The 56,800-nt window shown below is 60.5% G+C and carries 51 protein-coding genes (2 of these 51 running past the window's edge); 29 read left to right on the top strand and 22 right to left on the bottom strand.

Going from position 1 to position 56,800, the window contains the following annotated elements:
* Positions 1-763, bottom strand: the 5' portion of a protein-coding gene (gene arcA, locus ABFB52_RS22740) for an arginine deiminase (protein ID WP_085745195.1). It extends 494 nt beyond the left edge of the window; the window shows 763 of its 1,257 coding nt (coding positions 1-763); the start codon lies at positions 761-763; its stop codon lies off the left edge, out of view.
* Positions 764-797: 34 nt separating this feature from the next.
* The gene (gene arcD, locus ABFB52_RS22735) at positions 798-2,225 is read right to left on the bottom strand and encodes an arginine-ornithine antiporter (RefSeq protein ID WP_085745194.1); all 1,428 of its coding nucleotides are present in this window, start codon (positions 2,223-2,225) and stop codon (positions 798-800) included.
* 450 nt (positions 2,226-2,675) lie between these two features.
* Here arcD (ABFB52_RS22735) and arcD (ABFB52_RS22730) point away from each other — a divergent pair, with 450 nt between their 5' ends.
* Together arcD (ABFB52_RS22730) and ABFB52_RS22725 are read left to right on the top strand one after the other, a co-directional pair.
* Entirely contained in the window at positions 2,676-4,103 is a 1,428-nt protein-coding gene (arcD, locus tag ABFB52_RS22730) for an arginine-ornithine antiporter (protein WP_007951183.1), read from the top strand.
* Entirely contained in the window at positions 4,100-4,951 is an 852-nt protein-coding gene (locus tag ABFB52_RS22725) for a DNA-3-methyladenine glycosylase (protein WP_085745193.1), read from the top strand. Before arcD (ABFB52_RS22730) ends, ABFB52_RS22725 begins: the two co-directional genes overlap by 4 nt.
* Positions 4,952-5,181: 230 nt before the next feature.
* Here the strand turns inward: ABFB52_RS22725 and ABFB52_RS22720 are convergent, their stop codons facing one another.
* From ABFB52_RS22720 to gap, 8 genes are all read right to left on the bottom strand, one after another.
* A complete protein-coding gene (locus ABFB52_RS22720; RefSeq protein ID WP_085745192.1) occupies positions 5,182-6,531 on the bottom strand; it encodes a CoA transferase in 1,350 nt (449 codons plus the stop codon).
* Between the two features lie 157 nt (positions 6,532-6,688).
* On the bottom strand, positions 6,689-8,827 hold the full coding sequence (locus ABFB52_RS22715) for a methyl-accepting chemotaxis protein (RefSeq protein ID WP_085745425.1): 2,139 nt from the start codon (positions 8,825-8,827) through the stop codon (positions 6,689-6,691).
* Between the two features lie 180 nt (positions 8,828-9,007).
* Positions 9,008-9,403, bottom strand: a complete 396-nt coding sequence (locus ABFB52_RS22710; RefSeq protein ID WP_085745191.1) for a YbaN family protein — start codon at positions 9,401-9,403, stop codon at positions 9,008-9,010.
* 169 nt (positions 9,404-9,572) lie between these two features.
* A complete protein-coding gene (locus ABFB52_RS22705; protein ID WP_085745190.1) occupies positions 9,573-10,169 on the bottom strand; it encodes a biliverdin-producing heme oxygenase in 597 nt (198 codons plus the stop codon).
* Positions 10,170-10,280: 111 nt separating this feature from the next.
* The gene (locus ABFB52_RS22700) at positions 10,281-12,866 is read right to left on the bottom strand and encodes a TonB-dependent receptor (RefSeq protein WP_129973132.1); all 2,586 of its coding nucleotides are present in this window, start codon (positions 12,864-12,866) and stop codon (positions 10,281-10,283) included.
* Between the two features lie 122 nt (positions 12,867-12,988).
* A complete protein-coding gene (locus ABFB52_RS22695; protein ID WP_085745188.1) occupies positions 12,989-13,954 on the bottom strand; it encodes a FecR domain-containing protein in 966 nt (321 codons plus the stop codon).
* Positions 13,955-14,077: 123 nt separating this feature from the next.
* On the bottom strand, positions 14,078-14,596 hold the full coding sequence (locus ABFB52_RS22690) for an RNA polymerase sigma factor (RefSeq protein WP_007951175.1): 519 nt from the start codon (positions 14,594-14,596) through the stop codon (positions 14,078-14,080).
* A 119-nt stretch (positions 14,597-14,715) separates the two neighbouring features.
* Complete coding sequence (gene gap / locus ABFB52_RS22685; RefSeq protein ID WP_085689348.1) at positions 14,716-15,717, bottom strand: type I glyceraldehyde-3-phosphate dehydrogenase; 1,002 nt, start codon at positions 15,715-15,717, stop codon at positions 14,716-14,718.
* Between the two features lie 220 nt (positions 15,718-15,937).
* On the opposite strand from gap, the gene edd reads away from it, so the two are divergent.
* The 11 genes from edd (at position 15,938) to ABFB52_RS22630 (ending at position 29,431) form a co-directional block, all read left to right on the top strand.
* Positions 15,938-17,764, top strand: coding sequence for a phosphogluconate dehydratase (edd, locus tag ABFB52_RS22680; protein WP_085745187.1), 1,827 nt, complete (start codon positions 15,938-15,940; stop codon positions 17,762-17,764).
* Positions 17,761-18,717, top strand: coding sequence for a glucokinase (locus ABFB52_RS22675; RefSeq protein WP_085745186.1), 957 nt, complete (start codon positions 17,761-17,763; stop codon positions 18,715-18,717). Before edd ends, ABFB52_RS22675 begins: the two co-directional genes overlap by 4 nt.
* Positions 18,718-18,796: 79 nt before the next feature.
* Complete coding sequence (locus ABFB52_RS22670; RefSeq protein ID WP_007951171.1) at positions 18,797-19,528, top strand: response regulator transcription factor; 732 nt, start codon at positions 18,797-18,799, stop codon at positions 19,526-19,528.
* A gap of 31 nt (positions 19,529-19,559) precedes the next feature.
* Entirely contained in the window at positions 19,560-20,987 is a 1,428-nt protein-coding gene (locus ABFB52_RS22665; RefSeq protein WP_162803872.1) for an ATP-binding protein, read from the top strand.
* 295 nt (positions 20,988-21,282) lie between these two features.
* Positions 21,283-22,542 (top strand): AGE family epimerase/isomerase, encoded by a 1,260-nt coding sequence (locus ABFB52_RS22660; protein ID WP_102717275.1) that lies wholly within the window; start codon positions 21,283-21,285, stop codon positions 22,540-22,542.
* Positions 22,543-22,660: 118 nt separating this feature from the next.
* A complete protein-coding gene (locus ABFB52_RS22655) occupies positions 22,661-23,962 on the top strand; it encodes an ABC transporter substrate-binding protein (RefSeq protein WP_007951167.1) in 1,302 nt (433 codons plus the stop codon).
* Positions 23,963-24,071: 109 nt separating this feature from the next.
* Positions 24,072-24,980, top strand: coding sequence for a sugar ABC transporter permease (locus ABFB52_RS22650; RefSeq protein ID WP_007951166.1), 909 nt, complete (start codon positions 24,072-24,074; stop codon positions 24,978-24,980).
* Positions 24,973-25,818 carry a carbohydrate ABC transporter permease gene (locus tag ABFB52_RS22645; protein WP_007951164.1) on the top strand — a complete coding sequence of 282 codons (846 nt, stop codon included), beginning with the start codon at positions 24,973-24,975 and terminating at the stop codon, positions 25,816-25,818. The genes ABFB52_RS22650 and ABFB52_RS22645 overlap by 8 nt, the downstream gene beginning before the upstream one ends.
* A gap of 2 nt (positions 25,819-25,820) precedes the next feature.
* The gene (ugpC, locus tag ABFB52_RS22640; RefSeq protein ID WP_085606573.1) at positions 25,821-26,981 is read left to right on the top strand and encodes a sn-glycerol-3-phosphate ABC transporter ATP-binding protein UgpC; all 1,161 of its coding nucleotides are present in this window, start codon (positions 25,821-25,823) and stop codon (positions 26,979-26,981) included.
* A 132-nt stretch (positions 26,982-27,113) separates the two neighbouring features.
* Positions 27,114-28,460, top strand: a complete 1,347-nt coding sequence (locus tag ABFB52_RS22635; protein ID WP_085745182.1) for a carbohydrate porin — start codon at positions 27,114-27,116, stop codon at positions 28,458-28,460.
* 116 nt (positions 28,461-28,576) lie between these two features.
* Positions 28,577-29,431: a D-hexose-6-phosphate mutarotase gene (locus ABFB52_RS22630; RefSeq protein ID WP_102687270.1), complete on the top strand. Its 855-nt coding sequence runs from the start codon at positions 28,577-28,579 to the stop codon at positions 29,429-29,431.
* A 96-nt stretch (positions 29,432-29,527) separates the two neighbouring features.
* Here the strand turns inward: ABFB52_RS22630 and ABFB52_RS22625 are convergent, their stop codons facing one another.
* Together ABFB52_RS22625 and ABFB52_RS22620 are read right to left on the bottom strand one after the other, a co-directional pair.
* A complete protein-coding gene (locus ABFB52_RS22625) occupies positions 29,528-30,670 on the bottom strand; it encodes an IS481 family transposase (RefSeq protein ID WP_129974377.1) in 1,143 nt (380 codons plus the stop codon).
* Between the two features lie 259 nt (positions 30,671-30,929).
* The gene (locus ABFB52_RS22620; protein ID WP_169842436.1) at positions 30,930-31,790 is read right to left on the bottom strand and encodes a MurR/RpiR family transcriptional regulator; all 861 of its coding nucleotides are present in this window, start codon (positions 31,788-31,790) and stop codon (positions 30,930-30,932) included.
* Between the two features lie 226 nt (positions 31,791-32,016).
* Between ABFB52_RS22620 and zwf the strand changes: the two genes are divergently transcribed.
* The 4 genes from zwf (at position 32,017) to ABFB52_RS22600 (ending at position 35,769) form a co-directional block, all read left to right on the top strand.
* On the top strand, positions 32,017-33,483 hold the full coding sequence (gene zwf, locus ABFB52_RS22615) for a glucose-6-phosphate dehydrogenase (protein ID WP_011335604.1): 1,467 nt from the start codon (positions 32,017-32,019) through the stop codon (positions 33,481-33,483).
* Positions 33,470-34,183, top strand: coding sequence for a 6-phosphogluconolactonase (gene pgl / locus ABFB52_RS22610; protein ID WP_129974152.1), 714 nt, complete (start codon positions 33,470-33,472; stop codon positions 34,181-34,183). Before zwf ends, pgl begins: the two co-directional genes overlap by 14 nt.
* A 17-nt stretch (positions 34,184-34,200) precedes the next feature.
* Positions 34,201-34,866 carry a bifunctional 4-hydroxy-2-oxoglutarate aldolase/2-dehydro-3-deoxy-phosphogluconate aldolase gene (locus tag ABFB52_RS22605; protein WP_129974151.1) on the top strand — a complete coding sequence of 222 codons (666 nt, stop codon included), beginning with the start codon at positions 34,201-34,203 and terminating at the stop codon, positions 34,864-34,866.
* A 186-nt stretch (positions 34,867-35,052) separates the two neighbouring features.
* Positions 35,053-35,769: an intradiol ring-cleavage dioxygenase gene (locus tag ABFB52_RS22600; RefSeq protein WP_129974150.1), complete on the top strand. Its 717-nt coding sequence runs from the start codon at positions 35,053-35,055 to the stop codon at positions 35,767-35,769.
* Here ABFB52_RS22600 and ABFB52_RS22595 read toward each other — a convergent pair.
* On the bottom strand, positions 35,766-36,947 hold the full coding sequence (locus ABFB52_RS22595) for an aminotransferase class V-fold PLP-dependent enzyme (RefSeq protein ID WP_129974149.1): 1,182 nt from the start codon (positions 36,945-36,947) through the stop codon (positions 35,766-35,768). The genes ABFB52_RS22600 and ABFB52_RS22595 overlap by 4 nt on opposite strands.
* A 30-nt stretch (positions 36,948-36,977) precedes the next feature.
* Entirely contained in the window at positions 36,978-37,214 is a 237-nt protein-coding gene (locus tag ABFB52_RS22590; RefSeq protein ID WP_003213031.1) for a DUF3820 family protein, read from the bottom strand.
* Positions 37,215-37,419: 205 nt separating this feature from the next.
* On the opposite strand from ABFB52_RS22590, the gene ABFB52_RS22585 reads away from it, so the two are divergent.
* A complete protein-coding gene (locus ABFB52_RS22585) occupies positions 37,420-37,887 on the top strand; it encodes a PA2169 family four-helix-bundle protein (RefSeq protein WP_007951153.1) in 468 nt (155 codons plus the stop codon).
* A gap of 69 nt (positions 37,888-37,956) precedes the next feature.
* Here the strand turns inward: ABFB52_RS22585 and ABFB52_RS22580 are convergent, their stop codons facing one another.
* Positions 37,957-38,427, bottom strand: a complete 471-nt coding sequence (locus ABFB52_RS22580) for a MaoC family dehydratase (RefSeq protein ID WP_129974148.1) — start codon at positions 38,425-38,427, stop codon at positions 37,957-37,959.
* 42 nt (positions 38,428-38,469) lie between these two features.
* Positions 38,470-39,414: an alpha/beta hydrolase gene (locus tag ABFB52_RS22575; protein WP_102717279.1), complete on the bottom strand. Its 945-nt coding sequence runs from the start codon at positions 39,412-39,414 to the stop codon at positions 38,470-38,472.
* 248 nt (positions 39,415-39,662) lie between these two features.
* Here ABFB52_RS22575 and fadD2 point away from each other — a divergent pair, with 248 nt between their 5' ends.
* Together fadD2 and fadD1 are read left to right on the top strand one after the other, a co-directional pair.
* Positions 39,663-41,351 carry a long-chain-fatty-acid--CoA ligase FadD2 gene (gene fadD2, locus ABFB52_RS22570; RefSeq protein WP_129974147.1) on the top strand — a complete coding sequence of 563 codons (1,689 nt, stop codon included), beginning with the start codon at positions 39,663-39,665 and terminating at the stop codon, positions 41,349-41,351.
* Between the two features lie 347 nt (positions 41,352-41,698).
* A complete protein-coding gene (fadD1, locus tag ABFB52_RS22565) occupies positions 41,699-43,396 on the top strand; it encodes a long-chain-fatty-acid--CoA ligase FadD1 (RefSeq protein ID WP_064598913.1) in 1,698 nt (565 codons plus the stop codon).
* Positions 43,397-43,634: 238 nt separating this feature from the next.
* Here fadD1 and ABFB52_RS22560 read toward each other — a convergent pair whose 3' ends face one another.
* Positions 43,635-44,012 (bottom strand): hypothetical protein, encoded by a 378-nt coding sequence (locus ABFB52_RS22560; protein ID WP_007951149.1) that lies wholly within the window; start codon positions 44,010-44,012, stop codon positions 43,635-43,637.
* A 197-nt stretch (positions 44,013-44,209) separates the two neighbouring features.
* Between ABFB52_RS22560 and ABFB52_RS22555 the strand changes: the two genes are divergently transcribed.
* From ABFB52_RS22555 to def, 3 genes are all read left to right on the top strand, one after another.
* The gene (locus tag ABFB52_RS22555) at positions 44,210-44,401 is read left to right on the top strand and encodes a CsbD family protein (protein ID WP_064598911.1); all 192 of its coding nucleotides are present in this window, start codon (positions 44,210-44,212) and stop codon (positions 44,399-44,401) included.
* Positions 44,402-44,578: 177 nt separating this feature from the next.
* Complete coding sequence (locus ABFB52_RS22550) at positions 44,579-45,529, top strand: YihY/virulence factor BrkB family protein (RefSeq protein ID WP_039766115.1); 951 nt, start codon at positions 44,579-44,581, stop codon at positions 45,527-45,529.
* Positions 45,530-45,531: 2 nt separating this feature from the next.
* Entirely contained in the window at positions 45,532-46,071 is a 540-nt protein-coding gene (def, locus tag ABFB52_RS22545) for a peptide deformylase (protein WP_085745175.1), read from the top strand.
* Here the strand turns inward: def and ABFB52_RS22540 are convergent, their stop codons facing one another.
* Positions 46,072-46,491 carry a GNAT family N-acetyltransferase gene (locus ABFB52_RS22540; protein WP_129974146.1) on the bottom strand — a complete coding sequence of 140 codons (420 nt, stop codon included), beginning with the start codon at positions 46,489-46,491 and terminating at the stop codon, positions 46,072-46,074.
* A 337-nt stretch (positions 46,492-46,828) separates the two neighbouring features.
* On the opposite strand from ABFB52_RS22540, the gene ABFB52_RS22535 reads away from it, so the two are divergent.
* The 5 genes from ABFB52_RS22535 to ABFB52_RS22515 all read left to right on the top strand — a co-directional run bounded on the left by ABFB52_RS22535 (position 46,829) and on the right by ABFB52_RS22515 (position 52,161).
* Positions 46,829-47,770: a fatty acid desaturase gene (locus ABFB52_RS22535; RefSeq protein ID WP_129974145.1), complete on the top strand. Its 942-nt coding sequence runs from the start codon at positions 46,829-46,831 to the stop codon at positions 47,768-47,770.
* Between the two features lie 7 nt (positions 47,771-47,777).
* Positions 47,778-48,569 (top strand): PhnD/SsuA/transferrin family substrate-binding protein, encoded by a 792-nt coding sequence (locus ABFB52_RS22530; protein ID WP_085745172.1) that lies wholly within the window; start codon positions 47,778-47,780, stop codon positions 48,567-48,569.
* Between the two features lie 127 nt (positions 48,570-48,696).
* Positions 48,697-49,242: a sigma-70 family RNA polymerase sigma factor gene (locus tag ABFB52_RS22525; protein ID WP_085745171.1), complete on the top strand. Its 546-nt coding sequence runs from the start codon at positions 48,697-48,699 to the stop codon at positions 49,240-49,242.
* A complete protein-coding gene (locus ABFB52_RS22520; RefSeq protein WP_085745170.1) occupies positions 49,239-50,252 on the top strand; it encodes an ABC transporter substrate-binding protein in 1,014 nt (337 codons plus the stop codon). The genes ABFB52_RS22525 and ABFB52_RS22520 overlap by 4 nt, the downstream gene beginning before the upstream one ends.
* A 589-nt stretch (positions 50,253-50,841) precedes the next feature.
* Complete coding sequence (locus ABFB52_RS22515; protein WP_129974144.1) at positions 50,842-52,161, top strand: PAS domain-containing methyl-accepting chemotaxis protein; 1,320 nt, start codon at positions 50,842-50,844, stop codon at positions 52,159-52,161.
* Positions 52,162-52,234: 73 nt separating this feature from the next.
* Here the strand turns inward: ABFB52_RS22515 and ABFB52_RS22510 are convergent, their stop codons facing one another.
* The 3 genes from ABFB52_RS22510 to ABFB52_RS22500 form a co-directional block, all read right to left on the bottom strand.
* Positions 52,235-52,801 (bottom strand): hypothetical protein, encoded by a 567-nt coding sequence (locus ABFB52_RS22510; RefSeq protein ID WP_129974143.1) that lies wholly within the window; start codon positions 52,799-52,801, stop codon positions 52,235-52,237.
* A 153-nt stretch (positions 52,802-52,954) separates the two neighbouring features.
* On the bottom strand, positions 52,955-54,376 hold the full coding sequence (locus ABFB52_RS22505) for an MFS transporter (RefSeq protein WP_129974142.1): 1,422 nt from the start codon (positions 54,374-54,376) through the stop codon (positions 52,955-52,957).
* Positions 54,377-54,501: 125 nt separating this feature from the next.
* Positions 54,502-54,942 carry a PACE efflux transporter gene (locus ABFB52_RS22500; protein ID WP_064598890.1) on the bottom strand — a complete coding sequence of 147 codons (441 nt, stop codon included), beginning with the start codon at positions 54,940-54,942 and terminating at the stop codon, positions 54,502-54,504.
* 121 nt (positions 54,943-55,063) lie between these two features.
* Here ABFB52_RS22500 and ABFB52_RS22495 point away from each other — a divergent pair, with 121 nt between their 5' ends.
* Positions 55,064-55,936: a LysR family transcriptional regulator gene (locus tag ABFB52_RS22495; protein ID WP_129974178.1), complete on the top strand. Its 873-nt coding sequence runs from the start codon at positions 55,064-55,066 to the stop codon at positions 55,934-55,936.
* 51 nt (positions 55,937-55,987) lie between these two features.
* On the opposite strand, the gene ABFB52_RS22490 is transcribed toward ABFB52_RS22495, so the two are convergent.
* A protein-coding gene (locus ABFB52_RS22490; RefSeq protein WP_102687280.1) for a LacI family DNA-binding transcriptional regulator crosses the window boundary here: on the bottom strand, positions 55,988-56,800 show its 3' portion. It continues 219 nt past the right edge of the window; 813 of the gene's 1,032 nt are visible here — the last part of the coding sequence; its start codon lies beyond the right edge, outside the window; its stop codon occupies positions 55,988-55,990.

Below are 56,800 nucleotides of genomic sequence, written 5' to 3'. Positions count from 1 at the left end.
TCAGCGCCAGTTGGCCGATGGCCTGACGGGATGAACGCTCGCCCATACCGATCAGCACCACACCGTTGCCGATTGGCATGACGTCGCCGCCTTCCAGAGTGGAGCTGCCGTGATCCTTGTCCGGGTCGCCGTACCAGATCTCGAACTCGGCGTTGGTGAATTGCGGATGGAATTTGTAGATAGCGGTGGTCAACAGGGTTTCCTGACGACGCGCCGGCCAGTACATCGGGTTCAGCGTCACGCCACCGTAGATCCAGCAGGTGGTGTCGCGGGTGAACTGGGTGTTCGGCAGCGGCGGCAGAATGAAGCTGGAGTGGCCGAGGAAGTCGCGGAACATCTGGATGGTCTTGCCACCAAAGCTGTCCGGCAGATCATCGGCGGAGACGCCGCCAATCAGGAATTCGGCGATGTGTCGCGGCTCCAGGCTTTTCAGCCAGGATTTGACTTCGTTGATCAGGCCCAGGCCCACCGAATCGGCGGTGACCTTGCGCTCGAGGATCCAGTCCAGCGCTTCGGGGATGGCGACGATGTCGGTCAGCAGGTTGTGCATTTCCAGCACGTCGATCCCGCGCTCACGCATCTTGGTCACGAAGTCGAAGTGGTCGCGCTTGGCTTGAGCGACCCACAGCACGTCATCGAACAGCAGTTCATCGCAGTTGTTCGGGGTCAGCCGCTGATGGGCCAGACCTGGGGAGCAAACCATGACTTTGCGCAGTTTGCCGGCTTCGGAATGGACGCCGTACTTAACTTTTTCCGTGGTCATTTCAGTGATCCTCCAGAGAGAAAACGTTGGGCAATTACAGAGTCAGGAAGCCGTCATACAGTCCGTAGGCTGCCACCAGGGCGCCCACGACCACTGCGGCGAAAATCAGCTTCTCGACGTTGGTGAAAACCGGTTGTTTGAGTTCGAGCTTGGCCTTGGCGAACAGGATCGCGCCGGGCGCATAGAGCAGGGCCGACAGCAGCAGGTACTTCACGCCGCCGGCGTAGAGCAGCCAGACCGCGTAGATCAGGGCGATGGCGCCGATGATCAGGTCCTTGCGCCGTTCGGCCGCGAAGCCTTCGTAGCTTTCGCCGCGCACCGCCAGGAGCAGGGCGTAGGCCGCCGACCACAGGTACGGCACCAGAATCATCGAAGTGGCGAGGTAGATCAGCGACAGGTAAGTGCTGGCCGAGAACAGGGTGATGATCAGGAACAGCTGCACCATCGCGTTGGTCAGCCACAGGGCGTTGACCGGCACGTGGTTGGCGTTCTCCTTGCGCAGGAACTCCGGCATGGTGTGGTCCTTGGCGGCGGCGAACATGATCTCCGCACACAGCAGCACCCACGACAGCAACGCCCCCAGCAGCGAGATGATCAGACCGACGCTGATCAGCACCGCGCCCCAGTGACCGACCACATGCTCAAGCACGGCGGCCATCGACGGGTTCTGCAGTTTGGCCAGTTCCGGCTGGGTCATGATGCCCAGCGACAGCACGTTCACCAGCACCAGGAACAGCAGCACGGTGATGAACCCGATCACGGTCGCCTTGCCGACGTCCGAACGTTTTTCCGCCCGGGCCGAGAAGATGCTCGCGCCTTCGATGCCGATGAACACCCACACGGTGACCAGCATCATGTTGCGCACCTGGTTCATCACGCTGCCCAGATCCGGGTTTTTCACGCCCCAGATGTCAGCGGTAAAGATGTCCAGTTTGAAGGCGAAGATCGCGATCAGCACGAACAGCAGCAGCGGCACGACCTTGGCGACAGTGGTCACGAGGTTGATGAACGCCGCTTCCTTGATCCCGCGCAGCACCAGAAAGTGCACGCCCCACAGCAGGACAGAGGCGCCGATCACGGCAGCAACGGTGTTGCCTTCCCCAAAAACCGGAAAGAAGTAGCCGAGGGTGCTGAACAGCAGAACGAAGTAACCGACGTTGCCCAGCCAGGCACTGATCCAGTAACCCCAGGCCGAGGAGAAACCCATGTAATCGCCGAAACCGGCCTTGGCGTAGGCGTAGACACCGCCGTCCAGGTCAGGCTTGCGATTGGCGAGGGTTTGAAAGACGAAAGCGAGGGTAAGCATGCCGACTGCGGTGATGGCCCAGCCAATCAGTACCGCGCCGACGTCGGCACTGGCGGCCATGTTTTGTGGCAAAGAGAATATCCCGCCACCGATCATTGAGCCGACTACCAACGCGACCAGTGCACCTAGTCGTAGTTTTCCGGGAGCTTCAGACATTGCATGACTCCATTGCAGGAGAGAAGAGTTCACAGCGTAGTTCTGTTGGCTTTTCAAACAGCTGACTTAGATCAGTGCATGGTCACATTCCATTGTTAATGAATGACTTATGAAACGTCTGAAGGCATAAAGCTATTGTCTGGAAGGCCCGTCCTAGAGGCGTTTTGTCAAAAGTGGTTAAGAATGGATCCTATTACTTTCGAATTATCACGCTAGTTCCTTTTCAGGTTTTGGCAAATTTTTCACCGCTGTTTTCAGTACAGAATTGATTTATTAGGATTCGCGCACAAAACTGTCTGAGCGTGCTACGGCGTTAGCGCCAATGGCTATATATAAAGGGCGCAAGTTGGCGTTATTCAATAAACGTCATTACGCTTTATCCATTTAGTTAAAAGCCGGTTGCATAACGGTTTCGCGGCATTCGCCGCTCTGGAACTTGGAGACGCTGGAATGTCGCAACCGACGCAAAAGCTGCGCCTTGGCGCACTGATCGCCCTGGTGGTGGGTTCGATGATTGGCGGAGGGATTTTTTCCCTGCCGCAGAACATGGCGGCCCGCGCCGATGCCGGCGCCATCCTGATCGGCTGGGGCATCACGGCGATCGGCATGCTCACCCTGGCCTTCGTGTTCCAGACCCTGGCCAACCGCAAACCGGAACTGGACTCCGGCGTGTATGCCTACGCCAAGGCCGGGTTTGGCGACTACATGGGTTTTTCGTCCGCGTGGGGTTACTGGATCAGTGCCTGGCTGGGCAACGTCGGGTATTTCGTGTTGCTGTTCAGCACCCTCGGCTACTTCTTTCCGGTGTTCGGCCAAGGCAACACGCCGATTGCCATCGGCTGCGCTTCGGTGTTGCTGTGGGCCGTGCATTTTCTGGTCATGCGCGGGATCAAGGAGGCAGCGCTGATCAATCAGCTGACCACGGTGGCCAAGATTATTCCGTTGATCATGTTCGTGGTCATCGCCGCCGTGGCCTTCAAGGCGGACGTGTTTACCCGCGACATCTGGGGCCGCAGCAACCCGAATTTCGGCGGCGTGATGGATCAGGTGCGCAACATGATGCTGGTCACCGTGTTCGTGTTCATCGGTATCGAAGGCGCCAGCGTTTACTCGGCCCGGGCGGAGAAACGCTCGGATGTGGGCCGCGCCACGGTGATCGGTTTTATCGGTGTGCTGGCGCTGCTCGTGCTGGTCAATGTGTTGTCGCTGGGGATCATGAGTCAGCCGGAACTGGCGACCTTGCAGAACCCGTCGCTGGCCGCCGTGCTGGAACACATTGTCGGGCCATGGGGCGCACTGCTGATCAGCGTGGGCCTGGCCATTTCGTTGCTCGGTGCGTTGTTGTCGTGGGCACTGTTGTGCGCGGAGATTCTGTTTGCCACCGCCAAGGACAATACGATGCCGGCGTTCCTGAAGAAGGAAAACGCCAACCATGTGCCGGTCAATGCGTTGTGGCTGACCAACGTGATGATCCAGATTTTCCTCCTGATCACGCTGTTTTCCGCCGGCACTTACACCAGCCTGATTTACCTCGCCTCCTCGATGATTCTGGTGCCGTATCTGTGGTCGGCGGCCTACGCCGTATTGCTCAGCGGACGGGGGGAAACCTATGAACATGCCTCCGCCGAACGCACCAAGGATCTGCTGATCGGCGGCATCGCGCTGTGTTACGCGGTGTGGCTGTTGTATGCCGGCGGGGTGAAATACCTGCTGCTGTCGGCGCTGCTGTATGCGCCGGGGGTGATCCTGTTCGCCAAGGCCAAACATGAGCAGGGCGAGCCGCTGTTCACCACGCTCGAGAAGGGGATTTTCACCTGCGTGATCGCCGGGGCCGGGCTCGCGGCGTATGGGTTGTACAGCGGCGTGTTATCCCTGTGAGATTGCGGCTCGACTATCAGGGATCCTGCGACTGGCCGGCAATGCTCGAGTTTCTCGCGGCCCGCGCAGTGGTCGGGATGGAGACGGTGGCCGATGGCGTGTATTCGCGCAGCATCGGGTTGAACGGGTTTCACGGCACGGTTTCGGTCCGGCCCGGCGACGGTGATGCGCTGGAGGTGGAGCTGGATTTCCCGGATCCGTCGGCGGTTCCCGAGATTGTTGCGCGTTTGCGACGGATGTTTGATCTGGATGCGGATCTACCCACGATGCAGCGGCATCTGGCGGTAGATCCGCTGCTGGCGCGGCTGATCGCCGAACGGCCGGGGTTGCGGGTGCCGGGGGCGTGGGATGGTCTGGAACTGGCGTTTCGCGCGGTGCTGGGGCAGCAGATCACCGTGGTGGCGGCGATTCGGCTGGCGGGGAAACTGGTGGCGCAGTATGGCGAGCCTTTACGTTCTTCAGTGCCGGGCCTGACCCACGTCTTTCCTCAGGCAAAGGTTTTGGCAAACGCTGATCTGGCGGCGCTGGGCATGCCGAAAAGTCGCGGGCGGACCTTGTCCGGGGTGGCGCAGGCGTCATTGGACGATCCGCTGCTGTTTGCCTCCGGGACGGCGCGGTTGCTGGCGCTGCACGGGATTGGCGACTGGACGGCGCAGTACATTGCCCTGCGCCAGTTGCGGGACATGGACGGGTTTCCGACTGGCGATGTGGGATTGCTGCGGGCGTTGGAGGTGCAGGAAGGGGAACGGATGACGGCGCGGGAGTTGTCTGTTCGGGCAGAGGCCTGGCGGCCGTTTCGGGGGTATGCGGCGCAGGTGTTGTGGACATCCTTGAGTCGCTTTGACTGAATTTTTCGTATCCGTCTTGAAACCGCTGCCCTCACCCCAGCCCTCTCCCGGAGGGAGAGGGAGCCGATTGGGGGATATTTGAGAAGTACACCGACTTGAACGTTATGCACCGAATTCAAAATCGACTCGATCTCTCAGGTCGATGCATGGCGCCAGGCAACTCGGTCGGCTCCCTCTCCCCCCGGGAGAGGGCTGGGGTGAGGGCAGCAGTCTCAAACCATGCACAAACCTTAAATCCACTGCGGACGATGCGACCCCAACTCAGTTGCCGGCAAAACCCACTGCAGAGGCGTCCCGCTAATCTTCAGCGGGGCTTGAAGCCGACGTGCCGGCCCCCAAGGTGTCTGCTCCACCAGCGAGCTTTGATCCTGTGGATTTTCCGGACGCAACGTTTCATCCGTCCCAGCCCCATGCTCAATCAACAACTTCGCCGTCCGTGCCAGCGACAACCGCGCCGATCCACCTCGACCACTGCGTAACCGTTCAGCCAGCAACCGAATCACACTCGCCGCCATCAGATACCCCGTCGCATGATCCAGCGCCTGTACCGGCAGCGGTGTCGGTTTGTCCGCTTGCTTCCAGCGCTGTCCGGCCTCGGCAATCCCGCTGCTCATCTGCACCAGACTGTCGAAACCCCGACGGTTCTGCCACGGGCCGCTCCAGCCGTAGGCGTTGAGGCAGACATCAATCAGCCCCGGCGCCAGTTGCCGGCGACGCTCTATGCCGAAGCCAAGCTGTTCAAGGGCGTCGGCACGATAACCGTGCAGAAGAATGTCGGCATCCTTGAGCAAACCTTCAAACACTGCGCGATCCGCCGGCTTATGCAGATCCAGTCGCGCACAACGTTTGCCGAGGGTCACTTCCGGCACCACGCCGGGTTCATTCCAGGTCGGCGGGTCGATGCGCAGCACATTGGCGCCCAACCCCGCGAGGAAGCGGCTGGCGGTCGGGCCGGCCAGTACGCGGGTCAGATCAAGCACCTTGAGCCCCGCCAATGGCCGCGCCACCGAGCCTTGCCAGGGTTGATGACTTTCTTCTTTCCCGTCACTGAAATGCACCAAGGGTTCGGCATTCACCGCCAACCCTTGCGGATGTTTCTGCCACTGTTCCCAGCTGCGCATCTCAGCCGCACAACCCTTGGCCTCGACCACCGCTTGCTCCAGATCGGCACTGGCCCATTGCGCAACTTTCGCCGCCATCGCCGCGCGGTCGGCACAGGCGCCGAGCACCCTTTCAGCGGCGGTGCGGTGATGCGGGGCGTTGGTGTGCAGGCGGATCCAGCCGTCTCGGGTTGCGTAGTCGCCGGCCACCGGATCCCACAGCGGCGGCACTTCCCAGCCGATCGGTCGCAGCGACGTGGCGAACCAGAACGAGGCGAGGCGGCGGTCGACTTCTACAGTGGGCAAGTCGCCGGTTTGCTGCTGAAGGAGTTCGGCGACAGCTTGCCCGGCAACGGCAATGCTCGCGCAGGCAAGGTCGGTGACGGCAAACGCTGAGGGCAGGGCGCCCTCGGCGGTGAATGGAATCGGCGTGCGGGACAAGCCGAGTGCGGCTTGAATGGACGTGAGCAGATCAGTCATCGAAGGCCCTCCGGAAGAGGGCCTGATCATAGAACAGATGACGAGATCGTTCCCATGCCCTGCGCTCCAGTTCAGGAGCGGGACGCGGAGCGTCCTGGGCTGTATTCCCACGCGGACGGTTCGACGCCTCGACGTGGGAACGATCAGGGAGGGGAGGTCAGACGCGGAACTGATCCATCAATTTCATCTGCTGGCTGGCCAGGGCATTGAGCTGGCTGCTGATCGCCGCCGATTCGGTGGCCTGTTCGGTCAGGGTTTCGGTGACGGTACGGATCGCCGAGACGTTGCGGTTGACCTCTTCGGCCACGGCGCTTTGCTGTTCGGCGGCGCTGGCGATCTGCAGGTTCATGTCGCTGATCACGGTAACCGCGTCGCTGATCTTGCCGAGGGCGTCCACGGCCTGGCGGATCTGCCCGGCGTTGTTGTGAGCCTGGGTCTGGCTCGAGTGCATGGTCGCGACCACGCCACGGGTGCCGGTCTGGATGCGCTCGATCACCACGCGGATTTCTTCGACCGAATCCTGGGTGCGCTTGGCGAGGTTACGGACTTCATCTGCCACCACCGCAAAACCACGACCGCTTTCACCGGCACGGGCCGCTTCGATCGCGGCGTTCAGCGCCAGCAGGTTGGTCTGCTCGGCAATGCTGCGGATCACTTCCAGCACCGAACCGATCTGCTCGCTGTTGACTGCCAGCTCTTCGACTTCGGTCACGGCTTTGCTGACTTCATCGGCCAGTTGGTTGATGTCGCGGGTGCTGCGCTCGATGATCGACATCCCGTCCTTGGCCGACTGATCGGCGCCTTTCGCCGCGTTGGCCGCATTCGACGCGCTGTTCGCCACGTCGTGAGCGGTGGCGCTCATTTCGTTGGAGGCGGTCGCTACCTGATCGATCTCGCGGAACTGCACCTGCATGCCTTCGCTGGTCTGGCGGGCGATTTCCGACGACTGATCGGCGGTGCCACGGGCCTCGGTGATGCTCTGTTTGATCTGGGCGATGGTCGGTTGCAGCTTGTCGAGGAAGCGGTTGAACCAGTTCACCAGTTCGCCCAGTTCATCTTTCTTGGTGTAGTTCAGGCGCTGGGTCAGATCACCTTCACCGCTGGCGATGTTCTTCAGCATTTCGGCGACGCTGTTGATCGGACGGGTCACGCCGGAGGCGGTGAGCCAGATCAGCAGCAGACCGATCAGGCCGGCGATCACGGCCACCGCCAATGCGGTAATCGTGCCGGTTTGCTGCGCGTCGTCGAGCACTGCCTGGAGCTTGACCGAGTCGGCCAGCAGCACTTGTTTCGGCAGGTCGATGACCACGCCCCAGGCCTTGGAGTCGGCAATCGGGTTGACCGGATACACGGCGCGGATCAGGTCGCCCCGCTCGAGAATCTTCGGTGTGCCGGCACTCAGCAGTTGCAGCACGTCCTTGCCCTCGGCGCCGAGGGTGTCGCCGATGCTCTTGCCGACCTTGCCGGCATCCGCGCTGTAGGCACCAAGCACGCCGCTGCCGGAGACGATCAGCATGTGCCCGGCGCTGTTGAACAGGTCACGCTGAGAGTCCACGGCCGCCGCTTGCAGGGCGTCGAGGGCGATGTCGACACCGACCACGCCGATGGCCTTGCCGTCCACCAGCAGGGGCACGGAAATGGTGGTCATGAGCATTTCCTTGCCGCCCACGGTGTCGGCGTAAGGATCAAGCAGGCAGGTACGTTTGTTGTCGCGAGGGCAGGTGTACCAGCTGTTGTAAGGCGTGCCGCTGACGCTGAGGGTGGTCTTGTTCATGTCGTCTTCGACCATGATCGTGTTCAGCGACGGACCCGCAGCACGGCTCCAGTAACTGGCGAAACGTCCCGCCTCGTTGGACTGGCGCGCGGCATCGTTGGCGAATTCGCTGTCCTTGCCGTCCAGTCCGTTGGGTTCGAACGCCAGCCAGATGCCAAGCACCTTGCTGTTGCGCTCGAAGGCGGTTTTCAGGCTCTGGTTCAACTCTTCACGCAGGGCGCCGGCGTCCAGCGAACGCTTGGCGGCCATCACTCGCATGTCCTTGATCTGGTCGGCCAGGGCGGTGATCACCAACAGGCTCTCGCCGAAGGTTTTCTGCACCCGCACCGCTTGCTCGGCAGCCTTGGCCTGCAACAGGTCCTGCACGCTGGCGGTGAGCATCTTGCTGCTGGAAGCACTGACCAGTTCGTCGTTCTGGTTGGTCTGGTAAATGTTGATGCCAACGATCAGCGCGACCACACCGAGCAGGCAGAGGCCGGAGAGCAAGACGATTTTCAGGCGAATGGACAGAGAGTCGAACATGGGACGTTCTCGCGAATGGATGAGCTGTTGGCTAAGAGGCAGGAAGGTGCCCGGTTCGCCAAATCCATTCAGCGCCATTCAATGCTCATCGGCGCGAGGCGGGTACGCATGAGTTGCAAGCCGACGAACGGTCACGGCTAAACGTTTGCGCGAGTAAATGCCCTGAAAACAAGAGAAAAATCAGAAAATCTTCGGCAGCGCTTCCGGTCGCGACCAGATCCACAGGTTGCCCATCGTCATCCCGGCAATCGCCAGATAGATCGGCCAGCCGTGATCGAGCATCACCAGCATCAGCGTGGCGCACAGCAACATGCTGACGGTGGCGCTGACCTTGGCTTTGCGGGCGATGATCTTGCCGTTGCGCCAGTTACTCAGGATCGGCCCGAACAGCCGATGGTTTTCCAGCCAGGCACTCAGGCGCGGCGAACTGCGGGTCGCGGCCCAGGCGGCGAGCAGGATGAACTCGGTGGTCGGCAGGCCGGGCACGACGATGGCGATCAGACCGATGCCGAGGCTGACATAGGCGAGCAGACCGAACAGCAGGCGGGCGAGTCGGGAGGAGGCGGGTTGGGGCATGGGCTCAGCGAGAGGCTAATGTGACAGGGTGGGAATCTTACAGAGTTACGCAATTCCTTGTGGGAGCTGGCTTGCCAGCGATAGCGTCCGGTCAGTCGACAGGGATGTTGTCTGACACGCCGTCATCGCTGGCAAGCCAGCTCCCACAGGTTTTACGGTGTGGCTGGGATCAGGCCGGTTCGGCTTCTGTGGCGTAAGCCTGTTCCAGCAGCACGGTGAAGCGGTTGAACGCATCGATCGCGCCTTGCTCCACTTCCGCTTCTTCTTCAGCACTGAATTGCAGCGAATCGAGGGTACGCACAAAGCTCTTCCAACCTTCGGCGCGACCGCCTTCAGGCTCGCCCAGATGACGGGCGCCAAAGGTTTCGCTCAGGTCCAGCGCGACCGCGCGTTTGATCAGGAACGCAGCGCCGAGCTTGGAACCCTCGGACACGAAAATCCAGCCCAGGGCGCGGGCCTTGCTCGGGTTTTTCACCGTGCCGGCGACTGGCGCAGGCACTTCGGTGTCTAGGTCGGCGAGGTCGGCTTTTGCCGCTTCGGCGCGGCAGCGGGCCGGCAGGTCAGGGACGATGGCGGTCAGTTCGGCATCGTTGTACAGCGACACCAGCTCCGACTGGAACAGGTACTGCGCGGCCACGAAACGGGCGAAATTGGCGCGGGTCTCGAACGGCGCATGGGCCTTGACCAGGGCATCGAGCTTGCTGTGCGGCTCGTGGGTGATCTGGTTCAGGCGTTGCGAACGCAGGGCTTTTTCCGGGGTGCTCATGAGATGTCCTTGAAAAGAAGAGGCGCTTGATAACGAGACGTACGGGCAAGCGCCGGACAGTAAAAAAACCTCACGGCGCGGCCATGCATGCGCGCCGTGAGGTCATCCGGATCAGATATCCCAGACCAGGTTGATCGCGAAGTTGCGACCCGGCTGGGTCAGGCGATCAAGGTTGGCCGGTTGTGTCACCGAGGCTTCGCCGACGCTGTCGTAACCGCGCACGTCATCCCACAGCCAGTATTTCTTGTCGGTCAGGTTGTAGATGCCGCCGCTGACGGTGACGTCGTCGGTGACCTTGTAATAACCGGCCAGATCGAGAATGCCGAAGCCCGGCGACTTGAATTGACTGCTGACACCGTCCGGCGATTTGAAGTTGCTGTCGTCGACGCGATCCTTCTTCTTGACCACGGTCCAGCTCAGCAGGCCGCCGTAGTTGTCCTGGTCATAACCGAGGCCGAACACGCCGGTCAGCGGGTTGACGCTGTTCAAAGGCTCGCCGTTGTCGTTGTTGCGTCCATAGGCGTAGGAGATCGAACCCTGGGTGTACAAGCCTTGCGGCGCGCCGAAGGAATCCAGGTTCAGACGACCTTTGACTTCGGCACCCTTGATGGTGGCGTGCTTGATGTTGCTGGACTGGAACGTCAGCTCGCTGTAGCCCGGGGTGACGGCGTCTTCGTTGATGAAGTCGCGGTACTTGTTATAGAACACCGCCACGTCGAACGAGCCTTGCTCGAAGTTGCCGCGCAGGCCGGTTTCATAGCTTTTGCTCTTTTCCGGTTCCAGGTCCGGGTTCGGCGCCACGTTGTAGCCGGTGGTGCTGTTCTCGAAGCGGCCGTAAAGCGCTTTCGCGGTCGGTGTGCGGAAGCCTTCGGCGTACTGACCGTACCAGGTGTAGTTGTCGGTCAGGGCGTAGGTCAGGCCGAATTTCGGCGAGACTTTATGCCAGGTCTTGTTCTCGTCGCTGACCGTGCCGTTGCCGTCGGCGGCCACGGTGTTGAGGAATTCCTGGGTGATGTGCGGCTTGAGCTGCGTGTAGTCGTAGCGCAGGCCCGGCAGGAAGGTCCAGTTGTTCCAGCTGATCTGATCCTGGGCGAACAGGCTGTAGGTGTTGATGGTCGGGTCCGGGAAGTCGCTGGATTTTTTCAGCACGTCAGCCGCGCTGGTGGCGCCGATGGCGGTGCAGCCGCGACCGACCGCCAGGCATGTGCCGTCGCCGCTGCGCGAGCCGGTAACTTTCTGCTGCTTGATGGTGGTGCCGTAAGTCAGCACGTGATCGGTGGCGCCGAGGCTGAAGGCCTTGTCCAGTTGCGCGTCGAAGACCCACTGTTTTTCTTCGTAGATCGTGTCGCGGGTGCGCAGGACTTTACGGGTGATCGGGTAATAGAACTCGTCGGTGCTCTGGTCGGTCTTGGCGGTCTGGTGGTTGAGGCTCCACTTCACGTTGTCCGCCAGCAGGCTGTCGAGCTCGAAGCTGTGCTCCAGGCCGAAACGCTCGCGGGTGATGGTGTCGTTGCCGGTGCGCCACTGGTACATGCCGCCGGGCAGCACGCTGTTCGGGATCGTCGGGGCGCCGTTGAAGTACGGGCCGCCGTAGGCGCTTTTCTGATCGGTGTCGCGATCGTCCTTGTACTTTTCGTAGGTCAGGCCCAGGCGCGAACCTTCGTTGTAGTTCCAGCCGATCTTGGCCAGCACGTTGGCGGCTTTCACGTCCTCCGGGTTGGCGGCGGTGCGCTCAAGGCCGGTGCCGTTGTTGCTGCCGTAGGAATCGGTTTCATGACCGTCGCGCTGGCTGTAGTGCAACAAGCCGTCGAACTGGTCGGCGCGACCGGCGACGGTGGCGGATTTCAGCCAGCTCTCGTCGGCGGAGCTGTAGCCGGTTTTCAGGCGGGCACCGACGTCTTTGCCGGGCTTGATGATGTCGTCCGGGTCGAGGGTGTAGTAGCTGACCGCGCCGCCGATGGCGTTGCTGCCGTACAGCACCGAGGCCGGGCCACGGAGGATCTCGACGCGTTTGACGATTTCCGGGTCGACGTAATTGCGCTGGGTCTTGGCGTAAGGGCCGTTGAAGAAACCGTCAGGCACTTCGACGCCGTCGACCTGAGTCAGAATCCGGTCGCCGTCGATGCCGCGAATGTTGTAGCCGCTGATCCCGCCACGCTGGCCGGCGCCGCCCACGGATACGCCCGGCTCGTAGCGCACCAGATCCTTGATGGTGTTGACGTTGTTGCGGTCCAGATCCTGACGGGTCTGCACGGTGACGGTGGCCGGCACGCTGTTGATCGACTGTTCCTGACGGGTGGCGCTGATGGTCACCTGATCAAGATTGAGTGCGCCGCTGCTGGCGCGTTTTTCCAGCACGACGTTGTTGTTGCTCAGTTTGCGGAAGCTCAGGTTGGTCCCCACCAACAGACGCTCCAGGGCTTTTTCCGGTGGCAGCGAACCGCGCACGCCCGGCGACGACACGTCTTGACCCAGTTCCGCCGGCAAACCGACCTGCCAGCCGGTGACCGCGGTGAACGCATTGAGCGCCGACACCAGCGGCTGTTGGGCAATGGCGAACGAGTAGTCGCCCATGTTGCGCGTCGGCTGTTCGGTGGCGGCCATCAGCGGCGCGGTGCCGGCCATCAGAATGGCGGCGGTCAGCAGCGAAAGCACGCGGGAAGGGGAAGAAGTCTGGCGGGTAAGGCGAGAGGACATCGATAGCGCTCCGTGTCGCACGAATCTTTATAGGTGCTGATTGATCTCGCGAGATGCGAATCAATTGCATTGGCTATAACGAGACGAACGAGCTTCGACTATCGAGTAAAAATAATTCTCATTTAGTTCAAGATCACCAGCGCCGGGAATTCCCGAAGCTTGGCCGAGGTGATATGAGCGAGCGAACGCACCACGTCCAGCGGCTGGTCGAGACGGTAATTGCCGGTGACGGCGACGTCGGCCAACTGCTCGTTGGTGTTGATGATGAAGCCCGGGTAGTAACGGCGCAGTTCGGCCAGCACCTGGTTCAGCGGGCAGTTCTCGAAGATCAGCCGACCCTGCACCCAGGCCAGATCGGTGGCGGCGTCGACCTTGGCCGGGCGGTCGAAACCGTTCGGGCCGATGCGAATGCTCTCACCGGCAGACAGCCGCACCCGCGCATCGTCACGGGTCGCCCGCAGATCGACATCGCCACGCTGCACCCGCACCTGCGCCACGCCGTCCAGATAACGCACGGCGAATGCGGTGTCGCGCACGCTGGCTTTCACCGGCCCGGCGTCGATTTCCAGCGGCTGGCTGCGGCTGGCCGGGATCTCGAAAAACGCTTCGCCCTGATACAGCCGCGCGACTCGCTGCTGATCGTTGATCGTGCTGGAGAACGCGGAATTGGTGTTGAGCAGGACTTTCGAGCCGTCCTCAAGCTGCAGGCGCTGACGCTCGCCGACTACGGTCAGGTGATCGGCCTGCAGACGCATCGGCAGGTTGCTGAAACTGAACAGCCCGAGCAGCAGAACGGCGGCGGTGGCCAGCGGTTTCCAGTGCGGACGCAGGCGAGTGAGGACGGTAACTTTCTTCGGTTTGGCCGCGAGGTTTTGCGCGCACTGAGCGATCTGCGGGCCGTCCCAGATTGCCTGAGCCTTGGCGAACGCCTCGGCATTCAACGGATCGGCCGCCAGCCAGGCATGGAATTGCCGGGTCTGCTCCTCGTCCGGACTGCCGAGCACGATGAGCCAGTCCAGAGCCTGGTCCATTGCGCTGGCGGCGTCCTGCGCCGATGAAGGCGAAGGGGAGCGGTGGGTGTCCGTCACGGTGATTCCTCGGCAGTGTCTGTGCACGGCTGTTTTTTTAGTGAAGCGTAAAAGTCGGGCAAGGGTAACAAAGCCCGATGATCAGTGCAGTCGATCCTGTCGAATACCGACAAGGCTTGCAGATCAGTCGCCGTTCAGGCGCTCGGCGACACCGATGCAGATGGTCATGATCAGTTTGAGTTCTTTCTGCACCGTGCTGAGGGATACGCTCAGTTCTTCGGCGATTTCCTGATAGCTGTGCCCGTGCAGGCGGCTGAGGATGAAGATTTGCTGTTGGCGGGGGCTGAGTTCACCGAGGCTCACGTTCAGGCGCTCCAGCAATTGTTCGGCGTGGGCGGCGTCTTCGGCGCTGCTGGCGGGGGCGGCGACGCTGTGCACCACGTCCTGCGGCACGTCATCGACCATGGTGCGCGAATGAATCTTGCGCGCACGCAAATGATCCAGTGCCAGGTTGCGCGCGGTCTGGAAGACAAAGGGTTCAAGGTGATCGATGGCCCGTTCGCTCAGCGCCCGGGTGACGCGCAGGTAGGTTTCCTGCAACAGGTCTTCGGCGGTGCTGTGGTTGTTGACCATCCGTTCCAGCGTCCGCAGCAGCGAGGTGCGCTGGGCGAGGAAGACGTGGTTGAAGTGTGATTGACTCACGGGAAGACCTGATCCATTTCGAGCGAATGATAATGCTTATCATCCGCCCGAGTGGTCAAGTGTTGATTTGTCAAAGGTGGGTAAAGCTTTTGCCCGCCCTCAAAACGGCGCCAGCGGTTTTATTCCGCGTTGCACAGGGCCAGGCAGTTATCGAGCATACGGTTGGAGAAGCCCCACTCGTTGTCGTACCAGGCCAGTACTTTCAGAAGTTTGCCGCTGGCTTTGGTGTGGTTGGCGTCGAAGATCGACGACAGCGGGTTGTGGTTGAAGTCGCTCGATACCAGCGGCAGGGTGTTGTAGCCGAGGATCTTCGAATGCTGGCTCGCCGCTTTCATCAGTGCATTGACTTCATCGGCCGAGGCTTCGCGCTTCAACTGCACGGTCAGGTCCACCAGCGACACATTGATCACCGGCACACGCACGGCCATGCCGGTCAGCTTGCCCGCCAGTTCCGGCAGCACCAGGCCCACGGCTTCGGCGGCGCCGGTCTTGCTCGGGATCATGTTCTGGGTGGCGGAGCGCGCGCGGTACGGGTCGGTGTGGTAGACGTCGGTCAGGTTCTGGTCGTTGGTGTAGGCGTGGATGGTGGTCATCAGACCGCTTTCGATGCCCAGTTCGCGGTGCAGCACCTGAGCCACGGGGGCCAGGCAGTTGGTGGTGCACGACGCGTTGGAAATGATCTGGTGCGACTGGCGCAGAATGTCGTGGTTCACACCGTAAACGACGGTGGCATCGGCGCCTTTGGCCGGGGCTGAGATAATCACTTTGCGTGCGCCGGCGGTAATATGCGCGGCGGCTTTGGCCCGGTCGGTGAACAGACCGGTGCATTCGAACACCACATCAATCTTTTCCGCGGCCCATGGCAGGTCGGCCGGATTGCGGATGGCGCTGACCGAAATGCGGTCGCCGTTGACGGTCAGGCTCTCGTTGTCATGAGCCACTTCGGCGTCGAATGTGCCATGAACGGTGTCGTATTTGAGCAGATGCGCATTGATCGCGCTGTCGCCCAGATCGTTGATGGCGACGATCTGCAAATCCTGACGATAGCCTTGGGTATACAGTGCGCGCAGGACATTACGGCCGATGCGGCCAAAACCATTGATTGCGATTCGAAGAGTCATTGAACAGCGCCGCCGTCGTTTTGTTGTTGGAATTACAAGATTATTCGCATAAAAATAGAAAACAAGCCTTTTTAGTGGCAATATTTTGTTTTATCTACAACGAGTGACCTGAATCAACTGGTCCGAATGATCAAGAAAACCGTTCGTCATCCCACGCGAACGGGCTTTTGATCAGCATAGACAATCAGGTCGCCACATCCGTTAGCCTGGAGTTCTACACATGCATCCCCGCGTTCTTGAGGTCACCGAACGGCTTATCGCCCGCAGCCGCGCCACGCGTCAGGCTTACCTTGCGCTGATTCGCGGCGCTGCAACTGACGGGCCGATGCGCGGCAAACTGCAATGCGCCAACTTCGCCCATGGCGTGGCCGGGTGTGGCAGCGAAGACAAGCACAGCCTGCGGATGATGAACTCGGCGAACATCGCAATTGTTTCGTCATATAACGACATGCTTTCGGCGCACCAGCCGTACGAAGTCTTCCCGGAACAGATCAAGAACGCCTTGCGCGAAATCGGCTCGGTCGGCCAGTTCGCCGGCGGCACGCCTGCCATGTGCGACGGCGTGACCCAGGGCGAGCCGGGCATGGAGCTGAGCCTGCCGAGCCGCGAAGTGATCGCGATGTCGACGGCGGTGGCGCTGTCCCACAACATGTTCGACGGCGCGCTGATGCTCGGCATCTGCGACAAGATCGTGCCGGGCCTGATGATGGGCTCTCTGCGTTTCGGTCACTTGCCGACGATTTTCGTCCCGGGCGGGCCGATGGTCTCGGGGATTTCCAACAAGGAAAAAGCCGACGTGCGGCAGAAGTACGCCGAAGGCAAGGCAACCCGCGAAGAGCTGCTGGAATCGGAGATGAAGTCCTACCACAGCCCGGGCACCTGCACCTTCTACGGCACCGCCAACACCAACCAGTTGCTGATGGAAGTGATGGGCCTGCACTTGCCGGGCGCATCGTTCGTCAACCCGAACACGCCGCTGCGTGAGGCCCTGACCCGCGAAGCCGCGCATCAGGTCACCCGCCTGACCAAACAGAACGGCAACTTCATGCCGATCGGCGAAATTGTCGACGAGAAGGCGCTGGTCAACTCGATCGTCGCGCTGCACGCCACCGGCGGTTCGACCAACCACACCCTGCACATGCCGGCCATCGCCATGGCGGCGGGCATTCAACTGACCTGGCAGGACATGGCCGACCTCTCCGAAGTCGTGCCGACCCTGAGCCACGTCTATCCGAACGGCAAGGCCGACATCAACCACTTCCAGGCGGCGGGCGGCATGTCGTTCCTGATTCGCGAACTGCTCGAAGCCGGCCTGCTGCACGAAGACGTCAACACGGTGCTTGGCCACGGCCTGAGCCAGTACACCAAGGAGCCGTTCCTCGATAACGGCAAGCTGGTGTGGCGCGAAGGCCCGACCGACAGCCTCGACGAAAACATCCTGCGCCCGGTGGCCCGTGCGTTCTCGGCAGAGGGCGGCTTGCGCGTGATGGAAGGCAACCTCGGTCGTGGCGTGATGAAGGTGTCCGCCGTGGCGCTGGAAAACCAGATCGTCGAAGCGCCGGCCATGGTGTTCCAGGATCAGCAGGATCTGGCCGACGCTTTCAAGGCCGGTCTGCTGGAGAAGGATTTTGTCGCGGTGATGCGCTTCCAGGGTCCGCGTTCCAACGGCATGCCTGAGCTGCACAAGATGACGCCGTTCCTCGGCGTGCTGCAGGATCGCGGCTTCAAGGTTGCGCTGGTAACTGACGGACGTATGTCCGGCGCATCCGGGAAAATTCCGGCGGCCATTCATGTCAGCCCCGAAGCTTATGTCGGCGGCGCTTTGGCGCGGGTGCAAGAGGGCGATATCATCCGCGTCGATGGCGTCAAAGGCACTTTGGAACTCAAGGTGGACGCCGCCGAATTCGCAGCGCGCGAACCCGCCAAAGGCCTGTTGGGCAACAACATCGGCAGCGGTCGCGAACTGTTTGGCTTCATGCGTTTGGCCTTCAGCTCGGCGGAGCAGGGCGCCAGCGCCTTCACTTCTGCCCTGGAGACGCTTAATTGAAACTGGCTTTGGTCGGTGACATCGGAGGCACCAACGCGCGGTTCGCGTTGTGGAAAGATCAGCAGCTCGAATCGGTTCAGGTGCTGGCCACGGCCGACCATGCCAGCCCGGAAGAGGCGATCAGCCTCTACCTCAGCGGGCTCGGTCTGGCGCCGGGCGCTATCGGCTCGGTGTGCCTGTCGGTGGCGGGGCCGGTGAGCGGCGATGAGTTCAAGTTCACCAACAACCACTGGCGCCTGAGTCGCAAGGCGTTCTGCCAGACCTTGCAGGTCGATCAGTTGTTGCTGATCAACGATTTCTCGGCGATGGCGCTGGGCATGACCCGTTTGCAGCCCGGCGAATTCCGCGTGGTTTGCGAAGGCACGCCGGAGCCGTTGCGTCCGGCAGTGGTGATCGGTCCGGGCACTGGCCTGGGCGTCGGCACGTTGCTCGATCTCGGTGAAGGTCGATTTGCCGCGTTGCCGGGAGAGGGCGGTCACGTCGATCTGCCGCTGAGCAGTCTGCGTGAAACCCAGCTCTGGCAGCACATCCACAACGAAATCGGCCACGTCAGCGCGGAAACCGCGTTGAGCGGCGGCGGCTTGCCTCGGGTGTACCGGGCGATCTGCGCGGTGGATGGTCATGAACCGAAACTCGATACGCCGGAGGCCATCACTGCGGCGGGACTTGCAGGCGACCCGATTGCCCTGGAAGTACTGGAGCAATTCTGCTGCTGGCTCGGTCGCGTGGCCGGCAATAACGTGCTGACCACCGGCGGCCGTGGTGGGGTGTACATCGTGGGTGGCGTGATTCCGCGCTTTGCCGACTTCTTCCTCGAAAGCGGTTTCGCCCGCAGCTTCGCCGACAAGGGCTGCATGAGCGATTACTTCAAGGGGATTCCGGTGTGGCTGGTGACGGCGCCGTATTCCGGGCTCGTCGGTGCAGGAGTGGCGCTCGAACAATCCGGTAAATGATCATTCCCACGCCGAGCGTGGGAACCCTCGACACATCAGGCATAATCCGCCCAATTCCAACAACAAGGATGCCTTCGAAGTGAGCTCAGTCAACAAGTCGATTTTGTTGGTCGATGACGACCAGGAGATACGCGAGTTGCTGGAAACCTACCTGACCCGCGCGGGTTTTCAGGTTCGGGCCACGGCGGATGGCGCCGGTTTTCGTCAGGCGTTGAACGAAGCGCCGAGCGATCTGGTGATCCTCGATGTGATGCTGCCCGATGAAGACGGCTTCAGCCTGTGCCGCTGGGTGCGCCAGCATCCGCGTCAGGCCCAGGTGCCGATCATCATGCTTACCGCCAGTTCCGACGAAGCCGATCGTGTCATCGGTCTGGAGCTAGGCGCCGACGACTACCTCGGCAAACCTTTCAGCCCCCGCGAACTGCAAGCCCGGATCAAGGCCCTGCTGCGTCGCGCCCAATTCGGTCAGGAACGCGGCGGCAGTGAAGTGCTGGCGTTCGATGAGTGGCGACTGGACATGGTCAGCCATCGGCTGTTCCACACCGACGGCGAGGAAGTGATTCTTTCCGGCGCCGACTTCGCCCTGCTGAAACTGTTCCTCGATCACCCTCAGCAAATCCTCGACCGCGACACCATCGGCAACGCCACCCGTGGCCGCGACCTGATGCCCCTCGATCGCATCGTCGACATGGCCGTCAGCCGTTTGCGCCAGCGTCTGCGCGACACCGAAAAACCGCCACGGCTGATCCGCACCGTGCGTGGCAGCGGCTACCAGCTGGCAGCCAATGTGGTTGCCGGCAATGGTCACTGAGTTCCTGCGCACCACCGCGCGCAAAGTGCCGATGCCGCGTTCGTTGCTCGGCCGGATGTTGCTGCTGACGTTGCTCGCGGTGTTGTTCGCCCAGACCCTGTCCAGCGTGATCTGGGTGTCCCAATTGCGCGCGACCCAGCTCGAAGGCCTGGTCACCAGCGCTCGCAGCCTCGCCCATTCGATGACCGCCAGTGTCAGTTACTTCCGCTCGTTGCCGGTGGCCTATCGGCCGCTGGTGCTCGATCAGTTGCGCAGTATGGGCGGCACGCGTTTTGTGGTGACGCTGAACGACAAGCCGCTGGGCATGGAAGTACTGCCGGTGACACCGCGCAAGGCAGCGGTGTTGAAAGCGGTGGATGAAGTGCTGCGTCAGTCGCTGGGCCAGGACACCGACATTCTGGTGACCTTCGTCAGCCCTGATGACCTGCGGATCTTCAACGCCGGGTTGAAACTCGATGAGTTGCCACGTTCGTGGGCGCATTACGCGTTGACGCTGGAACCGGTGAATCCGCCGGTGCTGGTGACCCAGATTCAGTTGGCGCCGGGTGAATGGCTGTACATCGCCTCACTGCTGCCCGAACCCTACACCAGTCTTGAAGAACAGGGCCTGCCGACTCAGCAGGTGTGGTTCATCGTCTTCACCAGCGGTTTCCTGTTGTTGTTCATCGGCCTGCTGGTGCACTGGCAGAGCCGGCCGCTCAAGCGTCTGGCACGGGCCGCGCGGGATTTGTCGCTGGGCGCCGACGTCGAGCCGGTGGCCGAGGGCGGCGGCAGTGAAGTGGTCGAAGTGGGCCGCGCCTTCAACACCATGCGCGAGCGCATCAGCCGTTACCTGACCGAGCGCAGCCAGTTGTTCAGCGCGATTTCCCATGACCTGCGCACGCCGATCACCCGCTTGCGACTGCGGGTCGAACTGCTGGAAGACGAAACACTGCAAACCAAGTTCGGCCGCGATCTGGATGAATTGGAGCTGCTGGTCAAAGGCGCGCTGCAATGCGTGAAGGACACCGACATCCACGAAAACATCGAGCCGGTGGACCTGAACCATGTGCTCGACTGTCTGGTGGAGCCGTATCTGGCACCCAACGGCAATGGCCGCGTGACCCAACAGGGGCGGGCGCTGGCGGCGTATCCGGGCAAGCCGTTGGCGCTCAAGCGCTGCATCGGCAACCTGATCGACAACGCGTTGAAGTACGGCCAGAACGCGCACTTGCACATCGATGACGACGAAAGCGCATTTGTACTGCATGTCGACGACGAAGGCCCGGGCGTGCCGGAGCAGCGGTTGGAGCAGGTGTTCGAGCCGCACTTCCGGTTGGCGGGGCAGCAGCAGGGTTACGGTCTCGGTTTGGGGATCGCCCGCAACATTGCCCATAGCCATGGCGGTGAGGTGACGTTGCAGAATCTGCGTGAGGGTGGATTGCGCGTGACCCTGCAATTGCCGCGTTCGGCGGATTAAGTCAAAAGCTTGCCCTCACCCTAACCCTCTCCCGGAGGGAGAGGGGACCGATCGGGGGATGCTTTAAAGATGCATCGACTTGATCCTGCTTTACCGAATCCATAATCGACTCGGTTTTTCAGGTCGATGTATGACGCCAGACACCTCGGTCAGCTCCCTCTCCCTCCGGGAGAGGGCTGGGGTGAGGGTTGCTCTTTTGTCACCGATCGGTGACAAATCCCGCCCCCTTCGTTACAAGCCCCTCCCGGCCCGTTGTTTAGACTGCCCGCAGTCATAACAACAAAAAAGGCCACCCATGGATCACTTCAATCCGGGCTTCAGCAGTTGGCTGAACGCCCCTGCCCACCAGCAATGGCTCGCCGACGAAGGCCTGCGCCTGCTGGCATTTGCCAAGGCTTCACGGTTGCCCGAAGGGTTTGGCAATCTCGATGAGCGCGGCCAGCTCCAGGCCGGCGCGCAAGCCGAAACCATGAACACCGCGCGCATGACCCACAGCTTCGCCATGGCCCACATTCAGGGCCTGCCGGGATTCGCCGAGCTGATCGATCACGGCATCGCGGCCCTGCGCGGCCCGTTGCGTGATGCGCTGCACGGCGGTTGGTTCGCTGTCGCCGAGCACCGTGACGGCAACACCGGCAAGAACGCTTATCTGCATGCTTTCGTCGCGCTGGCGGCCAGTTCCGCGGTGGTCGCGCAACGCCCCGGTGCGCAGGCATTGCTGGATGACGCCGTCGACATCATCGACACCTATTTCTGGAGCGAAGAAGAGGGCGCCATGCGCGAATTCTTCAATCGCGACTGGCGCGAAGAAGAAGCCTACCGCGGTGCCAACAGCAACATGCACGCCACCGAAGCCTTCCTTGCGCTGGCCGATGTCACCGAAGACCCGCGCTGGCTGGTGCGTGCGCAACGCATCGTCGAGCGGGTGATTCACGGTCACGCTGCCGCCAACGATTACCTGGTGATCGAGCATTTCGACCGCGACTGGCAGCCGCTGCGTGAATACAACCATGACAATCCCGCCGACGGTTTCCGTCCCTACGGCACCACGCCGGGCCACGGTTTCGAGTGGGCGCGGCTGTTGCTGCACCTCGAAGCCGCGCGGGTTCAGGCCGGCATGCTCACGCCCGGCTGGCTGGCCACTGACGCGCAAAAGCTGTTCGAGAACAACTGCCGTCATGGCTGGGACGTCGATGGCGCGCCAGGCATCGTCTACACCCTCGACTGGAACAACAAAGCGGTGGTGCGTCATCGCCTGCACTGGACTCACGCCGAAGCCAGCGCTGCCGCCAGTGCCTTGCTCAAACGCACCGGCGATGCGCAGTACGAAACCTGGTATCGCCTGTTCTGGGAATTTTGCGAAACGCATTTCATCGACCGCTGCGACGGCAGCTGGCACCACGAACTCGATCCGCAGAACCGCCCAAGTGCCGATATCTGGGCGGGCAAACCGGATCTGTACCACGCCTGGCAGGCCGTGCTGATTCCGCGTCTGCCGCTGGCGCCGAGCATGGCCAGTGCTCTGGCACAGCTTTCCCGAAGCGTTCCTGTGTAACCATGTGGTGACATTCGCGCGTCCCTTCGTTACCTGCGAGGGGAAACGCTCTGTTTAAACTCGTGTGCAGCGCAAGCACCAGACTTGCATGCATAACAACAAGAAAGGTACATCTCAGATGAATGCGATTTCTCGCCTCGCTACTGTCATTTCTGTCGCCTCCCTGTTCCCGCTCGCCGTGCTGCCCCTGAGTGTTTCCGCTGCCGAATCCAAAGGTTCGGTGGAAGTCGTGCATTGGTGGACGTCCGGTGGCGAAAAAGCTGCCGTCGATGTGCTCAAGGCACAAGTCGAGAAAGACGGTTTCACCTGGAAAGACGGCGCTGTCGCCGGTGGTGGCGGTGCGACTGCCATGACCGTGCTGAAAAGCCGTGCGGTAGCCGGCAACCCGCCGGGCGTTGCCCAGATCAAAGGCCCGGACATCCAGGAATGGGCGTCGACCGGTCTGCTTGACACTGACGTCCTGAAGGACGTTTCCAAGTCCGAGAAGTGGGACAGCCTGCTCGACAAGAAAGTCTCCGACACCGTGAAGTTCGAAGGTGATTACGTGGCCGTACCGGTGAACATTCACCGCGTGAACTGGCTGTGGATCAACCCGGAAGTCTTCAAGAAAGCCGGTATCGAAAAAGCCCCGACCACCCTCGAAGAATTCTACGCCGCCGGCGACAAGCTGAAAGCTGCGGGCTTCATCCCGCTGGCCCACGGCGGTCAGCCTTGGCAGGACAGCACCGTGTTCGAAGCGGTCGTGCTGTCGGTGATGGGCGTTGATGGTTACAAGAAAGCCCTGGTCGACCTGGACAACGCTGCCCTGACCGGCCCGGAAATGGTCAAGGCCCTGACCGAGCTGAAGAAAGTCGCGACCTACATGGACCAGGACGGCAAAGGCCAGGACTGGAACCTGGAAGCGGCCAAGGTCATCAACGGCAAGGCCGGCATGCAGATCATGGGTGACTGGGCCAAGTCCGAATGGACCGCCGCCAAGAAAGTCGCCGGCAAGGACTACGAGTGCGTAGCCTTCCCGGGCACCGACAAGGCGTTCACCTACAACATCGACTCGCTGGCCGTGTTCAAGCAGAAGGACGCGGGCACCGCGGCCGGTCAGCAGGACATCGCCAAAGTCGTGCTGGGTGAAAACTTCCAGAAAGTCTTCAGCATCAACAAGGGCTCGATCCCGGTGCGTAACGACATGCTCGCCGACATGGGCAAGTACGGTTTCGACTCCTGCGCCCAGACCGCTGCCAAGGACTTCCTGGCAGACGCCAAGAACGGCGGCCTGCAACCGAGCATGGCGCACAACATGGCGACCACGCTGGCAGTTCAGGGCGCGTTCTTTGATGTCGTGACCAACTACATCAACGACCCGAAAGCCGACCCGGCCGACGCTGCCAAAAAACTCGGCACTGCCATCAAGGCTGCCAAGTAAGCGGTAGCGACGAGCTGCGAGCTACAAGCTGCGAGACAAGAGCGCTGCTCTGCTGGTCTTGCAGCTCTCAACTCGTAGCTGCTCTTCTCTTTTTTTATTGGATCTTCCCATGAGTTCTGTTGCTGTGTTCAGCAAGGCCTCGCCGTTCGACGCATTGCAGCGCTGGCTACCGAAACTGGTGCTGGCGCCGAGCATGTTCATCGTTCTGGTGGGCTTCTATGGCTATATCCTCTGGACGTTTGTCCTGTCGTTCACCACGTCGACCTTCCTGCCGAACTACAAGTGGGCAGGCCTGGCGCAATACGAGCGTCTGTTCGACAACGACCGTTGGTGGGTGGCGAGCAAGAACCTGGCCGTGTTCGGCGGCATGTTCATCGGCATCACCCTCGTAATCGGCGTGACACTGGCGATTTTCCTCGACCAGAAAATCCGTCGCGAAGGCTTTATCCGCACCATTTACCTGTACCCGATGGCGCTCTCGATGATCGTGACCGGTACTGCGTGGAAATGGCTGCTCAACCCGGGCATGGGCCTGGACAAATTGCTGCGGGACTGGGGCTGGGAAGGCTTCCGTCTCGACTGGCTGATCGACCCGGATCGCGTGGTGTATTGCCTGGTGATCGCGGCGGTCTGGCAGGCCTCGGGCTTCATCATGGCGATGTTCCTCGCCGGTCTGCGTGGCGTTGATCAATCGATCATCCGTGCCGCCCAGATCGACGGCGCGAGCATGCCGCGCATCTACTGGAAAGTGGTGCTGCCAAGCCTGCGTCCGGTGTTCTTCAGTGCGGTGATGATCCTGGCGCACATCGCGATCAAGAGCTTCGACCTGGTGGCGGCCATGACGGCCGGCGGCCCGGGTTATTCCTCCGATTTGCCGGCGATGTTCATGTACTCGTTCACCTTCAGCCGTGGACAAATGGGCATGGGCTCGGCCAGTGCAATCCTGATGCTCGGTGCGATCCTCGCGATCATCGTGCCTTACCTGTACTCCGAGCTGAGGACCAAGCGTCATGACTAGTCTCGCCTCCAAACCGGCCATCAGCCTGAGTCGCATCGCGATCTACGCGGTGCTGATCCTTGCGGTCCTGCTGTATCTGGTACCGCTGGTGGTCATGCTGCTGACCAGCTTCAAGACCCCGGAAGACATCTCCACCGGCAACCTGCTGAGCTGGCCGACCGTGGTCAGCGGCATCGGCTGGGTGAAAGCCTGGGCCACCGTTGACGGCTACTTCTGGAACTCGATCAAGATCACCGTTCCGGCCGTGATCATCTCCACCGCCATCGGTGCGTTGAACGGTTATGTGCTGTCGTTCTGGCGCTTCCGCGGTTCGCAGCTGTTCTTCGGTCTGCTGTTGTTCGGCTGCTTCCTGCCGTTCCAGACCGTGCTGCTGCCGGCGTCGTTCACCCTCGGCAAGATGGGCCTGGCGAGCACCACCACGGGCCTTGTGTTCATCCATGTGGTCTACGGTCTGGCGTTCACCACGCTGTTCTTCCGTAACTACTACGTGAGCATTCCGGATGCGCTGATCAAGGCCGCGCGTCTCGATGGCGCGGGGTTCTTCACGATCTTCCGCCAGATCATCCTGCCGATGTCCACTCCGATCATCATGGTCTGCCTGATCTGGCAGTTCACCCAGATCTGGAACGACTTCCTGTTCGGCGTGGTGTTCTCCAGCGGTGATTCGCAACCGATCACGGTGGCGCTGAACAACCTGGTCAACACCAGCACCGGGGCCAAGGAATACAACGTGGATATGGCGGCGGCGATGATCGCCGGGCTGCCGACCCTGCTGGTCTATGTGGTCGCAGGCAAGTATTTCGTGCGCGGGCTGACGGCCGGCGCAGTCAAGGGGTAATCATGGCTACGCTCGAACTTCGCAATGTAAACAAGACCTACGGTACCGGCCTGCCGGACACCCTGAAGAACATCGAACTGTCGATCAAGGACGGTGAGTTCCTGATCCTCGTCGGGCCCTCGGGCTGCGGCAAGTCGACCCTGATGAACTGCATCGCCGGCCTGGAAACCATCACCGGCGGCGCGATCATGATCGGTGACCAGGACGTCAGCGGCATGAGCCCGAAAGATCGCGACATCGCCATGGTGTTCCAGTCCTACGCGCTGTATCCGACCATGAGCGTGCGCGAGAACATCGAGTTCGGTCTGAAGATCCGCAAGATGAGCCAGTCGGCGATCGACGAAGAAGTTGCCCGCGTGGCCAAGCTGCTGCAGATCGAGCACCTGCTCAATCGCAAGCCGGGTCAGCTCTCCGGCGGCCAGCAACAGCGCGTGGCGATGGGCCGTGCCCTGGCGCGTCGGCCGAAGATCTATCTGTTCGACGAACCGCTGTCCAACCTCGACGCCAAGCTGCGTGTCGAGATGCGCACCGAAATGAAACTGATGCACCAGCGCCTGAAAACCACCACGGTCTACGTGACCCACGACCAGATCGAAGCGATGACCCTGGGCGACAAAGTGGCGGTGATGAAGGACGGGATCATCCAGCAGTTCGGTACGCCGAAAGAGATCTACAACGACCCGGCCAACCTGTTCGTCGCGAGCTTCATCGGTTCGCCGCCGATGAACTTCATCCCGCTGCGCCTGCAACGCAAGGACGGCCGTCTGGTGGCGCTGCTCGACAGCGGCCAGGCCCGTTGCGAATTGCCGATGGCAATGCAGGACGCCGGTCTTGAAGACCGTGAAGTGATCCTCGGCCTGCGCCCGGAGCAGATTGCTCTGGCCTACGGCGAGGGCAATGGCCTGCCGAGCATCAAGGCTGAAGTGCAGGTCACCGAGCCGACCGGTCCGGACACCCTGGTGTTCGTCAACCTCAACGACACCAAGGTCTGCTGCCGTCTGGCGCCGGACGTGGCGCCGCAGGTGGGCGAAACCCTGACCCTGCAATTCGATCCGTCGAAAGTGCTGCTGTTCGACGCCAAATCCGGTGAGCGTCTGGGGGTTGCAGGCCTGCCGAAAACCGAATCGCACAGCGCCAACGTGGCCCAGTTCAAGGGTCGCTGATCAACCAATGCGGGAGCGGGTTCGCCCGTTCCTGCAGGGAGCACGCGGTGCGTGGCCTGTCGCGCGCCGCATCAGATGTAAACCGCGTTAAATAAGAAGAACAGTTAATAACAATAAAACGAGGATGTAGGGATGAAGAAGAACAACAACGCTCAGCGAATCGGCCAGTTGTCAGCGGTTGCGGCAATGATGCTGGCCGGCAGCGTCCACGCGGCTGACGCGTTCAGCTCCGATTCGGAGTGGATGACTGGGGACTGGGGTGGCGAACGTACCAAGCTGATCGAGCAGGGTATCGATATCAAAATGGACTACGTCGGTGAAGTGGGCGGCAACCTTCACGGCGGTTTCAACGACGACAAGACAGCGCGTTACGCCGACCAGTTCGGTCTGGGCGTGGCGCTGGATCTGCAAAAACTGTGGGGCTGGGACAACACCCAGGCCAAGATCCAGTTCACCAACCGTAACGGCTACAACATTTCCAACGATCGCGTTGGCGATCCGCGTGCCGGCACCCTGAGCTCCTCGCAGGAAGTCTACGGTCGTGGCCACATGGTGCGTCTGACCCAGTTGTGGATCAAACATCAGTTCTTCGACAACAAACTCGACATCAAGGCCGGTTACTTCGGCGAAGGCGAAGACTTCAACACCTTCCCGTGCGAGTTCCAGAACCTGGCGTTCTGCGGTTCGCAAGTGGGTAACTGGGCGACCAACATCTGGTACAACTGGCCGGTCAGCCAGGCGGCCATTCGCGTCAAATACAACATCAACGACGAGCTCTACGCGCAGATTGGTGCGTACAACCAGAACCCGTCGCAACTGGAACACGGCAACGGCTTCAAGTTGAGCGGCAGCGGCACCAAAGGCACCGTGTTGCCTGTGGAACTGGTCTGGTTGCCTAACCCGAACGGCCTGCCGGGCGAATACCGTGTCGGTTACTACAAGAGCACGGCCGATGCCGACGACGTTCGCGAAGACGTCAACGGTTTCGACGCGGCAACCACCGGTGACGCCTACCGCACCCACAGCAGCAAGCACGGTTACTGGTTCGTTGCACAGCAACAACTCACCAGCCACAACGGTGACAAGAGCCGTGGTCTGAACATCGCTGCCAACGCCACGTTCCATGACAAGGACACCAACTTCATCGACAACTACCAGTCCTTGATGTTTGTGTACAAAGGCCCGTTCGACGCACGTCCGAAAGATGACGTCGGTATCGGTGCGGCACGTATTCACGTGAACAATGACGTGAAGAAAAACGCCGAGCTGCTCAACGTCGCCAACGGTGTTTCGGACTACGACAATCCGGTGTTCTCGCCGATTCGTGAAACCGAATACAACTACGAGATCAACTACGGCTTCCACGTGACCAACTGGCTGACCGTACGCCCGAACCTGCAATACATCACTCATCCGGGCGGTGTGGATGAAGTGGATAACGCTTTGGTCGCTGGCCTGAAAATTCAGTCTACGTTCTGACGCGTCTGCGATAAGCTCCTCTCTATGTGCGCATATTTGCGGACAGCCAAGGCTGTCCGCTTTTTTTTGGACAGGGGTGTCGCAGCCCATGAAAGTTGAATCTGGAACCGTGGCCCATGCATGAGCATCCGCTGCAACGCTTCTTCAAATCCTTGCGCGAACGTCCGGTGTTCGCCTGGGAGCGCTATCAGATGCGCGATGTGCTGGTGATCGATCATCCGCTGTGTCAGGCGGTGTTCAGTCGTCAGGGTGCGCAGTTGCTGCACTTTCAGCCGCGCGGGCAGAAACCGTGGCTGTGGTGCGCGGCGAAATGGCCGCATGTCGGCGCGATTCGCGGCGGCGTGCCGGTTTGCTGGCCATGGTATGGCCGTCACCCGAGCGAAAACGCGTGGCCGTCCCATGGCTGGGCGCGACTTCTGGACTGGAAACTGCTCGACAGCAGCACCGGTGATGACGGCGTGCGCCTGCATTGGCAATTGCAGCTGTGCGACTGGCAGGTGGACCTGCACGCGCACCTGGGTGAACGCATGGAATTGCGCCTGAGCACCGAGCATCAGGACGACATGCCGTGCCAGTTGAGCCAGGCTTTGCACGCTTACTGGCGTATTGGCGACGTGAGTGAGATAGCGCTGTCTGGGCTCGAAGGGGCGCAGGGTTATGACCAGTTGAACCGTGAGGTTTGCCAGCAGGAAGGCGAGTTGCGGGTTGATGGCGGCTGTCAGCGAGTGTTTCAGCACGACGGCGAATTGCAGCTCAAGGATCACGCCTGGCAGCGCGAATTGTGCATCGATACCGGTGACAGCGCGGACACCGTGGTGTGGCATCCGGGCGCGCGGCCGTTGCTCGGCGTGACTTGGGATGAGATCTCGGAATTTGTCTGTGTTGAAGCGGCGGCGGGCGGCACCGACAGCCTGCATCTGGCGCCGGGGGAGAAGGCGCATCTGAGTTTGCAGGCTTGGGCTGGGGCTTGAGTGTGTCAGTTCGACCGCTGCCCTCACCCTAACCCTCTCCCAGTGTATGTACCGGAGACATGGTGGACACATGTTCGGGGACATGGTGGACGGTTTTCAAATCCGCTTACCTGATACAACGGTCTGTTGAATCAAGTCAATTCGGGCAATGCGATGTCTGCTCCAGTAGACATCGTAGATGCCATCTTCTGTCGTTCCCCTGATCGCTATCAGCTCCCCGATGAAGGCCTTTCCGATCAGGAATTGGCTGCTTCTCCAGTACATCTCGCCATTGCCCTGAACTTTCCTGACCAAATCTCCTTCCGCGTACTCCAGGACAGGCCGGGTCTCTTGGTATTCAAGCGGGCTACTGCTGTAGCGGCTCGCTGGAACCCCCATTCCCAAGGCTTGATGCGGGCGCTTCTGATTGTAAGTTTCTCGCCAGATATCGAAGGCTTTTTGTGCTCCGACGAGGTCGATAAAGCACTGACTCTGCAGAACTTCGGCCTTCAAGCTGCGATGGAATCGCTCAATCTTGCCCTGCGTTTGTGGATGGTAGGGCCGGGAGTGGCTGACCCGGATGCCCTGTCTCATCAGCCAGACTTCCAGGGCGGTGTAGACCCCGGTTTGGTCACCCCATGGCGAACCGTTATCCATGGTCATGCGTTGCGGCAGACCGTATCGGCGAAACACTCCAACAAGCTGTTCTTCCACGGTTTGGCGTTGTTGATTGGCGCAAGCGGCGATGCACAACGAGAAGCGGGAATGGTCATCCAATATCGTCAAAGGGTGGCAGCGGCCATGACGCATACCGACGTGTCCCTTGAAGTCCATCTGCCACAAATCATTGGGCGCCTCATGCTCGAACCGGATAAACGGTTTGATCTCGGCGGCCTTTGGATCAACGCGCGAATGACGCTGTAAAACTGCATGCACGGTGCTGACGGAAGGCATCACTAAACCCTTGTCTTCCAGCACGCGTTTGAGCTTGCGAGCGCCCCAAGCCGCGTACTCCTGACTCACGGTCAGAATCTGCTTCTCCACCTCGTCAGCACAACGTTTGGGTGACGTCTTGGGTCGTCGCGACTGATTGCTCATCCCCTCAGCCCCTGATTTTTCAAACCTGCTGAGCCATTTGTAGGCAGTGCTAGGGCTGATGTTGAATCGACGGCAAAGCTGCCGAACATTGGCCCCTTCTTGCCGAGCCAAAAGCACGAATTCTGTACGAAGCTGCACGGTAGACACCTCTTCCCAAGACACAGGCCATCTCCTTCGTGATGAGCAATGTGTCTATTTAAAAGTGTCCACCATGTCTCCGAACACCTGTCCACTATGTCTCCGGTACATACACCCAGGGGGAGAGGGGACCGATTGGGGGATATTTAAGAGATTCACCGAATTGAACGAATGTCTTTGAATCCATAATCGACCCAATCTTTCAAGTCGATGTATAGCGCAAGACACTTCGGTCAGTCCCCTCTCCCTCCGGGAGAGGGTTAGGGTGAGGGGCTTTTGATCTTCAGTTGAACTCGTCACCCACCGGATACCGGCTCGCATTCAAGCTCTCTTTGATCTTGCGCAGATGCGGCTGGAAATCCACCCCGCGACGCAGCGTCATCCCCGTCGCCAACACATCCAGCACGGTCAACTGAATGATCCGCGAGGTCATCGGCATGTAGATGTCGGTGTCTTCCGGCAGCGGAATATTCAGGCTCAGCGTACTGGCCTTGGCCAGTGGCGAATTCTCTGCCGTCAGGCCCAGCACCGAAGCGCCGTTCTCCCGGGCGATGCGCGCCACTTCCACCAGTTCGCGGGTGCGGCCGGTGTAGGAAATGATCACGAACAGCTCGCCGGTGTGCGCCACCGAAGCAATCATGCGTTGCATCAGCACGTCGGCGTGGGCGGTGACCGCCAGGTTGAAACGGAAGAATTTGTGCTGCGCATCCAAAGCTACCGGAGCGGATGCGCCGAGGCCGAAGAAGTGGATCTGCCGGGCCTGGATCAACAGGTCGACGGCGCGGCTGATCAGGTTCGGGTCCAGCGCCTGGCAAGCGCTGTCCAAAGACGCGATCGCACTGCCGAAAATCTTCTGCGTGTAAGCCTCGGGATTGTCGTCGGCTTCCACTGCGCGGCTGACATACGCCGCGCCGCTGGCTAGGCTCTGGGCCAGTTGCAGCTTGAGTTCGGGGTAGCCGCTGACGCCGAACGAACGGCAGAAACGGTTGACCGTCGGTTCACTGACCGACGCCGCCTGGGCGAGGGCGGCGATGCTGAAGCGGGTGGCCTGCTGTGGGTTGAGCAGGATCACTTCGGCGACTTTGCGTTCGGCCTTGTTCAGCTCTTCAAGGCGACTCTGGATCTGTTCCAGTAAATTTCGCACGCGGTCCATAAGAATTCCTAGATTCACCGGCGCCGATAAGCGCGCGGCTATGCAAATTGGGCCTTTGATGTGGCCCGTGACGGTGGCCTATCCTACTGATGGCTCCGACCGACCACCACTCGGAATCTGTATTTTGCGAAAATGTTGTGGTTATTACTACATTTTCCCTTGAGTGATGCCTTGAAAAAAGGTATTTGTAGCTTAACTTGATAAAAGAACAAACATCATGCCTTCGATTACGGTTGAACCGTGCACCTTCGCCTTGTTCGGCGCCTTGGGCGATCTGGCCCTGCGCAAGCTGTTTCCTGCCCTTTATCACCTTGATGGCGCCGGCCTGCTGCACGAGGACACGCGCATTATCGCACTGGCCCGTGAGGCGGGCACCGAGCAGCAGCACCTGGCGTTCATCGCCGCCGAGTTGCGCCGTTACGTGGGCAAGGAACTGGACGAGGCCGTGGCCGAGCGCTTTCTGGCGCGTCTGACCTACCTGCACGTCGACTTCCTCAAGGCTGAAGATTATGTGGCGCTGGCCGAACTGGCCGGCAGCACGCAACGCATGATTGCCTACTTCGCCACCCCGGCGGCGGTGTACGGCGCGATCTGCGAGAACCTGGCGAACGTCGGTCTGGCGGAAAACACCCGCGTGGTGCTGGAAAAGCCGATCGGTTCCGACCTGGAATCCTCGCGCAAGGTCAACGACGCCGTGGCGCAGTTCTTCCCGGAGAACCGCACCTACCGCATCGACCACTACCTGGGCAAAGAAACCGTTCAGAACCTGATCGCCCTGCGTTTCGCCAACAGCCTGTTCGAAACCCAGTGGAACCAGAACTACATCTCCCACGTGGAAATCACCGTGGCCGAGAAGGTCGGCATCGAAGGCCGCTGGGGTTACTTCGACAAGGCCGGTCAGCTGCGGGACATGATCCAGAACCACCTGCTGCAACTGCTCTGCCTGATCGCCATGGACCCGCCGGCCGACCTGTCCGCCGACAGCATCCGTGATGAAAAAGTGAAAGTGCTCAAAGCCCTGGCGCCGATCAGTCCGGAAGGCCTGACCACGCAAGTGGTGCGCGGCCAGTACATCGCCGGGCACAGCGAAGGCAAGTCCGTGCCGGGCTACCTTGAAGAGCCGAATTCCAACGCCCAGAGCGATACCGAAACCTTCGTTGCCCTGCGTGCCGACATCCGCAACTGGCGCTGGGCCGGCGTGCCGTTCTACCTGCGTACCGGCAAGCGCATGCCGCAAAAACTGTCGCAGATCGTCATCCACTTCAAGGAACCGTCGCACTACATCTTCGCCCCCGAGCAGCGCCTGCAGATCAGCAACAAACTGATCATCCGCCTGCAACCGGACGAAGGTATTTCCTTGCGCGTGATGACCAAAGAGCAAGGCCTGGACAAGGGCATGCAACTGCGCAGCGGCCCGCTGCAACTGAATTTTTCCGACACCTGGCGCAGCGCTCGGATCCCCGATGCCTACGAGCGGTTGTTGCTGGAAGTGATGAACGGCAATCAGAACCTGTTTGTCCGTAAAGATGAAATCGAAGCCGCGTGGAAATGGTGTGACCAGTTGATCGCCGGGTGGAAAAAATCCGGTGACGCGCCCAAGCCGTATGCGGCCGGGTCGTGGGGGCCGATGAGCTCCATTGCATTGATCACGCGGGACGGGAGGTCGTGGTATGGCGATATCTGATGTGAAACTGCCCGAGGGCGTGAATGCCCGCGAATTCAAGAGCCCGGTGCTGCTCGCCGAAGGCCTGGCGCTGAATGTCGCCAAGCAATTGAGCGAAGCGCTGGCGGCACGTGGCAACGCCGTGCTGGTGGTGTCTGGCGGCCGTAGTCCGGTGGCGTTTTTCCAGCACCTGGCCAAGCAGGAACTGGACTGGTCGAAGGTCGTCGTGACCCTGGCCGACGAACGCTGGGTACCGGTCGAACACGCTGACAGCAATGCCGGTCTGCTCAAGCAGTATCTGCTCAAGGGCCCGGCGGCCAAGGCGCAGTTCCTCAGCCTCTACAGCGCGGCGGCCAACGTCGAGCAGGCTGCGGAGCAGGCCGATCGTTTGCTCGCCGAGTTGCCGCCGATCGACGTGCTGGTTCTGGGCATGGGCGATGACGGTCACACCGCGTCGCTGTTCCCGGACAGCCCGAACCTGGCCGAAGCCCTGCAAGTCGACGGCACCCGTCGCTGCTGGCCGATGCTCGCACCAAGCGTGCCGCGTCAGCGCCTGACCATGAGCCGCGCACTGCTGGCCTCGGCCCGGCACAAGATTCTGTCGATTTCCGGTCAGTCGAAACTGACCACCCTGAATGCCGCACTGGCATCCAACGACGTCGCCGCCATGCCGGTTCGCGCGTTTCTGCAACCTACGTTAGAGATTTACTGGTGCCCATGAGCCAAGGAACAGCCGCTATGAAAACCCCATCCCCGACCGTTTCCATGGCGGACAAAGTTGCCCTGATCGACAGCCTCTGCGCCAAGGCGCGGATCCTGCCGGTGATTACCATCGCCCGTGAACAGGACGTGCTGCCGCTGGCCGACGCACTGGCCGCCGCTGGTCTGACCGCGCTGGAAGTGACCCTGCGTTCGCAGTTCGGCCTCAAGGCGATCCAGATCCTGCGCGAACAGCGCCCGGAACTGGTGACCGGTGCCGGCACCGTGCTCGACCGCAACATGCTGGCTGCGGCCGAAGCCGCCGGTTCGCAATTCATCGTCACTCCGGGCATCACCCGTGACCTGCTGGAAGCCAGCGTCGAGAGCCCGATCCCGCTGCTGCCGGGCATCAGCAATGCCTCCGGCATCATGGAAGGCTATGGCCTGGGTTATCGCCGCTTCAAGCTGTTCCCGGCTGAAGTCAGCGGCGGCGTGGCTGCAATCAAGGCACTCGGCGGCCCGTTCGGCGAAGTGAAATTCTGCCCGACTGGCGGCGTCGGCCCGGCCAACATCAAGAGCTACATGGCGCTGAAAAACGTCATGTGCGTGGGCGGTAGCTGGATGCTCGATCCTGAGTGGATCAAGAACGGCGACTGGGCCCGTATTCAGGAATGCACCGCTGAGGCTTTGGCGCTGCTGGACTGATCGCTTCACCCGACACTTCGTTGTGTGTTCTACGGCTTTACGGTGCGCTTGGTCGGTGCACCGTTTTTTTTTGCCCGTAAAAAACTTCGTTATCTCGCGATACGTTATTTGGAGATACATAGTTACCGCACTTGGCTTCGCGTGTGACGTTAACCTGCGTTCATCTTAAGGAAGAGAGAACGCGTCATGGATAACCAGCCTTCAGCTCCATCGGTTTATCAACTGGCCCCCGAGCAAGTCGCCGGGCCGTATTTCCGCAATCCCAAACTGCTGCGCCGCAACATCAGTGAAGGCGCCGAAGGCCTGCCGCTGTTGCTGCGCCTGACCATCGTCGATGCCATGACCGCCGAGCCGGTCAGCGGTGCGCTGGTGGATATCTGGCACTGCAACGCACGCGGCGCGTATTCCGGCTGGAGTCGGGTGAACCCGGATCTGGAAGTCGACGTCGAGGACATTGGCTCGATCCCGCGAACCGACGACGACACCTATCTGCGCGGCGGCCAGTTCAGCGACCACAAGGGCAGGGTGCGCTTCACCACGATCTATCCGGGTTTCTATGCCGGGCGAGCGCTGCACATTCACGTGGCGGTACGCATCGTTGCCGGCAATGAGTACCTCGAGGAGCGCAACGTGGCCTGGGTCGGGCAGCTTTATTTTCCGGAGATGGTTTCCCGTGGCGTGCTCAATGCCAAGGCCTATCGCGGGCGCAGCTCGCTGCCGGTGTGCAACACCGACGATGCCTATTACGCCAACATGGGCGGTGAAGAGTCGACCCTGACGGTGTGGCCGATCAGCCGCGATTCACACGAGGACGGTTACTTTGGCCACCTCACGATCGGCATCGACACCTTTGCGGTGTCGTCGCAGATCAAGCCCGAGGACTTCGACAAGTACACGGTTTAACGCAGTTCGTTCAGCGCCTGAATCAGCGACTGAATCTCCGCCGCCGTGGTGGTCAGCGACGGCGTGACACGGATGCACGGCCCGCAGGCTGCGCCGTTGCGCACGACAGTGAACAGGTCGTAGTCGTTGAGCAGGCGTTCGACCATCGCCTGCTGGTCGGCATGACGGGTAAAGCGCAGAGAGGTGATGCCGCAGTACAGGCGCGGATCGTCCGGGGTCGTGACTTCGATGCCCGGCAGATTGCGCACGGCGCTGACCCACAGGTTGCGCAGGTAATTCACCCGCGCGCCTTTGGCGGCCGCGCCACCGAGTGCGCGGTGTTCCTCGAACACCAGTGGCAAGGTCATCAGCGCCGGAATGTTCGGCGTGCTGTAAGGCGTGCGCGAACGGATGTCGCCAGCCGAAAAATGCATCTCGCCCATGTCCGGATCGATGTGGGCCAGGCGCTGTGGAGCGATGTAGATAAAGCCGAGGGTCAGCGGCGAGCCGATCCACTTGTGCAGGTTGTACCCGGCGAAGGCGATGCCCAGCGCTTCCAGGTCGAACTCGATCTGACCAAGGGCATGGGCACCATCGAGGATGATGTCGACGCCGTATTCCTTGGCCAGCGCGGCAATGGCCTGCACCGGCATCACCAGCCCGGTGCGGTGGGTGACGTGGGTCAGCGCCATCAGCTTGAGCTTCGGATAGCGGATGAAGGCTTCGCGGTAAGTCGCCAGCAGGCTGTCGAAGGTGGCGGGGTGGGCGTGCTCGATCTCGATCACCTCGACCCCGCGATGCTTTGCCAGCCAGCGCATGGCGCCCTTGACCGTGTCGTACTCCAGATCGCAGATCAGCACCTGGTCGCCAGGCTGCAGACGGTTGTAGTTGCGGATCAGCGATTGCAGGCCGGCAGTGGCGTTGTGGGTGAACGCCACGCTTTGCGCGCGGACGCCGATCAGCTCGGCCAGTTGCGCGCGGATGTCGAGGCTGTCGTGCTGCTCGAAACGCTGTCGCACGTAGATCGAGTTGCTGTTGTTGATCAGCTCGATGTTGCGCTGGTACTCCTCGACCACCGTGCGCGACATGCGCCCGAAGTAGCCATTCTCCAGATTCACGGGGCCGGGGTGGCGGTCGTAACGGTCGGCGAAGGTTTGCCAGAAGGCTTCGTCTCGGGCACGGCGGGTGTTATCGGGCATGGTCGACTCGACTCGGATCAGGGTGACGCCTTAGTGGCGTGGGGCAGGTTTGCCGTGTTTGGCGCGCAGCGGTTCGAGCAGTTCCGACAGGCCGTTGTGATCGATTTCCTGCATCAATGCCAACAGCCCGCCCAGTTCGCCATGGGGAAATCCTTCCCGGGCAAACCAGTTCAGGTAGGGGCCCGGCAGGTCGGCAATGATCCGGCCCTTGTATTTGCCGAAGGGCATTTCGCGGGTGATCAGCAGTTCGAGCTTTTCAGGGTTCATCGTTGGAATCGTCTGGCTTTGAAAACACTTCGGAAAATACAGGCATTCTGCATGCAGGCCAAATGACAGATCATGCAAATAACAGGCATACAGATTTTCGTTTTATTTATAAGTTATTGAAAATTAACGATTAATTTCTTTTCGAAAAGCTGGCATGACCACTGCAATACTCCTTGCATCTTTCACCCACGCAAGGAATTGAAAAATGACTGACATGAATAAAGAAGCCATCTCCGTCCTCAACGACCTGATCGAAACCAGCAAGGACGGTCAGGAAGGCTTCAAGACCTGCGCTGAAGACATCAAGCACCCAGAGTTGAAAACCCTGTTCGTGAAACGCTCCGCCGATTGCGCAACGGCTGCGGCCGAGCTGCAAGCCGCGGTGCGTTCGATGGGTGGCGATCCGGAAACCTCGACCAGTGTCAGCGGTGATTTGCACCGTCGCTGGGTCGACGTCAAAGCGATGTTCACCGGCAAAGATGAAGAAGCGGTGCTCAACGAAGCCGAGCGCGGTGAAGACCACGCCCTGAAGGCTTATCGTGAAGCGATCGAGAAGATCAACAAGCACAACCTGGTCGGCATTCGTGATCTGGTCGAACGCCAGTACCACGGCGTGCAACGCAATCACGATCAGGTGAAGGCGCTGCGTAACCAGGCTCGCGCACGCTCGTAAGCGTTCGAAGCCCACAAAAAACGCCAGCTGGTCTGGCGTTTTTTTGTGTCCGGATTTAACCGAGGACGATCAGCCGATGCTGATGGCCGGCAACGTCGGCAGGGTAACAGTCTGCTGCTTGCGCGGCGCCAGAATTTCGGCCTCGCCATCTACTACCAGCTCATCGCGCTGGTTGAATACGCGAGTGGCGATGCGCACGCGGAACTTCGGCAGTTTCTCGAGGATTTCCAGGCGCACGGTCAGGGTGTCGCCGATCTTCACCGGCTTCTGGAAGCTCATCTGCTGGCCGATATAAATGGTGCCCGGTCCTGGCAGCTCGCAAGCCACTGCCGCACTGATCAGCGCGCCGCTGAACATGCCGTGGGCGATGCGTTCCTTGAACATGCTGGCGGCGGCGAACTCGGCGTCCAGGTGCACCGGGTTGTGGTCGCCGGACATCGCGGCGAACAGCTGAATGTCGCGTTCCTCGACAGTCTTGCTGTAGCTCGCGGTCTGGCCCACTTCGAGGGCGTCGTAAGGGATATTGGTAACCTGGGTCATGGGTCTGAATTCCTGTGACGGATGAAATGAATCCACAAAAAATTATTCGCTGCGGTGCGGCCGGCGATGGCTCAGGGCCTGGTCGATCCAGACCAGCACATCGGCGGTCACTTCGTCGCGGTTGCTCTCGTTGAACAATTCGTGCCGCGCCTGCGGGTAGATCTTGAGTTGCAGGTTCTGGCTGCCGGCCGCGCGCAAGGCGTTGGCCAGATCAGTCAGACGCTTGCCTTCGCTCACCGGATCACATTCGCCGCCGATCACCAGCAGCGGCAGGCCCGGATCGATCTGGGCGAGATTGGACGCTTTGCTGATTTGCTGCAACCCGCCGAGCAAGTCGATCCATAGTTGATTTGTGCAGCGAAAGCCACACAGCGGGTCGGTGGCGTACTTGTCGACCTCGGCCGGGTCGCGACTCAGCCAGTCAAACGCGGTGCGCGCCGGTTTGAATTTATTGTTGAACGAGCCGAACGACAGCCATTCGATCAGCGCGCTGCGACCCTTGGCGCCCTGGCGCAGCTTTTCAAACCGGGCGATCTGCCGGGCCGCGCGATACAGCGCAACCGGCTGGAAATTCGAGCCACTGAGAATCGCGCCATGCAGGCTGGCGCTGTGATGCAGTAAATAAGCCTGAGCGATGTAACTGCCCATGCTGTGCCCGAGCAGCACGATCGGCACGCCTGGATGACGCTGGCCGAGGAACTGGTTGAGGCTCGCGAGATCACCGACCACCTTGCACCAGCCATCGTCATCGGCGAAATGCCCCAGCGTCCCATGATCGGCGGTTTTGCCATGGCCGCGCTGGTCGGGCGCGTACACGCCGTAGCCTTCAGCACAGAATGCTTCTGCCAGCCTTGCATAGCGGGCACTGTGTTCTGCCATGCCGTGAGCCAGCAGAATCACCGCCTTCAGTGGCGCGTTCGGCAGCCACAGGTTGACGAAGAGGCGGCTGCGGTCACTCGCGTCCAGCCAGAAGGTGTCGTGGATCATGGCGATTCCTTTTGCGGCCTGTTTTTGCTCAAGCGTCGTGCAGAGGTTGCATTGTATAGCGCGTCCGATCAGCTCACGCCACGGCAGGAAGATTCACACGATCAATGACGACCTTGCCCATATTTGCCTGATTGACCATAGCTGCTAGTGTCCGTGAAGCCCCGCTTTTTGCTCTCGACTTTTTCAGGGACAGAAAGAAATGACAGCGAAGCGGCCCCGGATCGGCTCAGGTAAAGAGGACAAGAACAATGCAACCTGATTTCTGGAATGACAAACGCCCGGCGGGCGTACCCCTGGACATCGACGCGGGTGAATTCAAGTCGGTGATCGAGGTGTTCGAGCGTTCCTGCAAGAAATTCGCTGATCGCCCGGCGTTCAGCAACATGGGTGTGACCCTGACCTATGCCGAGCTGGAGCGCCAGAGCGCCGCGTTCGCCGGTTATCTGCAAGCCCACACCGACCTGGCGCCGGGGGATCGCATTGCGGTGCAGATGCCCAACGTCCTGCATTATCCGATTGCCGTGTTCGGCGCCTTGCGTGCCGGGCTGATCGTCGTCAACACCAACCCGCTGTACACCGCGCGGGAGATGCGTCACCAGTTCAAGGACTCCGGTGCCCGGGCGCTGGTGTACCTGAACATGTTCGGTCAGAAGGTTCAGGAAGTGCTGCCGGACACCGACATTCAGTTCCTGATCGAAGCGAAGATGGGTGACCTGATGCCCACCGCCAAGGGCTGGCTGGTCAACACCGTGGTCAGCAAAGTGAAGAAAATGGTCCCGGCGTATTCGCTGCCCCAGGCGATTTCCTTCAAGAGCGCGTTGCGCATGGGCCGGGGCCTGGGCATCAAGCCGTTGAAGGTCGGCCTGGATGACATCGCCGTTCTGCAATACACCGGCGGCACCACCGGCCTGGCCAAGGGCGCGATGCTCACCCACGGCAATCTGGTGGCGAACATGCAGCAGGTGCGCGCCTGCCTTGGTCAGTTCGGCAGCGACGGCCAGCCGCTGTTGCGTGAAGGGCAGGAGGTGATGATTGCGCCGCTGCCGCTGTACCACATCTATGCGTTCACCGCGAATTGCATGTGCATGATGGTGTCGGGCAACCACAACGTGCTGATCACCAACCCGCGCGACATCGGCGGCTTCATCAAGGAGCTGAAGAACTGGAAGTTCTCGGCGCTGCTGGGGCTCAACACCCTGTTCGTCGCGTTGATGGATCACCCGGACTTCAAGACCCTGGACTTCTCCACCCTCAAGCTCACCAACTCCGGCGGCACCGCGCTGGTCAAGGCCACCGCCGAGCGCTGGGAGCAGATCACCGGTTGCCGGATCACCGAAGGCTACGGTCTGACTGAGACCTCGCCGGTGGCCTGCACCAACCCGTACGGCGAGCTGTCGCGGATCGGCACGGTCGGCCTGCCGGTGCCGGGCACCCGCTTGAAAGTCATCGATGACGATGGCGTCGAGCAGCCTTTAGGCGAGCGCGGCGAGTTGTGCATCAAGGGCCCGCAGATCATGAAGGGTTATTGGCAGAAACCTGAAGCCACCGCCGAAGTGCTGGATGCCGAGGGCTGGTTCAAGTCCGGCGACATCGCGGTAATCGACCCGGACGGTTTCGTGCGCATTGTCGACCGCAAGAAGGACATGATCATCGTCTCGGGTTTCAACGTGTACCCGAACGAAATCGAAGACGTGGTGATGGCTCACCCGAAAGTCGCCAACTGCGCAGTGATCGGCGTGCCGGATGAGCGTTCCGGTGAGGCGGTGAAGCTGTTTGTGGTGGCGCGGGAAACCGGGGTGAGCCTGGAAGAGCTGAAGGCCTACTGCAAAGAGAATTTCACGGCGTACAAGGTGCCGAAACACATCGTGCTGCGTGAGTCGTTGCCGATGACGCCTGTCGGGAAAATTCTGCGCAGAGAGTTACGCGATATCGCCTGATCGGTGATGCGTACCCGTTGAGTACGAAAGATCGCAGTCTCTGGCGGCTACCTCAAGCTGCGGGAGGCTGCGACTTTTGCTTTCTATCCGCGACGTTGTCCCCGAAAACCGGGACTTTCAAGGTGTTATAGGATTTTTGCTCTAAAATGACTGCCAGTAGTTCTTGAGTCATTAAAATGACTGTAGGGGCCGCTTTTGGCTCTAGTCGACCCTTGGCAAAGCTGCTACTCTCGGCGCGCTTTGTGACTTCTCGGCCTTGTAAAAAGCCAGACTCACCAATAAACAAACACCAATAATAATCGCATCAAATGCGGTGCTGAATTCGCGTTGCTGAGGAGTGGGCTTCCATGATCGAAGACTTTTGGAAGGATAAGTACCCCGCTGGAATTGCTGCCGACATCAATCCAGACGAGTACCCGAATATTCAGGCAGTGTTGAAGCAATCCTGCCAACGCTTCGCCGACAAACCGGCGTTCAGCAACCTGGGCAAGACCATCACCTACGGTGAACTGTACGAGTTGTCCGGTGCGTTTGCCGCTTATCTGCAACAGCATACCGATTTGCAGCCCGGTGATCGAATCGCCGTGCAACTGCCCAACGTGTTGCAGTACCCGGTCGCCGTCTTCGGTGCCATCCGTGCCGGGCTGATCGTGGTCAACACCAACCCGCTGTATACCGCGCGGGAAATGGAACACCAATTCAACGACTCCGGTGCCAAGGCGCTGGTGTGCCTGGCGAACATGGCGCACCTGGCCGAAGCCGTGGTGCCGAAAACCGGCGTCAAACACGTCATCGTCACCGAAGTCGCCGACCTGCTGCCGCCGATCAAGCGCCTGCTGATCAACAGCGTCATCAAGTACGTGAAGAAAATGGTTCCGGCCTATCACCTGCCAAAAGCCGTCAAGTTCAACGACGTGCTGAGCAAGGGCCAGGGTCAGCCGGTCGCCGAAGCCAACCCGGACAGCGGCGATGTCGCGGTGCTGCAATACACCGGCGGCACCACCGGCGTGGCCAAGGGCGCGATGCTCACCCATCGCAACCTCGTCGCCAACATGCTGCAGTGCAAGGCGCTGATGGGCTCCAACCTCAATGAAGGTTGCGAGATCCTGATCACGCCGCTGCCGCTGTACCACATCTATGCGTTTACCTTTCATTGCATGGCGATGATGCTGATCGGCAACCACAACATCCTGATCAGCAACCCGCGCGACCTGCCGGCGATGGTCAAGGAGCTGTCGAAGTGGAAGTTCAGCGGTTTCGTCGGCCTCAACACGCTGTTCGTGGCCCTGTGCAACAACGAAGGTTTCCGCAAGCTGGATTTCTCGGCGCTGAAAGTCACCCTGTCCGGCGGCATGGCCCTGCAACTGGCCGCGGCCGAGCGCTGGAAAGCGGTCACCGGTTGCCCGATCTGCGAAGGTTACGGCATGACCGAAACCAGCCCGGTGGCCACGGTCAACCCGATCCAGAACATCCAGATCGGCACCATCGGCATTCCGGTGCCGTCGACCCTGTGCAAAGTCATCGACGATGCCGGTGTCGAGCAGCCGCTGGGCGAAATCGGCGAGCTGTGCGTCAAGGGCCCGCAAGTGATGAAGGGTTACTGGCAGCGTCAGGAAGCCACCGATGAAATGCTCGACAGCGAAGGCTGGCTGAAAACCGGTGACATCGCGCTGATCCAGCCGGACGGCTACATGCGCATCGTCGATCGCAAGAAAGACATGATTCTGGTGTCCGGTTTCAACGTGTATCCGAACGAACTGGAAGACGTGCTGGCGGCCCTGCCGGGCGTGTTGCAGTGCGCAGCCATCGGCGTTCCGGACGAGAAATCCGGCGAGGCGATCAAGATCTTCATCGTCGCCAAACCGGGTGTCACGCTGACCAAGGAACAGGTGATGGAGCACATGCGCGCCAATGTCACCGGCTACAAGGTGCCGCGTTCCGTTGAATTCCGCGATGCGCTGCCGACCACCAACGTCGGCAAAATCCTGCGTCGCGAGTTGCGCGACGAAGAGCTGAAGAAGATCAAGGCGAAGAGCGCCGCATAAAACAAAAAGCCCCGCAGATGCGGGGCTTTTTGTTGGTGCAGAGCAGGGCCTGGATTATGCGGTGAACCTGCCCCTCACCCCAGCCCTCTCCCGAGGGAGAGGGAGCCGATCGGGGGGGCTGTTCAAAACCCGAGTTCGGCTCGATATCTCAGGTCGACGTACCTTGTCCAATCACCTCGGTCGGTCCCCTCTCCCTCTGGGAGAGGGCTAGGGTGAGGGGGGAGGGGCCCCCGAAATCTTACTGGCGGAACGGCGCGAAGTTCACATTGGTGCCCGCCGGGCGCATGTCCTGCAGGTACGAGTCCTTGTCGGCGCTCAGTTCCAGGCTCAGGGCCGCCTTGCGCTTGCCTTCGTTGCGGATCACCAGGCCTTCGAGCTTTTCGCGCAGAAACACGGTCGGCACTTTCAGGTGCAGCAGTTCGTCGGTGGCCGGGGTGTGCATCAACAGGTGAATCCACTCGTACTGACCGATGGCCAGGCGCGACACCGGCAAGTCGAACCACCAGATGTTGCGGTTGCGGTTCAGTTCGGCGAAGTGGCAGTTGTTGGTGCCGAGCACGGCACCGCCCAGTTCCTGGTTGCGACGGGCGATGGCCTGCTTTTTATCGAGTTTCATAACATTCCTGCGGGATCGGTTCTGTGGCGCATGGCGCCCTTATGGTGGGCATTCTCGGGGGTACGCTCGCAAACATAAAGCCCAACCTGCACGCCGCGACGAAATGAAGCCCTGAAAATAAATGAAACTTGGCGCAAACCGGGCCAGTCAATCATTACGTACTGACTTTCCCCGTTAATGTTCCAAGGAGAATCACCATGGGTAGCACGAGCGATAAAGTGAAAGGCATGGCCAACGAAGCGGTCGGCAACGTCAAGCAAGGTGTCGGCAAAGCCACCGACAACACCAAACTGCAGGCCGAAGGTAAAGTGCAAGAGAAGAAAGGCGAGGCCCAGCAAGCGGTGGGCAAAGCCAAGGACGCGGTCAAGAAAGGCGTCGACAAGGCTTGATAGAGCCTTGAACGAAACAACGAAGCGGCCATCCAAGGATGGCCGTTTTCGTGTCCCGTTCATATGCGGTCACGGATCACAGTGTTTCAAAGTCGCCAAGTAAGCTACTTTGATGAGAGAAAAACGGCCCCTGAGTCGCCACGACTTCAACCTGTTTTGCGGCGAAAGGAGACGCGAATGATTTTTCCGGACATGAAAGGTCTGCCCCTGCACCGGGTGATGGTGCGCACGGTCACTGAATTCGTCGACGACGAGATGTCGACCTATGCCTCGGCACTGGCCTACCAGATGCTGTTCTCGCTGTTCCCGTTCATTCTGTTCCTGATTGCCCTGATCGGCTTCCTGCACCTGCCGGACTTCTTCTCCTGGCTCCGCCTGCAATCGGAGCTGGTGTTGCCGCCCCAGGCGCTGGAGCAGGTCAATCCGGTGATCGATCAACTGCAGCAATCCAAGGGCGGCCTGCTTTCGGTGGGTATCGTCATCGCCCTGTACACCGCGTCTGCCGGCGTGCGCCTGATGATGAGCGCGATGAACGCCGCCTACGACGTAGTCGAGGGCCGGCCCCTGTGGAAGCGCTTCCCGCTGTCGATCATCTACACCGTCGGCATCGCTGGCATGTTGCTGGTGGCCGCGGCGCTGATGGTGCTCGGTCCGCAGGTGATGGGCTGGATCGCCGCGCAGGTCGGGCTGGAAGAAGTCATCGTCACCTTGTGGACGATCGCCCGCTGGCCGGTGATCGTGATCCTGATGATGGTGGCCGTGGCGCTGATCTACTACGTGATGCCAGACGTCAAACAGGAGTTTCGCTTCATCACCCCGGGTTCGGTGCTGGCGGTGGTGGTGTGGATCATCGCGTCCCTGGGGTTCGCGTTCTACGTCAAGACATTCGCCAACTACAACGCCATGTATGGCAGCATCGGTGCGATCATCGTGCTGTTGCTGTATTTCTACATTTCCGCCGCCGTGTTGCTGCTCGGCGCGGAGATGAATGCGGTAATCGAACATATGTCCAGCGAGGGCAAGGATTCGGGCGAGAAAGTCCCCGGCGAACTCGATGAACATCCCAAACAACACGTTTCCGGCCTCGGGCGCGATCACTCGCTCAAGCCGAACACTGACGAAGCCTGATCATGATCCGTGAAATCCTGAAGATGGGCGACGAACGCCTGCTGCGCATCGCCCCGCCAGTGCCCGCCGAAATGCTCGACAGCCCGGAACTATGGCAACTGATCGACGACATGTTCCAGACCATGGAAAGCGTGGGCGGGGTCGGCCTGGCCGCGCCGCAGATCGGTGTCGACCTGCAACTGGTGATCTTCGGTTTCGAGCACAGCGAGCGTTACCCGGACGCCGAAGCGGTGCCGCAGACGATCCTGATCAACCCGCTGATCACGCCGCTCAGTCCGTTGATGGAAGAGGGTTTTGAGGGCTGCCTGTCGGTGCCTGGCCTGCGGGGCGCGGTGGATCGTTATCAGCAGATTCGTTACGAAGGCGTCGATCCGAAGGGCGAGCCGATTGTGCGTGTGGCTTCGGGATTCCATGCGCGGGTGGTGCAGCATGAGTGTGATCACCTGATTGGGCGGCTGTACCCGTCGCGCATTACCGATTTCAGCAAGTTCGGTTTCACCGAGGTGATGTTTCCGGACCTCGACCCCGACGCCGACGACTGACTAGTCCACGCGCGGTGCCAGCTCCATGGCAATCATCGGTTTGCTCCGCGCATAACGGCTCAAGCGCTCGGCCATGGCCTGGGGCAGGGCGGGGTCGAAGGTGAAGGCGCGTCGCTCGTAGAAACCGCGCAAGTCCGGGTGGCAGAACAGCCATACCGGCGCCTCGACACCCTTCACTGCTTCGGCAATCAACTGCGCGGCGATGCCTTGCTCACGGTAGGCCGGATCAACAAACAGTCCGGTCAGCCAATGCCCGCCGATCACCGGTCGCAGACACAGCGCCGCCACGATTTCCTCCCGCCGCGCCACCCACAATTGCGCCTCGCGCACCGCTTTCATCGACGATTGATGCTGGCGGTAGAACTTGTTCATCAAGGGCCAGGACAGGTCGTCGAGCTGGCTGTAACGGATGTCGGTCATGAATCGAACTGCCGGTGCAAAAGCCGCGGATTATAAAACAACGTGCCCGCCGGGATAGGTGTATACCTGATCTCACATCCCCTCTGAGTGGAGTACGCATCATGTCCAAAGGTATGGATTCGAAGAAAGCCGCGAAGAAGAAACCGGCCAAGACCGCCATCGAAAAACGCCACGAGAAAAGGGCGAAGAAAGTCGACATCTTTGGCCATTGATCACGCCGTTCGGGAGCCCGGATCCGGGCTCCTGTCTTGTCCTTGAAAACAGACTGAAAAAATAAACTGCAAGAATTTCCGTTGTCGTTGCACAGAAGGAATGGACTCCTTTTCCGAGCAACGCCATGGCCCATTACTTTGACGATCAGCATCGTCAGCAAATCGAAACCCTGCGCCAGCGCTTCACCGCCCGCACCGAGTGGCCGACCTGGCTGCTGCTGGTCGGCGTGTACGGCGGCTGGTTTGCGATTGTGCTGGGCAGCGAATGGCTTGGCCTCTGGTGGAGCACGCTGCTGCTGATTCCGTTGCTGGTGTTGTGGCTGTCGGCTCAGCACGAATTGCTCCACGGACATCCGACGCGCTGGACCTTCGTCAACAAAGTCCTCGGCTATGCACCATTCGCGGTGTGGTATCCGTACACGCTCTATCGCGACAGCCATTTGCAGCACCATCGCGATGAGGACCTGACGATCCCCGGTGTCGATCCCGAAAGCCGTTATCTGAGCGCCGAACGCTGGCAGGGCAGTTCGCTGTTCGAACGCAGCCTGCACTGGCTGAACAAAACCGTATTGGGCCGCTTCATTCTTGGCGCGCCGCTGGCGTTGCTGGCGCTGGCCGGCGAAGAACTGCAACGCCTGAAAAACCGTGAACGCCAGGCCTGGCTGATGTGGCTGACCCACGGTGCCCTGACCGTACTGATGCTGTTTTTCATCGCCCGCTACAGTGTGTTGCCGATCTGGCATTACCTGTTTTTGATCAGCGTGCCGGCGCTGTCGACTGCGATGGTTCGTTCCTACTATGAACACCGGCCGCACACGCAACCGGAGCAGCGCACGGTGCTCAACGAAGCCGGATGGCCGTGGCGCTGGCTGTTCCTGAACCTGAATTTCCATCTGGTGCACCACGATTTGCCGAAGCTTTCGTGGTACGACTTGCCCGAGGCCTACCGCATGCGCCGGGAGCAATGGGTGGCGCGCAGCGGCGGATTTCTGGTGCAAGGTTATGGGCAACTGTGGCGCCGGCACGGCATCAAGCCGATCGACAGCCCGCAGCATCCGTTTATTTGAGGCGACCATGACGTCAGGTTACGCAGAGCTATTGATGTACATCGCACCCGAGCCGATCCGCGCGGCGAACGAGCAGTGGCTGGCGCGGATCCTCGAACACCTCGGCCGTTCGCGGCTTGATGCCGACGGTCAGTCGTTGCTCGAACTCTGGCGCTCGCCTGAGTTGCTGCTGACCCAGACCTGCGGCTATCCGCTGATGACCGCGCTGCGTGGGCAGGTCAGGATTGTCGGCCGTCCGCGCTACGAATTGCCGGACGCCAGCGCCGGCAATCATTGCAGCCTGATCCTCGCCCGCGCCGATGATCCACGCCGCAGCCTGGCGGAGTTCTTCGACAGTCGCGGGGTGATCAACAGCGAAGACTCCAACAGCGGCATGAACCTGTTGCGTCAGCGTCTGGCGCCGTTGCACCGGGACGGCCAGTTTTTCGCCTCGGTCGGCATCAGTGGCGGTCACCGCGAAAGCCTGCTTTGGTTGCGCGAAGACCGTGCCGATCTGGCGGCCATCGACAGCGTGACCTTTGCGTACCTGGCGCAGTACGCCGCCGAAGAGGTCAGCGGATTGCGAGTGGTAGCGCGCAGCGCGTTCAGTCCGACATTGCCCTTCATCACTTCGGCCAGCACGACTGACGGACAGATCGAACACCTGCGCCGGGCCATGAACCGCAGTCTTCAAGACCTGCCCGATGTGGCCCGCACCCTCGGTTTGCCCGAAGTATTGCCCGCCAGCGAAAGCGATTACCTCGTCTTGCTGGATTACCAGCGCGAGGCCGAAGAACTGGGTTATGGCCGCTTGCGTTAGCGGCTTCTTGTAATTCACTAATGGAATATAAAAATTCTTTTTAAGTATTTTTAACGCATAAGGCACCTTGCTAGGATCGCGCCACCGGACGACCGGACATTCAGCGACCCTTTACCAAGGAGCCCCCATGTCCGGCGCCGACTCATCCCATCGCAATCATGTGAACACGTTGTTTCGCGACCACTACCAGTGGTTGTGCACACGTCTGCGTCGGCAATCGAATGATGCGGCCACGGCCGAAGACATCGCCGCCGAAACCTTCGCGCAACTGCTCGAAGCCCCCGGCCTGACCGCCATCCGCGAACCCCGCGCCTTGCTCACCACCATCGCCCAACGTCTGCTGTATGAGCGCTGGCGGCGGGGCGATCTGGAGCGTCGGCATCTGCACCAACTGCAACAAGGTGACCTCGATCACGCGCCGTCTCCCGAAGAACTCGCCGACCTGTCGCAGAGCCTCAAGCACCTGGACCGGACACTCCGGCGCCTGCCAGGCAAGGTGCGCTCGACCTTTCTGCTGGCGCGCATCGACGGCCTGACCTACCCGCAAATCGCTGCCGAACTGGGCATCTCCCAGCGTTCGGTGAGCCTGTACATGACCCGTTCCCAGGCCCTGTGCAACCGCCATAGCGCCAACCAAACCCTGATTTCCTCCCAGAACAAGAGGTCCGCATGAGATCGATCAAAACCCTGCTCGGCAGTTCGCTGCTGGCCCTGACCCTGACTGCCGGGCACGTCGTGGCAGCGGAAAAAACCGCGCCGATCCACTTCGGCGACATCACCTGGGAAAGCGGCAGCTTCATCACCGAAGTGCTGCGCCTGATCGTCGAAAAAGGCTACGGCTACCCGACGGACACGCTGCCGGGCAGCACCGTCAGCCTGGAAGCGGCGCTGGCGAAAAACGATATTCAAGTGATCGGCGAAGAGTGGGCCGGGCGCAGTCCGGCGTGGGTCAAGGCTGCCGCCGAGGGCAAAGTGTTCGGCCTCGGTGACACGGTGAAGGGCGCCACCGAGGGTTGGTGGGTGCCGGAGTACGTGATCAAGGGCGATCCCGAGCGCGGAATCAAACCGCTGGCACCGGAGCTGAAATCCGTGGCCGACCTGCCGCGCTACAAGGATGTGTTCAAGGATCCGGAAGACCCGAGCCGTGGGCGCTTCCTCAACAGCCCGACCGGCTGGACCTCGGAAATCGTCAACAGCCAGAAGCTCAAGGCGTATGCGCTGAACGACACCTTCGTCAACTTCCGCACCGGCTCCGGCGCGGCGCTGGATGCCGAGGTGGCGTCGTCGATCAAGCGCGGCAAACCGGTGCTGTTCTACTACTGGTCGCCGACGCCGCTGCTCGGTCGCTTCAAACTGGTGAAGCTGGAAGAGCCGCCGTTCGACGCCGAAGCCTGGAAAACCCTGGCCGACGCCAACAACCCCAACCCGAAAGGCACCCGCTCGATGCCGGCGAGCCTGGCGATTGGCGTGTCGGCGCCGTTCAAGGCGCAGTATCCGGAGCTGGTGACGTTCTTTGAGAAAGTCGATTTGCCGATTGATCTGCTGAACCAGACCCTGGCCGGGATGAGCGAGAAACGCCAGCAACCACGGCAGGTGGCCGAGGCGTTCCTGCGCGATCAGCCGCAAGTGTGGAAGCCTTGGGTGCCGGGTGATGTGGCAAACAAGGTGAGCGGGAGTCTGTAGTTCGTTTCTGATATTTCTGTAGTGCTGCACCGATACCATCGCGGGCAATCCCGCTCCCACAAGGTTCTGCGCGATGTTCAAGCCTGCGTGGTACCTGTGGGAGCGTGGCTTGCCCGCGATGGCGTTCGACCAGACAAAACTTTTTTGCGCTGAACCGTTTCTCGTCCGCTTCCTGTCCGAATTCCCTCAGTACTGGCCGACTAGTGGCCTTGCGCAAGGCTTCGTGCTGTCTATGCTCATTCATAACTAACTATGTCGAACGCCATCCAATGCGCTACGACCGCTAGCGGTTACCGATCTCAAAGCTGCCAGAGTGCGCAATCCAAGGCACCGACACTTGACCGACAAGGAGCTGTTTTTTAAATGGAAGTTCTTCTGCATGTTAGGAATGGCCCGCCCGCGGGCTATCAAGAGAAGGATGTCTTGATTAGAGCGTCGTCGCATGGACTCTCCGATTAATCATCGTTTATCACCTGACAACTTCCTCCCGTGGAGGAAGGCGTGTGCCTGTTCTGTGGAACGTAGTGGTGGATTCTGAAAGACCTGAACTTTCATCAAATCAAAAGAACGCGCGGAAGGTGATCGAGACATGTTCAACCTACATCACAAGGCTGACCTGCAGGAAATCGAACGCTTCAGTTGTGCCCTGACCGAGGCCAACGCCAAGTTGGCGGCGATCAGCCGTTCGATGGCAATGATCGAATTCACCCCCGATGGCATCGTGCTGGATGCCAATGACAACTTCTGCAAGACCATGGGCTACAGCGCCGAAGAAGTGCGTGGCAAACATCACCGGGTCTTTTGTGAAGAGGAGTTTTATCGCAGCGAGGAATACGCCAAGTTGTGGCGTGACCTGGCCCGGGGCGAACCCATCAGCGGCACTTTCCTGCGCTTGAACAAAAGCCGCCGGGAGATCTGGCTCGAGGCCAGTTACATGCCGGTGTATGGCCCGGACAAACAAGTCAGAAGCGTGATCAAAGTGGCGGCGGACATCACGGCGCGCGTGAACAAGGAAAAGGAAGAAGAGAGCATGCTGGCGGCGATCGGTCGCTCGATGGCAGTGATCGAGTTCACCCCGGAAGGCAATGTGATCACGGCCAACGACAACTTCCTCAAGACCATGCAGTACTCGCTCAACGAAATCGTCGGCCATCACCACAGTCTGTTCTGTCACCGGGTCGAAGCCGAGTCCGCGCAGTACAAGGCGTTCTGGGCTTCGCTCAATCGCGGCGAATATCACTCGCACCGGTTCGAGCGCAAGAACAAGTCCGGGCAGACCGTTTACCTCGAAGCCTCGTACAACCCGTTGTTCGACGCCAAGGGCCGGCTGTACAAAGTGGTGAAGTTCGCCAGCGATATCACCCACCAGATGACCACCTTGCAGACCGCTGCGGAATCGGCCCACAGCACTTCGGTACAAAACGACGCCTGCGCGCAAAAAGGCTCACAGGTCGTGCAGCAAACGGTGCAGATCATTCAGGACATTTCCCGCGACCTCAACGAAGCGGCGCTGAGCATCGATGCCGTCAGCAAGCAGTCGGACATCATCGGCACCATCGTTCAGACCATTCGCGGAATTGCCGACCAGACCAACTTGCTGGCGCTCAACGCAGCCATCGAAGCGGCGCGGGCGGGTGAGCACGGGCGCGGTTTTGCGGTGGTGGCAGACGAAGTGCGCAGCCTCGCGGCACGGACCAGTCAGGCGACCCTGGAGATCGTCGATGTGGTGCGCAAGAACCACGAGTTGTCATTAAGCGCAGTGTCGAGCATGCAGTCGAGCCTGAGCCGCACCGGGCTCGGGGTGGAACTGGCGAACGAGGCGGGCGACGCGATCCGGGAGATTCAGCAGGGCTCGCGGCATGTGGTGGATGCGATCAGTCAATTCAACGAGACGTTGCAGTTGAATTGACGGTTTCACGGCTGAAAAAAAGGATCCCCGTGGGGATCCTTTTTTATTGCGCCGCTGCGCAGCGTGATGCGGGTCAGAGCGAAGCGAGGAACTTGTCAGCCGACTCGTCGCTGATCTTCGCCGAGTTGGCATCTTGCTTGTTCTGCTTCTCGGCTTCGGCCAGCTTCATCTTGTCCTGCAGTCGCTCGGCGATTTCTTTGCCGATGGCCAGTTGTTTCTCCGGCGGCATGGCTTTGATGTCGTCTTCGGTCAGACCCATTTCCTTGAGGATACTGTCGCGCAGACGCTGTTCCGGCGTTTTGCTCATGTAGTCCTTGAACTCGTCCAGGGCCGATGAGCCTGTGGATTTGGTCGACGAAGTATCGGAGGTTTGCAGGGCGACGCGGGTCTTGGCGAATGCTTCGTCGACGTTGTCGCTGATGCGCGTGGCTTCGCTGACTTGCTGGGTCGCCAGTTGGGTGGCCGATTCCTGCACTTTGGCGGTGGCTTCGGCGGTTTGCGCCTGGGCCTGGTTTTGCAGGGTCTGCAGCATCGCGCCGTGCAGGCCGCCTTGCAGACCGGCCGCTGCGGTGGCGGTTGCATCGTCATTCAGCTGCTTGGGCAGGTGGATGATTTGCTGTTGTTTTGCACTGACCAACATGATGAGTGAACCTGTAGGTAATGACTGTCAGCCCTAGGCAGCAATTACCGTGCCTATCGAATAAGTCTTTTAATTTCAATGGCTTGTGTTTTTAAGTGAACAGCCAAAGCGGTCATCCCTTGCCGGTGGGCGGCAGAGGATGACCGTTGTCCGTCAGCGATGGGCGATGTTTTCCAGCGCCAGGTTACGGGTGCGGGGGCCGAAATAGCCGATGGTCAGCATCACGATCAACATGCTGGCGACGATGAACGCCAATACGCCCGGTGTGCCGAAGTGGTCGAGGAACAAACCGATCAACAGGCTGCTGAACACCGTCGACAAACGACTGAACGAATAGCAGAACCCCACCGCCCGGGCGCGGATGTTGGTGGGGAACAGTTCGCTCTGATAGGAGTGGTAACTGAAGCTCAGCCAGGCGTTGCAGAAGGTGATCATCACACCGCAGAAGATCAGGCCGAAGGCGCTGGTCTGCAATGCGAACAGAGTGCCGAAGGTCATGGCGCCGAGGGCCGAGCCGACGATCTGCCATTTGTTCTCGAAGCGGTTGGCGAATTTGACGAACAGCAGCGGCCCGAGCGGGTAGGCGAGGGTGATGATGAACGCGTACATCAGGCTGTGAATGACGCTGACACCCTGACCGGAGAGCAACGCCGGCAGCCAGTTGCCGAAGCCGAAGAAACCGATGGCCTGGAAGATGTGGAAGACGATCAGCATCAGCGCGCGACGCCGGTAAGGTGGCTGCCAGATATCGGCGAAACGGCCCTTGCCTTCGACGTCGACGGCTACCGCTTCCGGTGCATCCAGTGGCTGGTGGTGATCCTTTTCGCAGCGCGCCTCGATGCCGTCGAGAATCCGGTTCGCCTCATCGAAACGGCCATGCTGGGCCAGCCAGCGCGGCGACTCCGGCAGACGCTTGCGCAGCCACCAGATGAACAGCGCAAACACCGCGCTCGCCAGCACCACCCAACGCCAGCCACTGATGCCGAACGGCGCCTGTGGCACCAGCCACCAGGACATCAACGCCACTGCCGGTACCGACAGGAACTGCACGAAAAATGCGAAGGCAAACGCCGAACTACGCATGCGCTTGGGCACCAGTTCCGAGAGATAGGCGTCGATGGTCACCAGCTCGATGCCAAGGCCGATGCCCACCAGAAAACGCATGCAGATGATCCCCAGCGCCGAACTCTGCACGCCCATCAGCACCGTGGCCACGGTGTACCAGACCAGCGCGAAGGTGAAGATCGCCCGTCGCCCGAAACGATCCGCCATCGGGCTGAGCAGGCTGGCGCCGAGAAACAGGCCGAGGAACGTCGCCGAGGCAAACGCAGCCTGATCGGAGAAACCGAACACGCCCTGATTGCCGGTGGCGAAGATGCCGTCGTGGATCAGCCCGGGGCTGATGTAGGCGGTCTGGAACAGGTCGTAGAGTTCGAAGAAACCACCGATCGATAGCAGCGCCACCAGCCGCCAGATCGTGGCGACGGCCGGAAGGCGGTCGATGCGGGCGGAAATCTCGGCGGCGCGTATCGGGTCGATGCCGTCGCGTTGCGCGGCGGGGGCGTGTGCAGTCATGGGCTGATCCATTTTTTATTGATGGAAAAGCTTAGCCTGCTATCGGAAATCAAGGATTGTTTATATCGGCGGTTGGCGCGGTAAAACCGCCGATTTCTTGCAATATCTGCTTACCAATTGACGATTTATGTCGCGGGCTGTGGATCCGGCAATGCCGAGGCGGGTAGGCCGAACACCTTATCGAACAGCCAGTTGAACGCGAAGGTGTAGCAAGGGATGAACACGATCAGTGCCAGATCCAGCAAAAAGGCCTGCACCAGACTGATGTTCATCCACCACGCGATCAGCGGAATCAGGAATACGATCAGCGTCAGCTGGAACCCGACGGCGTGGGCGATGCGCCGTTTCACCGTGCGGGTGCGTGACACCTGGCGGCTTTCCCAGCGCTCAAACAGCGAGGTGTAGATGAAGTTCCAGGTCACGGCGATGGTGGTGATGATCACCGCCAGCGGACCGGTGCTGCCGGGCGATGTGCCGGACAACAGGGCGAGGCCGAGGGCCGAGAAGGTCATGCCGATCACTTCATAGAGCGACACATAGACCAGTTTGCGTTTGACGCCTTGCATGGGGAATTGCCTCTTTCTTGCGACTTGTGGCCAATGGGACTGGCGAAGGCGACGAAAGATAGCTTCAATATAGATGACAGAAAAAGTCAGTAGCTTTCAGTTTTATTGACAGGTGTGAGAAGTGAATTTCAACAGTGAAAGCATCGAGCTGTTTCTCGCCGTGATCGAACGCGGCTCGTTTTCCGCCGCTGCGAGGGCATTGGGCAGAGTCCCGTCGGCGGTGAGCATGGCCATCGGCAATCTGGAGGCGGAACTCGGTTACTCGCTGTTTGATCGCAGTCACCGCGAACCGCAACCCACGGCAATGGCGCTGTCGCTGGTGCCCCATGCTCGGTTGATCGCCGATCAGCTCAAGCAATTGCAGGTGCATGCGGTGCAGTTGTCGCTGGGGCTTGAGAGCAAATTGTCGATTGGCGTGGCGGCGGATATCGATCGCCGACGGTTGCTGACGGCGATCACGGATCTCAGCGAGCGTCATCCACTGCTCGACATCGAAGTGCTGACCGCGCCGCAGGATGATGTGCTGGCGATGCTCCATAGTGGCCGGGTCAGCGTGTGTCTGGCGTTCGCCGGGTTGAGCGTGAATGTGCTGGAGCGTTTTCAGTTTGTCGGCAGTGAGCGGATGATCGCCACGCTGGCGGCGGACAGCCCGTTGTTGCAGGGGCAGGATCTGTTTCTTGAGGACCTGGTGCATGTGCGGCAGATCGTCGTCGGCAGCCGCGACTTGCCGATCAGCGAAACCCGGCCGCTGGTGGCCGAATCCCACTGGCGCACCGACAATCTGGAGACAGCACTGGAAATGGTCGAGGCTGGGTTGGGCTGGGGCAATTTTCCGCTGTCGGTGGTGCAGCCGTGGCTCGATAGCGGACGGCTGAAACGGTTGAACTTCCGCAATATCGAAAACGGCTTGGTGCTGCCGGTGCACGCGGTGTGGCTCAAGAGCCAGCCGTTGCAGAAGGGGGCGCTGGCGCTTGTTGAAATACTCGGCCGGTGATCGTTCCCACGCTCTGCGTGGGAACGATCAACAGGTTATTGCCGTGCGGGGTCAGGTGCTCTCGCGAATCTTCAGCTCGAACCCCATGTCTTCGACCGGCCGCGCCACGCTATTGCCGGCCATCAGCGTCAGCATCTGCTCCGCCGCTCGCTTGCCGATCGCTTCGCGGGGCGTGTTGATGCTGCTCAGGCGCGGCACCATGTGTTCCGACATCGGCAGGTCGTTGAAGCCGAGGATCGCCACTTGCTCGGGGACCCTGATCCCGTTGCGCAGCGCTTCGAGCAGGGCGCCCTGAGCCAGGTCGTCGTTACCGAAGAAGATCGCATCGACATCCGGATGCGCCGCCAGCAGTTGCAGGAACAACTCGCCGCCCAGGCCCACGGACGATGAACGCGGGGTCAGCACTTCCAGATCCGGGTCGTAGCGACCGGCCTTCTGTAGCGCTTTGCGAAAGCCTTCGCCACGCAGCAGGGTGCGCTGATCGAGCTGCGCGCCGATGTACGCCAGACGCTTGCGGCCACGGGACAGCAAATGTTCGGCAGCCGTTTCCCCGGCGCTGAGCTGGGAGAAACCGACGCAGTTCACCCCGGCCGCGCTGTCCAGCTCCATCATGTACACGCAGGGAATGTTGCTGGCCTCGATCATCCGCCGCGAGCTTTCAGTGCGGTCGAAGCCGGTGAGCAGCAAACCGCGTGGCTGATAGGCCATGTAGTTGCGCAGCAGGTTTTCTTCTTCATCGCGGGAATAGTGGAAGTTGCCGATCAGCACTTCGAAGCCTTTGGGCGTCAGTACCCGATGAATGGCTTCCAGGGTGTCGATGAATAAAAGATTGGACAGCGAAGGCACCAGAACCACCACTGAATG

Source organism: Pseudomonas sp. 9.2(2024) (assembly GCF_039695385.1).
In the GTDB taxonomy this organism is placed as follows: domain Bacteria; phylum Pseudomonadota; class Gammaproteobacteria; order Pseudomonadales; family Pseudomonadaceae; genus Aquipseudomonas; species Aquipseudomonas paraglycinae.
Note: the sequence above shows the minus strand (reverse complement) of the source record. Positions and strands in the feature narration are given on the sequence as shown.

What these genes read in the sequence shown, in the direction of transcription:
- arcD (WP_085745194.1), bottom strand. Translation starts at nt 2,225, where the DNA reads ATGTCTGAAGCTCCCGGAAAACTACGACTAGGTGCACTGGTCGCGTTG.
- arcD (WP_007951183.1), top strand. Translation starts at nt 2,676, where the DNA reads ATGTCGCAACCGACGCAAAAGCTGCGCCTTGGCGCACTGATCGCCCTG.
- ABFB52_RS22720 (WP_085745192.1), bottom strand. Translation starts at nt 6,531, where the DNA reads ATGACTGATCTGCTCACGTCCATTCAAGCCGCACTCGGCTTGTCCCGC.
- ABFB52_RS22715 (WP_085745425.1), bottom strand. Translation starts at nt 8,827, where the DNA reads ATGTTCGACTCTCTGTCCATTCGCCTGAAAATCGTCTTGCTCTCCGGC.
- ABFB52_RS22710 (WP_085745191.1), bottom strand. Translation starts at nt 9,403, where the DNA reads ATGCCCCAACCCGCCTCCTCCCGACTCGCCCGCCTGCTGTTCGGTCTG.
- ABFB52_RS22705 (WP_085745190.1), bottom strand. Translation starts at nt 10,169, where the DNA reads ATGAGCACCCCGGAAAAAGCCCTGCGTTCGCAACGCCTGAACCAGATC.
- ABFB52_RS22700 (WP_129973132.1), bottom strand. Translation starts at nt 12,866, where the DNA reads ATGTCCTCTCGCCTTACCCGCCAGACTTCTTCCCCTTCCCGCGTGCTT.
- gap (WP_085689348.1), bottom strand. Translation starts at nt 15,717, where the DNA reads ATGACTCTTCGAATCGCAATCAATGGTTTTGGCCGCATCGGCCGTAAT.
- edd (WP_085745187.1), top strand. Translation starts at nt 15,938, where the DNA reads ATGCATCCCCGCGTTCTTGAGGTCACCGAACGGCTTATCGCCCGCAGC.
- ABFB52_RS22665 (WP_162803872.1), top strand. Translation starts at nt 19,560, where the DNA reads ATGCCGCGTTCGTTGCTCGGCCGGATGTTGCTGCTGACGTTGCTCGCG.
- ABFB52_RS22660 (WP_102717275.1), top strand. Translation starts at nt 21,283, where the DNA reads ATGGATCACTTCAATCCGGGCTTCAGCAGTTGGCTGAACGCCCCTGCC.
- ABFB52_RS22655 (WP_007951167.1), top strand. Translation starts at nt 22,661, where the DNA reads ATGAATGCGATTTCTCGCCTCGCTACTGTCATTTCTGTCGCCTCCCTG.
- ABFB52_RS22650 (WP_007951166.1), top strand. Translation starts at nt 24,072, where the DNA reads ATGAGTTCTGTTGCTGTGTTCAGCAAGGCCTCGCCGTTCGACGCATTG.
- ABFB52_RS22645 (WP_007951164.1), top strand. Translation starts at nt 24,973, where the DNA reads ATGACTAGTCTCGCCTCCAAACCGGCCATCAGCCTGAGTCGCATCGCG.
- ugpC (WP_085606573.1), top strand. Translation starts at nt 25,821, where the DNA reads ATGGCTACGCTCGAACTTCGCAATGTAAACAAGACCTACGGTACCGGC.
- ABFB52_RS22635 (WP_085745182.1), top strand. Translation starts at nt 27,114, where the DNA reads ATGAAGAAGAACAACAACGCTCAGCGAATCGGCCAGTTGTCAGCGGTT.
- ABFB52_RS22630 (WP_102687270.1), top strand. Translation starts at nt 28,577, where the DNA reads ATGCATGAGCATCCGCTGCAACGCTTCTTCAAATCCTTGCGCGAACGT.
- zwf (WP_011335604.1), top strand. Translation starts at nt 32,017, where the DNA reads ATGCCTTCGATTACGGTTGAACCGTGCACCTTCGCCTTGTTCGGCGCC.
- pgl (WP_129974152.1), top strand. Translation starts at nt 33,470, where the DNA reads ATGGCGATATCTGATGTGAAACTGCCCGAGGGCGTGAATGCCCGCGAA.
- ABFB52_RS22605 (WP_129974151.1), top strand. Translation starts at nt 34,201, where the DNA reads ATGAAAACCCCATCCCCGACCGTTTCCATGGCGGACAAAGTTGCCCTG.
- ABFB52_RS22600 (WP_129974150.1), top strand. Translation starts at nt 35,053, where the DNA reads ATGGATAACCAGCCTTCAGCTCCATCGGTTTATCAACTGGCCCCCGAG.
- ABFB52_RS22595 (WP_129974149.1), bottom strand. Translation starts at nt 36,947, where the DNA reads ATGCCCGATAACACCCGCCGTGCCCGAGACGAAGCCTTCTGGCAAACC.
- ABFB52_RS22590 (WP_003213031.1), bottom strand. Translation starts at nt 37,214, where the DNA reads ATGAACCCTGAAAAGCTCGAACTGCTGATCACCCGCGAAATGCCCTTC.
- ABFB52_RS22585 (WP_007951153.1), top strand. Translation starts at nt 37,420, where the DNA reads ATGACTGACATGAATAAAGAAGCCATCTCCGTCCTCAACGACCTGATC.
- ABFB52_RS22580 (WP_129974148.1), bottom strand. Translation starts at nt 38,427, where the DNA reads ATGACCCAGGTTACCAATATCCCTTACGACGCCCTCGAAGTGGGCCAG.
- ABFB52_RS22575 (WP_102717279.1), bottom strand. Translation starts at nt 39,414, where the DNA reads ATGATCCACGACACCTTCTGGCTGGACGCGAGTGACCGCAGCCGCCTC.
- fadD2 (WP_129974147.1), top strand. Translation starts at nt 39,663, where the DNA reads ATGCAACCTGATTTCTGGAATGACAAACGCCCGGCGGGCGTACCCCTG.
- fadD1 (WP_064598913.1), top strand. Translation starts at nt 41,699, where the DNA reads ATGATCGAAGACTTTTGGAAGGATAAGTACCCCGCTGGAATTGCTGCC.
- ABFB52_RS22560 (WP_007951149.1), bottom strand. Translation starts at nt 44,012, where the DNA reads ATGAAACTCGATAAAAAGCAGGCCATCGCCCGTCGCAACCAGGAACTG.
- ABFB52_RS22555 (WP_064598911.1), top strand. Translation starts at nt 44,210, where the DNA reads ATGGGTAGCACGAGCGATAAAGTGAAAGGCATGGCCAACGAAGCGGTC.
- ABFB52_RS22550 (WP_039766115.1), top strand. Translation starts at nt 44,579, where the DNA reads ATGATTTTTCCGGACATGAAAGGTCTGCCCCTGCACCGGGTGATGGTG.
- def (WP_085745175.1), top strand. Translation starts at nt 45,532, where the DNA reads ATGATCCGTGAAATCCTGAAGATGGGCGACGAACGCCTGCTGCGCATC.
- ABFB52_RS22540 (WP_129974146.1), bottom strand. Translation starts at nt 46,491, where the DNA reads ATGACCGACATCCGTTACAGCCAGCTCGACGACCTGTCCTGGCCCTTG.
- ABFB52_RS22535 (WP_129974145.1), top strand. Translation starts at nt 46,829, where the DNA reads ATGGCCCATTACTTTGACGATCAGCATCGTCAGCAAATCGAAACCCTG.
- ABFB52_RS22530 (WP_085745172.1), top strand. Translation starts at nt 47,778, where the DNA reads ATGACGTCAGGTTACGCAGAGCTATTGATGTACATCGCACCCGAGCCG.
- ABFB52_RS22525 (WP_085745171.1), top strand. Translation starts at nt 48,697, where the DNA reads ATGTCCGGCGCCGACTCATCCCATCGCAATCATGTGAACACGTTGTTT.
- ABFB52_RS22520 (WP_085745170.1), top strand. Translation starts at nt 49,239, where the DNA reads ATGAGATCGATCAAAACCCTGCTCGGCAGTTCGCTGCTGGCCCTGACC.
- ABFB52_RS22515 (WP_129974144.1), top strand. Translation starts at nt 50,842, where the DNA reads ATGTTCAACCTACATCACAAGGCTGACCTGCAGGAAATCGAACGCTTC.
- ABFB52_RS22510 (WP_129974143.1), bottom strand. Translation starts at nt 52,801, where the DNA reads ATGTTGGTCAGTGCAAAACAACAGCAAATCATCCACCTGCCCAAGCAG.
- ABFB52_RS22505 (WP_129974142.1), bottom strand. Translation starts at nt 54,376, where the DNA reads ATGACTGCACACGCCCCCGCCGCGCAACGCGACGGCATCGACCCGATA.
- ABFB52_RS22500 (WP_064598890.1), bottom strand. Translation starts at nt 54,942, where the DNA reads ATGCAAGGCGTCAAACGCAAACTGGTCTATGTGTCGCTCTATGAAGTG.